The organism is Actinomycetospora lemnae, assembly GCF_028737315.1.
Classification (GTDB): domain Bacteria; phylum Actinomycetota; class Actinomycetes; order Mycobacteriales; family Pseudonocardiaceae; genus Actinomycetospora; species Actinomycetospora lemnae.
In genome coordinates this window covers 54,828-112,122 of record NZ_JAQZAO010000002.1, presented here as the reverse complement: position 1 = coordinate 112,122, position 57,295 = coordinate 54,828, and the positions used below count along the sequence as shown (strand labels likewise).

The 57,295-nt window shown below is 75.7% G+C and carries 53 protein-coding genes and 1 pseudogene (2 of these 54 only partly in view); 39 read left to right on the top strand and 15 right to left on the bottom strand.

Annotated features, from left to right (window positions below; translation table 11 throughout):
• The 11 genes from prcA to PGB27_RS04200 all read left to right on the top strand — a co-directional run.
• A protein-coding gene (gene prcA, locus PGB27_RS04250) for a proteasome subunit alpha (RefSeq protein WP_274199108.1) crosses the window boundary here: on the top strand, window positions 1–221 show its end. The gene continues 619 nt to the left of window position 1, outside the view; 221 of the gene's 840 nt are visible here — the last part of the coding sequence; its start codon lies beyond the left edge, outside the window; its stop codon occupies window positions 219–221.
• A 73-nt stretch (window positions 222–294) separates the two neighbouring features.
• Window positions 295–1,251 (top strand): LysR family transcriptional regulator, encoded by a 957-nt coding sequence (locus PGB27_RS04245; protein ID WP_274199107.1) that lies wholly within the window; start codon window positions 295–297, stop codon window positions 1,249–1,251.
• An 87-nt stretch (window positions 1,252–1,338) separates the two neighbouring features.
• Window positions 1,339–2,655 (top strand): FAD-dependent oxidoreductase, encoded by a 1,317-nt coding sequence (locus PGB27_RS04240; RefSeq protein WP_274199106.1) that lies wholly within the window; start codon window positions 1,339–1,341, stop codon window positions 2,653–2,655.
• A gap of 11 nt (window positions 2,656–2,666) precedes the next feature.
• Window positions 2,667–3,947, top strand: coding sequence for an aconitase X catalytic domain-containing protein (locus PGB27_RS04235; protein ID WP_274199105.1), 1,281 nt, complete (start codon window positions 2,667–2,669; stop codon window positions 3,945–3,947).
• Entirely contained in the window at window positions 3,944–4,447 is a 504-nt protein-coding gene (locus PGB27_RS04230) for an aconitase X swivel domain-containing protein (protein WP_274199104.1), read from the top strand. Before PGB27_RS04235 ends, PGB27_RS04230 begins: the two co-directional genes overlap by 4 nt.
• Complete coding sequence (locus PGB27_RS04225) at window positions 4,444–4,935, top strand: Rieske (2Fe-2S) protein (RefSeq protein WP_274199103.1); 492 nt, start codon at window positions 4,444–4,446, stop codon at window positions 4,933–4,935. The genes PGB27_RS04230 and PGB27_RS04225 overlap by 4 nt, the downstream gene beginning before the upstream one ends.
• The gene (locus PGB27_RS04220; RefSeq protein WP_274199102.1) at window positions 4,932–6,044 is read left to right on the top strand and encodes an amidohydrolase family protein; all 1,113 of its coding nucleotides are present in this window, start codon (window positions 4,932–4,934) and stop codon (window positions 6,042–6,044) included. The genes PGB27_RS04225 and PGB27_RS04220 overlap by 4 nt, the downstream gene beginning before the upstream one ends.
• Window positions 6,041–7,153, top strand: a complete 1,113-nt coding sequence (locus PGB27_RS04215; RefSeq protein WP_274199101.1) for an amidohydrolase family protein — start codon at window positions 6,041–6,043, stop codon at window positions 7,151–7,153. The genes PGB27_RS04220 and PGB27_RS04215 overlap by 4 nt, the downstream gene beginning before the upstream one ends.
• The gene (locus PGB27_RS04210; RefSeq protein WP_274199100.1) at window positions 7,150–8,193 is read left to right on the top strand and encodes an ABC transporter substrate-binding protein; all 1,044 of its coding nucleotides are present in this window, start codon (window positions 7,150–7,152) and stop codon (window positions 8,191–8,193) included. The genes PGB27_RS04215 and PGB27_RS04210 overlap by 4 nt, the downstream gene beginning before the upstream one ends.
• A gap of 52 nt (window positions 8,194–8,245) precedes the next feature.
• Complete coding sequence (locus tag PGB27_RS04205) at window positions 8,246–9,136, top strand: ABC transporter ATP-binding protein (protein WP_274199099.1); 891 nt, start codon at window positions 8,246–8,248, stop codon at window positions 9,134–9,136.
• A 3-nt stretch (window positions 9,137–9,139) separates the two neighbouring features.
• Window positions 9,140–10,012, top strand: coding sequence for an ABC transporter permease (locus PGB27_RS04200; RefSeq protein WP_274199098.1), 873 nt, complete (start codon window positions 9,140–9,142; stop codon window positions 10,010–10,012).
• Window positions 10,013–10,015: 3 nt separating this feature from the next.
• Here the strand turns inward: PGB27_RS04200 and PGB27_RS04195 are convergent, their stop codons facing one another.
• Both PGB27_RS04195 and PGB27_RS04190 read right to left on the bottom strand, forming a co-directional pair.
• Complete coding sequence (locus tag PGB27_RS04195) at window positions 10,016–11,545, bottom strand: bifunctional phosphatase PAP2/diacylglycerol kinase family protein (RefSeq protein WP_274199097.1); 1,530 nt, start codon at window positions 11,543–11,545, stop codon at window positions 10,016–10,018.
• Window positions 11,542–13,044 (bottom strand): phosphatase PAP2 family protein, encoded by a 1,503-nt coding sequence (locus PGB27_RS04190; RefSeq protein ID WP_456298470.1) that lies wholly within the window; start codon window positions 13,042–13,044, stop codon window positions 11,542–11,544. Before PGB27_RS04190 ends, PGB27_RS04195 begins: the two co-directional genes overlap by 4 nt.
• Before the next feature lie 236 nt (window positions 13,045–13,280).
• Here PGB27_RS04190 and pafA point away from each other — a divergent pair, with 236 nt between their 5' ends.
• The 4 genes from pafA (at window position 13,281) to PGB27_RS04170 (ending at window position 18,708) form a co-directional block, all read left to right on the top strand.
• The gene (gene pafA, locus PGB27_RS04185) at window positions 13,281–14,639 is read left to right on the top strand and encodes a Pup--protein ligase (protein ID WP_274199095.1); all 1,359 of its coding nucleotides are present in this window, start codon (window positions 13,281–13,283) and stop codon (window positions 14,637–14,639) included.
• Window positions 14,640–14,728: 89 nt separating this feature from the next.
• Window positions 14,729–16,672 (top strand): serine/threonine-protein kinase, encoded by a 1,944-nt coding sequence (locus PGB27_RS04180; RefSeq protein ID WP_274199094.1) that lies wholly within the window; start codon window positions 14,729–14,731, stop codon window positions 16,670–16,672.
• Between the two features lie 54 nt (window positions 16,673–16,726).
• Window positions 16,727–17,722, top strand: a complete 996-nt coding sequence (locus PGB27_RS04175; protein ID WP_274199093.1) for a helix-turn-helix transcriptional regulator — start codon at window positions 16,727–16,729, stop codon at window positions 17,720–17,722.
• On the top strand, window positions 17,719–18,708 hold the full coding sequence (locus PGB27_RS04170; protein ID WP_274199092.1) for a helix-turn-helix transcriptional regulator: 990 nt from the start codon (window positions 17,719–17,721) through the stop codon (window positions 18,706–18,708). The genes PGB27_RS04175 and PGB27_RS04170 overlap by 4 nt, the downstream gene beginning before the upstream one ends.
• A 19-nt stretch (window positions 18,709–18,727) precedes the next feature.
• Here the strand turns inward: PGB27_RS04170 and PGB27_RS04165 are convergent, their stop codons facing one another.
• The 3 genes and pseudogenes from PGB27_RS04165 to PGB27_RS04155 all read right to left on the bottom strand — a co-directional run bounded on the left by PGB27_RS04165 (window position 18,728) and on the right by PGB27_RS04155 (window position 21,098).
• Window positions 18,728–19,627, bottom strand: coding sequence for an MFS transporter (locus PGB27_RS04165; RefSeq protein WP_274199091.1), 900 nt, complete (start codon window positions 19,625–19,627; stop codon window positions 18,728–18,730).
• Window positions 19,510–19,995, bottom strand: a pseudogene (locus tag PGB27_RS04160) (MFS transporter); the annotation flags it as partial. The gene PGB27_RS04165 and the pseudogene PGB27_RS04160, both read right to left, overlap by 118 nt.
• Before the next feature lie 56 nt (window positions 19,996–20,051).
• Window positions 20,052–21,098 (bottom strand): MBL fold metallo-hydrolase, encoded by a 1,047-nt coding sequence (locus tag PGB27_RS04155; protein WP_274199090.1) that lies wholly within the window; start codon window positions 21,096–21,098, stop codon window positions 20,052–20,054.
• Between the two features lie 120 nt (window positions 21,099–21,218).
• Between PGB27_RS04155 and PGB27_RS04150 the strand changes: the two genes are divergently transcribed.
• From PGB27_RS04150 to PGB27_RS04110, 9 genes are all read left to right on the top strand, one after another.
• Complete coding sequence (locus PGB27_RS04150) at window positions 21,219–22,094, top strand: LysR family transcriptional regulator (protein ID WP_274199089.1); 876 nt, start codon at window positions 21,219–21,221, stop codon at window positions 22,092–22,094.
• 40 nt (window positions 22,095–22,134) lie between these two features.
• Window positions 22,135–23,961, top strand: a complete 1,827-nt coding sequence (locus PGB27_RS04145) for an HNH endonuclease signature motif containing protein (RefSeq protein WP_274199088.1) — start codon at window positions 22,135–22,137, stop codon at window positions 23,959–23,961.
• Between the two features lie 79 nt (window positions 23,962–24,040).
• Window positions 24,041–24,238, top strand: a complete 198-nt coding sequence (locus PGB27_RS04140; RefSeq protein ID WP_274199087.1) for a hypothetical protein — start codon at window positions 24,041–24,043, stop codon at window positions 24,236–24,238.
• Between the two features lie 30 nt (window positions 24,239–24,268).
• Complete coding sequence (tatA, locus tag PGB27_RS04135; protein WP_274199086.1) at window positions 24,269–24,571, top strand: Sec-independent protein translocase subunit TatA; 303 nt, start codon at window positions 24,269–24,271, stop codon at window positions 24,569–24,571.
• A gap of 31 nt (window positions 24,572–24,602) precedes the next feature.
• Window positions 24,603–25,685, top strand: a complete 1,083-nt coding sequence (gene tatC, locus PGB27_RS04130; RefSeq protein ID WP_274199085.1) for a twin-arginine translocase subunit TatC — start codon at window positions 24,603–24,605, stop codon at window positions 25,683–25,685.
• A 38-nt stretch (window positions 25,686–25,723) separates the two neighbouring features.
• A complete protein-coding gene (locus PGB27_RS04125; RefSeq protein WP_274199084.1) occupies window positions 25,724–28,591 on the top strand; it encodes a DEAD/DEAH box helicase in 2,868 nt (955 codons plus the stop codon).
• On the top strand, window positions 28,592–29,542 hold the full coding sequence (locus tag PGB27_RS04120) for a DUF4333 domain-containing protein (protein ID WP_274199083.1): 951 nt from the start codon (window positions 28,592–28,594) through the stop codon (window positions 29,540–29,542).
• A complete protein-coding gene (locus PGB27_RS04115; RefSeq protein WP_274199082.1) occupies window positions 29,542–29,943 on the top strand; it encodes an MmcQ/YjbR family DNA-binding protein in 402 nt (133 codons plus the stop codon). The genes PGB27_RS04120 and PGB27_RS04115 overlap by 1 nt, the downstream gene beginning before the upstream one ends.
• Window positions 29,944–30,116: 173 nt before the next feature.
• Window positions 30,117–31,148 carry an oxidoreductase gene (locus PGB27_RS04110; RefSeq protein ID WP_274199081.1) on the top strand — a complete coding sequence of 344 codons (1,032 nt, stop codon included), beginning with the start codon at window positions 30,117–30,119 and terminating at the stop codon, window positions 31,146–31,148.
• Here PGB27_RS04110 and PGB27_RS04105 read toward each other — a convergent pair.
• Window positions 31,145–32,161, bottom strand: coding sequence for a 5'-3' exonuclease (locus PGB27_RS04105; RefSeq protein WP_274199080.1), 1,017 nt, complete (start codon window positions 32,159–32,161; stop codon window positions 31,145–31,147). The genes PGB27_RS04110 and PGB27_RS04105 overlap by 4 nt on opposite strands.
• A 117-nt stretch (window positions 32,162–32,278) precedes the next feature.
• Between PGB27_RS04105 and PGB27_RS04100 the strand changes: the two genes are divergently transcribed.
• Window positions 32,279–33,643, top strand: a complete 1,365-nt coding sequence (locus PGB27_RS04100) for an FAD-dependent oxidoreductase (RefSeq protein ID WP_274199079.1) — start codon at window positions 32,279–32,281, stop codon at window positions 33,641–33,643.
• On the opposite strand, the gene PGB27_RS04095 is transcribed toward PGB27_RS04100, so the two are convergent.
• Window positions 33,538–35,565 (bottom strand): DUF2339 domain-containing protein, encoded by a 2,028-nt coding sequence (locus tag PGB27_RS04095; protein ID WP_274199078.1) that lies wholly within the window; start codon window positions 35,563–35,565, stop codon window positions 33,538–33,540. The two genes, PGB27_RS04100 and PGB27_RS04095, sit on opposite strands and share 106 nt — an antisense overlap.
• 156 nt (window positions 35,566–35,721) lie before the next feature.
• Between PGB27_RS04095 and PGB27_RS04090 the strand changes: the two genes are divergently transcribed.
• The 4 genes from PGB27_RS04090 (at window position 35,722) to PGB27_RS04075 (ending at window position 39,458) form a co-directional block, all read left to right on the top strand.
• The gene (locus tag PGB27_RS04090; RefSeq protein WP_274199077.1) at window positions 35,722–35,928 is read left to right on the top strand and encodes a hypothetical protein; all 207 of its coding nucleotides are present in this window, start codon (window positions 35,722–35,724) and stop codon (window positions 35,926–35,928) included.
• Between the two features lie 73 nt (window positions 35,929–36,001).
• The gene (locus tag PGB27_RS04085; RefSeq protein ID WP_274199076.1) at window positions 36,002–37,102 is read left to right on the top strand and encodes a M24 family metallopeptidase; all 1,101 of its coding nucleotides are present in this window, start codon (window positions 36,002–36,004) and stop codon (window positions 37,100–37,102) included.
• Window positions 37,096–38,691, top strand: a complete 1,596-nt coding sequence (gene lnt, locus PGB27_RS04080) for an apolipoprotein N-acyltransferase (protein ID WP_274199075.1) — start codon at window positions 37,096–37,098, stop codon at window positions 38,689–38,691. Before PGB27_RS04085 ends, lnt begins: the two co-directional genes overlap by 7 nt.
• Window positions 38,688–39,458 carry a polyprenol monophosphomannose synthase gene (locus tag PGB27_RS04075; protein ID WP_274199074.1) on the top strand — a complete coding sequence of 257 codons (771 nt, stop codon included), beginning with the start codon at window positions 38,688–38,690 and terminating at the stop codon, window positions 39,456–39,458. Before lnt ends, PGB27_RS04075 begins: the two co-directional genes overlap by 4 nt.
• A 6-nt stretch (window positions 39,459–39,464) precedes the next feature.
• Here PGB27_RS04075 and PGB27_RS04070 read toward each other — a convergent pair whose 3' ends face one another.
• Entirely contained in the window at window positions 39,465–39,923 is a 459-nt protein-coding gene (locus tag PGB27_RS04070) for a MarR family winged helix-turn-helix transcriptional regulator (RefSeq protein WP_274199073.1), read from the bottom strand.
• A gap of 28 nt (window positions 39,924–39,951) precedes the next feature.
• Between PGB27_RS04070 and PGB27_RS04065 the strand changes: the two genes are divergently transcribed.
• On the top strand, window positions 39,952–40,467 hold the full coding sequence (locus PGB27_RS04065) for a cupin domain-containing protein (protein WP_274199072.1): 516 nt from the start codon (window positions 39,952–39,954) through the stop codon (window positions 40,465–40,467).
• A 73-nt stretch (window positions 40,468–40,540) separates the two neighbouring features.
• Here PGB27_RS04065 and PGB27_RS04060 read toward each other — a convergent pair whose 3' ends face one another.
• The gene (locus tag PGB27_RS04060; RefSeq protein ID WP_133828683.1) at window positions 40,541–40,885 is read right to left on the bottom strand and encodes an RNA polymerase-binding protein RbpA; all 345 of its coding nucleotides are present in this window, start codon (window positions 40,883–40,885) and stop codon (window positions 40,541–40,543) included.
• Between the two features lie 203 nt (window positions 40,886–41,088).
• Entirely contained in the window at window positions 41,089–41,898 is an 810-nt protein-coding gene (locus tag PGB27_RS04055) for a glycerophosphodiester phosphodiesterase family protein (RefSeq protein WP_274199071.1), read from the bottom strand.
• 229 nt (window positions 41,899–42,127) lie between these two features.
• On the opposite strand from PGB27_RS04055, the gene PGB27_RS04050 reads away from it, so the two are divergent.
• On the top strand, window positions 42,128–42,958 hold the full coding sequence (locus PGB27_RS04050; protein WP_274199070.1) for a hypothetical protein: 831 nt from the start codon (window positions 42,128–42,130) through the stop codon (window positions 42,956–42,958).
• A 3-nt stretch (window positions 42,959–42,961) separates the two neighbouring features.
• Here PGB27_RS04050 and ligD read toward each other — a convergent pair whose 3' ends face one another.
• From ligD to PGB27_RS04035, 3 genes are all read right to left on the bottom strand, one after another.
• Window positions 42,962–44,434: a non-homologous end-joining DNA ligase gene (ligD, locus tag PGB27_RS04045; protein ID WP_274199069.1), complete on the bottom strand. Its 1,473-nt coding sequence runs from the start codon at window positions 44,432–44,434 to the stop codon at window positions 42,962–42,964.
• Between the two features lie 10 nt (window positions 44,435–44,444).
• Window positions 44,445–45,542 (bottom strand): extracellular catalytic domain type 1 short-chain-length polyhydroxyalkanoate depolymerase, encoded by a 1,098-nt coding sequence (locus PGB27_RS04040; protein WP_274199068.1) that lies wholly within the window; start codon window positions 45,540–45,542, stop codon window positions 44,445–44,447.
• Between the two features lie 61 nt (window positions 45,543–45,603).
• Entirely contained in the window at window positions 45,604–46,002 is a 399-nt protein-coding gene (locus PGB27_RS04035; protein ID WP_274199067.1) for a CopG family transcriptional regulator, read from the bottom strand.
• 138 nt (window positions 46,003–46,140) lie between these two features.
• Between PGB27_RS04035 and PGB27_RS04030 the strand changes: the two genes are divergently transcribed.
• From PGB27_RS04030 to PGB27_RS04010, 4 genes are all read left to right on the top strand, one after another.
• Complete coding sequence (locus tag PGB27_RS04030) at window positions 46,141–47,601, top strand: thioredoxin domain-containing protein (RefSeq protein ID WP_274199066.1); 1,461 nt, start codon at window positions 46,141–46,143, stop codon at window positions 47,599–47,601.
• The gene (locus PGB27_RS29350; RefSeq protein WP_332843747.1) at window positions 47,601–48,143 is read left to right on the top strand and encodes a UGSC family (seleno)protein; all 543 of its coding nucleotides are present in this window, start codon (window positions 47,601–47,603) and stop codon (window positions 48,141–48,143) included. The genes PGB27_RS04030 and PGB27_RS29350 overlap by 1 nt, the downstream gene beginning before the upstream one ends.
• Before the next feature lie 163 nt (window positions 48,144–48,306).
• Complete coding sequence (locus PGB27_RS04015; RefSeq protein ID WP_274199063.1) at window positions 48,307–49,719, top strand: FAD-binding oxidoreductase; 1,413 nt, start codon at window positions 48,307–48,309, stop codon at window positions 49,717–49,719.
• Between the two features lie 11 nt (window positions 49,720–49,730).
• The gene (locus PGB27_RS04010) at window positions 49,731–50,969 is read left to right on the top strand and encodes a class I SAM-dependent methyltransferase (protein ID WP_408630006.1); all 1,239 of its coding nucleotides are present in this window, start codon (window positions 49,731–49,733) and stop codon (window positions 50,967–50,969) included.
• Here PGB27_RS04010 and PGB27_RS04005 read toward each other — a convergent pair.
• Window positions 50,917–51,570 carry a sigma-70 family RNA polymerase sigma factor gene (locus tag PGB27_RS04005; protein WP_274199062.1) on the bottom strand — a complete coding sequence of 218 codons (654 nt, stop codon included), beginning with the start codon at window positions 51,568–51,570 and terminating at the stop codon, window positions 50,917–50,919. The genes PGB27_RS04010 and PGB27_RS04005 overlap by 53 nt on opposite strands.
• Before the next feature lie 526 nt (window positions 51,571–52,096).
• Here PGB27_RS04005 and PGB27_RS04000 point away from each other — a divergent pair.
• A complete protein-coding gene (locus PGB27_RS04000) occupies window positions 52,097–54,463 on the top strand; it encodes a protein kinase domain-containing protein (protein ID WP_274199061.1) in 2,367 nt (788 codons plus the stop codon).
• A gap of 52 nt (window positions 54,464–54,515) precedes the next feature.
• Complete coding sequence (locus tag PGB27_RS03995; protein ID WP_274199060.1) at window positions 54,516–55,601, top strand: AbrB family transcriptional regulator; 1,086 nt, start codon at window positions 54,516–54,518, stop codon at window positions 55,599–55,601.
• A 46-nt stretch (window positions 55,602–55,647) separates the two neighbouring features.
• Here the strand turns inward: PGB27_RS03995 and PGB27_RS03990 are convergent, their stop codons facing one another.
• Window positions 55,648–56,418: a 5-formyltetrahydrofolate cyclo-ligase gene (locus PGB27_RS03990; protein WP_274199059.1), complete on the bottom strand. Its 771-nt coding sequence runs from the start codon at window positions 56,416–56,418 to the stop codon at window positions 55,648–55,650.
• Between the two features lie 59 nt (window positions 56,419–56,477).
• On the opposite strand from PGB27_RS03990, the gene PGB27_RS03985 reads away from it, so the two are divergent.
• Window positions 56,478–57,089: an ArsR/SmtB family transcription factor gene (locus PGB27_RS03985; RefSeq protein WP_274199058.1), complete on the top strand. Its 612-nt coding sequence runs from the start codon at window positions 56,478–56,480 to the stop codon at window positions 57,087–57,089.
• Window positions 57,086–57,295, top strand: the 5' portion of a protein-coding gene (locus PGB27_RS03980; RefSeq protein WP_274199057.1) for an SRPBCC family protein. 612 nt of this gene lie beyond the right edge of the window; only the first 210 of its 822 coding nucleotides appear in the window; its start codon is at window positions 57,086–57,088; its stop codon lies beyond the right edge, outside the window. The genes PGB27_RS03985 and PGB27_RS03980 overlap by 4 nt, the downstream gene beginning before the upstream one ends.

Below are 57,295 nucleotides of genomic sequence, written 5' to 3'. Positions count from 1 at the left end.
CGGCCGGCGAGGTCCTCGGTGTGGACGCGCTCGAGGTGGCCGTGCTCGACCGGTCCCGGCGTCCCCGCCGCGCCTTCCGCCGTGTCACCGGGTCGGCGCTCGCCGCCCTGCTGCCCGGCGACGCGTCGGCGGCGTCGGACGGCGGGGAGAGCGCCGAGGGCACCGACACGGGCGCCGGCGACGAGGTCTCGGGCGCGGGCGGGGCCGACCCGCAGGCCTGACGAGGAGCTCACGCGCGGTATCGATGCCGCGGATGGCCTTCCGCGTCCGCGCGAGGGACACCACGCTGGGCGGGTGCGGGCACCGTCGTCGTCACACCTGGCCAACCTCGACCTCAACCTGCTGGTGTCACTGCGCGAGCTGCTGCGCGAACGCAACGTGACGCGGGCGGCCGCGCGGGTCGGGGTCACGCAGCCCGCCGCGAGCGCCGCGCTCTCCCGGCTGCGCCGCCACTTCGACGACGAGCTGCTCACCCGGCACCACGGCAGCTACGTGCTCACGCCGCTCGGCGCGCAGCTGGCGGAGCAGGTCGAGGGCGTGTGCGCGGCGGCCGAACGGCTCTTCGGCACGGGACGGCGCTTCGACCCCGCGACGACCCGGCGCGGCTTCACGCTGCTGCTGGCCGACTACACGATCGCGGTGCTCGGCACGGCGCTCTCGGCGGCGCTCGCGGCGCGTGCCCCGGGCGTGGAGCTGCGGCTGCGGCTGGTGCGGGAGGCGTTCACCGCCGACATCGGCGAGACGAGCCGGCTGATCGACGGGGTGGTGGCGCCGCCGTCGCCGCGCTTCGACCGTCCTGACCTGCGGTCGGTGGAGCTCTTCCGCGACCGGTGGGTCCTGCTGCTCGACGCCGACCACCCCGCCGCGGACGACGAGCTCACCCCGGCCGCGCTGGCCGTCCTGCCCTGGGTGGTGCCGTTCGCGCCCGACCGGGGGTTCTCGACGGCGGTGCCGATGACCCGCGAGCTCGCCCGTCTCGGGATCGAGCCCGACACCCGGGTGCGCGTCGAGAGCTACCTCGCGGTGCCCCACCTCGTGGCCGGCACCGACCGGGTCGCGCTGGTGCAGGAGCGGCTGGCCCGGGAGGTCGCACCGCGGCTCGGCCTCGTGGTGCGCGAGTGCCCGGCGTCCGAGCGCGCCCCGGCCGCGGCGGAGATCCGGGAGCGGTTCTGGTGGCACGCCGACCTCGACGGCGACCCCGGCCACCGGTGGCTGCGCGAGCTCCTCGTCGAGCTCGGCGCCGAGGTCTGACCGTCACCCACCATCAACGCGGTTGATGGTGAGGCAGCGCGAATCGCTATTTCCGCGCGCTCGGTGTCCCTTCCTAGCGTGTGACGCATGCCGCACCCGCTCACCGACCTCCCGGTCCGCACCGTCGTGCGGGATGCGCTCCTGCACCCGGCCGACCCCGCCGAGCACCGGGTCGACGCCGACGTCTGCGTCGTCGGGGCCGGCATCGCCGGGCTGTCGGCGGCCGTGGAGTCGGCGCGCCTCGGCCGCGACGTCGTGCTCGTGGACGCGCTGCCGGTGCTCGGCGGGCAGATGGTGAACTCGCTGATCGGCCTGTTCTGCGGGGCGTTCGGCAACGCCCCGGAGCACCGCCGGCTCACCTACGGCCTGCTCGACGACATCTTCACCGACCTCGGCGCGAGCGGCGACCTCTTCTACCGCGTCGGCCACACCATCACCGTCGGCTACGACGAGGTGCGGCTCGGGCGCTGGGTGGAGGACACCGTCCGCGAGCACGGCATCAAGGTCCTCACCGGCGCCTCGCTGGTCGGCGTCGACCGCGAGGGCGAGCGGGTCCTCGGCGCCCGGTTCGCCACCCGCTACGGCGCGGTCGACGTCCGGGCCCACGGCTTCGTCGACGCCAGCGGCGACGCCGCCCTGTGCTGGGCCGCGGGCCTGCCCTGCCGGCTGCCGGAGCGGGAGATCTACGGCAGCCAGCAACTGGTGGTCGAGCACCTCGACGAGTCCGACCCGCCCGAGCCGGCGGACCTCGCGGCGCGTGTCGCGGCGAAGGCCGCCGAGTACGGGCTGCGCCGCCACGACGGCCTCGCCTTCTACTTCCCGGGCCGCGGCACCGCGGTGCTCAACATGACCCACATCGAGGCCCCGCTCGACCCGATCGCGGCCGCCGAGGCGCAGCTCGAGGGCAAGGCGCAGGCCGACCGCGTGGTGGCGTTCCTGCGCGCCGAGTTCCCCGAGGTGTTCGGCAAGGCGTCGGTGCGCTCCTACGGGCTGCCCGGCCGCCGGCAGACCCGCTGGGTCGCGGCGGCGCACCAGCTCACCGTCGACGAGGTCCGCGCCGGCACCCGCTTCCCCGACGCGGTGGCCCGGACCGCCTGGCCGATCGAGCTGCACGACACCCCGTCCGGCTACGTCTGGGAGACCTTCGGGCCCGACCACCTGCACTACGTCCCGCTGCGCGCGATGACGCCCCCGGACACGGCGAACCTCGTGGTCGCGGGCCGCTGCGTCGACGGGGACGCCGCCGCGCTCTCCAGCGTGCGGGTGATGGGCCCGTGCGCGGCGATGGGCCACGCCGCGGCGCACGTCCTCGACCTCACCGGCCCCGACGGCACCGTCCACGACGTCCCGACCCACCGGGTCGCGGAGCTCACCGCCCGCATCCGGCCCAACGTCGAGGACTGAGGCGACCGACGATGATCCTCACCGACGACGACCGCCGCCTGCGCGACGGCGACGAGGGTCCGGCGGTGGCGGCCGCGATGGACCTGCTCGTGCGCTACGGCGAGGCACTCGACGCCGAGCGCCTGTGCGACGTCCGCAACGTCGCGGGCACCACGACCCAGCCCTCGCCGGTCAAGGCGCGCCTGGTCGCCGAGGGCGGCTGGGACCGGGCGTTCTCGATCATCAACCTCGACGCCGACGACACGCTGCCGATCCCGCCGATGGCCGTCCCGACGTGCCAGCTCCAGCACGGCTTCGGCCGCGACGCGGTCGGTGTCGTCCCGTACGCCCCCGAGATGGTCGCGCTGCAGGACGACGCCGAGGCGTTCGTCGGGGCCCGCGGGGTCTCGGTGCTCGCCACCTGCACGCCCTACCAGGTCGGCAACCTCCCGGTGCGCGGCGAGCACTGCGCGTGGATGGAGTCCTCGGCGGTCGTCTACGCCAACAGCGTGCTCGGCGCCCGGACCAACTGCGAGGGCGGCGCCTCCACCGGCGCCGCGAGCCTGACCGGGCGGATCCCGTGCTGGGGCAACCACCGCGACGACGAGCGCCGCGGCACCCACCACGTGCGCGTCGAGACCCCGGTCGCGAGCTTCCTCGACTGGGGCCTGCTCGGCTACGCGGTCGGTGACGCGGTCCAGGAGGGCCGGCCCGTCGTCACCGGCGACCTCGCGCTGCCCGACCTCACCGACATCAAGCACTTCGGCGCGGCCGCGGCGTCGTCGGGCGGGGTGGAGCTCTACCACGTCCCCGGCGTGACCCCGGAGGCCCCGACCACCGAGACGGCCTTCGGGGGCCGGCCGCCGCGGGAGACCGTCGTCTTCGGGCCGGCCGAGCGCCGCGCCGCCCACGAGCGGCTCAACGACCAGGGCACGAGCGAGGACGTCGACTTCGTCCTGCTCGGCTGCCCCCATGCCTCGCTGGACCAGATCCGCGACGCGGCGCGCGCCCTCGAGGGCCGGCGTCTCGCCGACGGCACCGAGCTGTGGATCATGGCGCCGCGGGCGCTGGCTGCCGTCGCCGAGCGCTCCGGGTACACCGCGGTCATCGAGGCCGCCGGCGGGCGGGTGCTCACCGACTCGTGCCCGGCGATGTCGCGGACCGCGCCCACCGGCACCCGGGTGTTCGCCACCGACTCGGCCAAGCAGGCGCACTACCTGCCCGCGATCCTCGGGATCGAGGCGTGGTTCGGCACCACCGCGGAGTGCGTCGACGCCGCCGTGACCGGTCGCTGGCGGGGTGAGCTGCGGTGACCGACCTCCGGCAGCCCGCGACCGGGAGCCGCGTCGTCCTGCGCGGGCGCACCGTCGTCCCCGGCGTCGTCACCGGCGAGGCGCTCGTCTCCCCGGAGACGATCTCCGGCTGGGGCGGCATCGACCCCGCCACCGGCACGATCATCGAGGCCCGCCACCCCCTGGCCGGCGTCTGCTTCACCGGGAAGATCCTCGTCTTCCCCGGCGCCAAGGGCTCCTCGGGCTGGTCGGGCTTCTTCCAGACCACCCGGCTGCTGGGCACCGCCCCGATCGGCATGGTCTTCGCGGTCACGACGACGAAGGCGGCGCTCGGGGCCGTGGTCACCCGCGTGCCCGCCCTCGCCGACCTCGACGCCGACCCCGTCGCGGTCCTGCGCACCGGCGACCGCATCCGGCTCGACGCGACGGCCGGGGTCGTCGAGCTGCTGGACCGGGCCGACCCGACGGACAGGACGGACACGACGGACACGACGGACACGGCTGCGGGGGAGGACCGATGAGGGTCGCGGTGATGCGGGCCGACGAGCTCGCCCCCGGCGAGCACCGGGTCGTGCAGGTCGGGCGGCGCTCGATCGGCGTGTTCCGCGTCGGCGACGAGTACTACGCGCTCGCCGACCACTGCCCGCACCAGGGCGGCCCGCTGTGCCGCGGTCGCGTCGCGCCGCTCGCCAGCGCCGGCGCGCCCGGCGAGGTCGCGCTCGACCCCGACCGGCTCTTCGTCGCCTGCCCCTGGCACGGCTGGGAGTACGACGTGACCACCGGCCAGTCGTTCCTCGGCCCGGGGGAGGCGCCCGTGCGCAGCTACCCCGCCGAGGTCCTGCCGGGAGATCACGCCACCGTTCCCGCGCCCGACCCCGCGACCGGCCGCGTCCCCGGCCCCTACGTCGCGGACACCTACGCGGTCACCGTGGAGGACCGCGTGGTCGTCGTCGACACCTCGGCCCGTCGAACAGCAGCCCCGGTCACCGGGGTGGAGGAGACACCGTGACCGACACGCTCGCCCCGCCCGGCACCGCGACCCGGCCGCGCCGCAAGTCCCGCACCCCGATCGTCGACGCCGACATCCACCCCGCCGTCACCCCGCAGCGGCTGGTCCGCGAGCTGCCCGAGCCGTGGCGGCGCCGCTACGAGCGCTTCGGCGTGCGCGGGGCCGCCCCGCCGGCGATCTACCCGCGCACCCGCAACGGGGGCATGCGGGCGGACTCCCACCCCGCCTCCGGGCCCCCGGGCAGTGACCTCGGGCTGCTGCGCGAGCAGCTGATCGACCCCTACGACGTGGCCGCCGGCGTGCTCATCCCGCTGCAGGGCCACACCTGGGGCGCCGAGGAACCGGCCTACGCCGCCGCCCTGTGCCGCGCGCTCAACGACGTCCTCGTCGCCGACTTCCTCGATCCCGAGCCGCGCCTGCGCGCCAGCATCTGCCTCGCCCACGAGTCGCCCGAGCACGCGATCGCCGAGATCGAGCGCCGCGCCGGGGACCCCCGCTTCGTCCAGGTGCTCTTCCCCAGCGGCACGCACCTGCCGCTGACCGACGCCAAGTACCGCCCGGTGTTCGCCGCCGCGGCCGAGGCCGGCCTGCCGATCGGGATGCACCTCGGCGGCACCGAGGGCCACCGCGGCGACGGGTGGCCGTCGTTCTACCTCGAGCAGCACGGCTGGTACGGCAACGCGATGGCGATGGCGCTGACCACGCTCGTCGCCGGGGGCGTGTTCGACGCCGTGCCGGGACTGCGCCTCGTGCTCGTCGAGGGCGGGCTGACCTGGGTGCCGTCGACGCTGTGGGGCCTCGACGAGGCCTGGGCGCGGTTCGCCGACGACGTGCCGTGGCTGCAACGCCCGCCGTCGGAGATCGTGCGCGAGCGGTGCTGGTTCACCACGCAGCCGATCGACGAGCCGGAGAACCTGGAGCACCTCGCGGTCACGATCCGCCAGAGCGGGCTCTCCGACCGCATCCTGTTCGCCTCGGACTACCCGCACTGGGACTTCGACGACCCGGTGACGGCACTGCGTGTGCTCCCGGCGGACCTGCGCCGACCGATGATGGCGCGCACCGGCGCGGCGCTCTACGGCGTCGACCTGCCGGAGGGGGCGTCGTGACGGCGGCGGACGCGGTGAGCGGGGCCGTCGACACCGACACCCACGTCGCGCCGGCGTCGCTGGACGCGCTGATGCCCTACCTCGCGCCGTTCTGGCGCGACTACGCGGAGGGCGCCGCCCTGCGCCTCGACCCCGCCCAGGCCGGCGCCTACCCGCCCGGTGCCACCGAGGGCCCCGCGCCGGCGGACGTCGCGACGCTGCGCGAGCGGGTGCTCGACGTGCCCGCCCCGGGCGGGGTGCCGGTGCGGACGGCGGTGCTCAGCGCCACCTCGGCCTTCGACGTCAGCCGCAACCCCTACTACGACGCCGCCCTGTGCGGGGCCCTCAACGACTGGGTCGTCGAGCACTTCCTCGACCGGGACGACCGGCTGCGCGGGGGCGTGGCGGTGCCGTCCGGCGACCCGGAGGCGGCCGTCGCCGAGATCCACCGCCGGGCCGGCGACCCGCGGTTCGTCCAGGTGCTGCTCCCGGTCCGCGGCCACGACCACCGCTACGGCCACCGCCGCTTCCTGCCCGTCCTCGAGGCCGCGGCCGAGACCGGGCTCGCGGTCACCCTGCACGCGTGGGGCCGGGCGGGGAGCGCCGCCACGCCCACCGGGTTCACCCACACCTACCTCGCCGACTACCTCTCCCAGGGCCACCTCGCCCAGGCCCAGCTCACGAGCCTCGTCGTCGAGGGGGTCCTCGACCGCCTGCCCACCCTGCGCGTGGTCGTCGCCGAATGCGGGTTCTCCTGGCTGCCGCCGCTGCTCTGGCGGCTCGACAAGGAGTGGAAGGGCATCTGGCGCGAGGTGCCGTGGGTGCGCCGCCCGCCGTCGACGTACCTGCACGAGCAGGTCCGCTTCACCGCCACCCCGGCCCACCTGCCGACCGACCCCGCCGAGCTCGCCGACGCGCTCGCGGTGATCGGCGCGGCGCGGCTCGTCATGTACGCGGGCGACCACCCCCACGTCCACGGCGACGGCACCGCCCGTCTGCTCGCGGCGCTCGGCCCCGCCGAGCGGGCCGCGGTCCTGGGCGGCACCGCGGAGGAGTTCCTCCTCCGCCGCGGGCCCGCCCCCGGCTCGTCCACCCCCCGATCGCACCGTCGCGAGGAGGCCCCCCGATGACCACCAGCCGAAGCCGCCGACCGTGGGTGCGCATGCTGGCCGGCCTGCTCGTCGCCTGCGCGGTCCTGGCCGGGTGCGGGGAGGGCGACACCACCGACGACGGCCGGCAGCGGATGACGTTCCTCAACATCCTGCCGATCGAGTCGCTCTCCTACGCCGCGGAGCTGATCGCGGACACGCGCGGGTTCTTCGCCGCCCGCGGGCTGGAGGTCCGGTTCGAGGCCACCCAGGGCTCCGCGCCGGCGATCCAGACGCTGCTGGCCGGGTCCGCGGAGATCAGCCGCATCGGCGACATCGAGACCATGATCGCGGCGGGGAACCGTCAGGCGCCCCTCGTCGGGATCGGCGAGGTCATCCACCGCGGCACGATCCGCGTGGTGTCCGCGGACGACGACCCGATCACCCAGCCCGCCCAGCTGCGCGGCAAGCTCATCGGGACCCCGTCCGAGGGCGGGACGAGCTCGATCACCCTCGACCTGCTCGCCGCCTCGGCCGGCGTGCCCCCGGCCGAGGTGCGGCGCCAGGTCGTCGGGCTCGCGCCCGGCGTGTTCGACCTGCTCACCGCGGGCCGCATCGACGGCTACATGGTCTCCCTGGACACCGCGGTGCTCCTGCAGCGCACGCGTCCCCAGGCCGTCGTCCTCGACCCCAACCAGTCGATCTCGGCGGGCTCGCAGATCTACGCGACGTCGGCGCAGACCGCCCGGGACCCCGCCGAGCAGGACAAGCTGCGCCGCTACCTCGCCGCGATCGACGACGCGGTGCGGTTCATCGTCGCCGACGAGGCGAACGGCTTCGCCGGGACGATGGCCGCGATCGGCGCGAAGTACCAGGTGCCCGCGCTGCGCGACCCGGAGACCGCCCGCCTCGCGCTCGCCGCCTACGTCGACTCCTACACCGCCGGCGAGAGCCTCACCGGCATCTCGCCCCAGCGCTGGCAGCAGACCTACGGCGAGATCGTCGGGGTCGGGCAGCTGCCCGCCGGCCTCGACCCGAACCGGTGGCTCGACACCACGCTCGCGCCCGCCGGGCCGTCCTGACCCGCACCACGCCGACCGGACACACGCACCGCACCAGGTTGAGGAGGCGGCGATGACGACGCAGCAGACCCCCACGGCGACCACGCCGACGTGGACCCCACCACCCGTCCGGCGCGACGAGTTCGACGCGCCCGGCGACACCGCCGAGCCCATGGGCTCCCGCGCCGTCGGGCTGCGGGTCGCGGGCGTCGACAAGACGTACGCGACGCGGCGCGGGGACGTGCACGCCCTGTCGAACATCGACCTCGAGGTGGGCCGGGGCGAGTTCGTCTCGCTGGTCGGGCGCTCGGGGTGCGGGAAGACGACGCTGCTGCGGGTGCTGTCGGGCCTGCTCGCGCCGACCGCGGGCACGGTGGAGGCAGGGGAGCGGCCCGCCTGGGTCGCGGGGCGGCGCGACGACACGGTCTTCGCGGAGTTCGGCCTCGTGTTCCAGGAGGCCAACCTCTTCCCCTGGTTCACGGTGCTCGACAACGTCGCGCTGCCGCTCAAGCTGCGCGGGGTGTCCAAGGCGCAGCGGCGAACCCGGGCGGCCGAGCTGTGCGCGACCGTCGGGCTCTCGGGGTTCGAGGACTCCTATCCCCGCGAGCTCTCCGGCGGGATGCGCCAGCGGGCGGCGATCGCGCGCGCCCTGGCCTGCGACCCGTCGGTGCTGCTCATGGACGAGCCGTTCGGCGCCCTGGACGCGATGACCCGCGACCGGATGAACCTCGAGCTCCAGCACATCCACGCCGTCTCGGGCACGACGGTGGTCTTCGTGACGCACTCGATCAGCGAGGCGGTGTTCCTCGCCGACCGCGTCGTGCTGCTGACCCCGCGGCCCGGACGCATCCGGTCCGTCACCCCGATCGACCTGCCCCGGCCGCGCTCGGTCGAGGTCGAGGCCACCGCGGAGTTCGGCGAGCTCGTCGTCGGGCTGCGCCGGCAGCTGGACGAGGAGGACTGAGCCGTGACCACCTCACTGGACCGGGACACCGACACCCGCACCGACGGCGACCCGGCGCCGCGTGCCGTCGACGCGGACGCCACGCCGGCGGAGGGCGAGTCGCCCTGGATGCGGCGGCTGCCGTGGGTCAGCGGGCCGCTGATGCTGCTCGCGCTGGTCGGCGTCTGGCAGTTCGCGGTGTCCGTGGTCGGCGTCTCGGAGTTCATCCTCCCCGCGCCCGCGGCCGTCGTCGGGGCGCTGGGGGACCTGTTCGCCGACCCCGAGATCGGCAGCCACATCGGCATCACCCTGCTCGAGGTGCTCGCCGGGTTCGGCATCGCGCTCGTCGTCGGGATCGCGGTCGGCGCCACCCTGGGACGCATCGCGTGGCTGCAGCGCGCCGTGCAGCCGGCGCTGGTCGCGCTGCAGGTGGTGCCGAAGGTGGCGTTCGTGCCGATCTTCGTCATCTGGTTCGGGTTCGGCCCGACCTCGAAGATCATCATGGCGGCGCTGCTGGCGTTCTTCCCGATCATGCTCAACGTGATGCTCGGGGTGCGCTCGGTGGACCGCGGCCACCGCGACGTGATGCGGGGGCTGGGCGCGAGCAAGTGGGCGACGTTCCGGGACATGGAGCTGCCGACGACGCTGCCCTACGTCTTCGCGGGCGCCGAGGTCGCCATCGTGTTCTCCGTGATCGGCGCGATCGTCGGGGAGTACCTCGGCGGCAGCCAGGGCCTCGGCTACCTCGTCGTGTCGAGCCTCAACGCCCTCGACGCACCGCGGCTGTTCGCCGTGATCGTCCTGCTGGCGGTGCTGGGCTCGCTGCTCTACGTCGCGGTGACGACGACGAAGAAGCTCGTCATCCCCTGGCACGACTCCGTGCGCACCGGGGTCTGAGCCCTACACCTCGCGGGGCCGGTACACGGGGATCGCGCCCGGGGCGATCCGGAAGACGAAGCGGTCGGCGTCGGGCTGCACCTCGCCGTCGGTCGCGAGGCCGACGGGCGGCCCGACGACCCGCACCGACAGCCGGGTGCGGGTGTTCGCCACGTACACGCGGCTGCGCGAGAGCGTGCCCGCCAGCACCGAGACCACGAAGCGGGTGCGGGAGAACGGCACGTCGGCGCGCAGGAACCGCACGTCGAGCACGCGGGCGTCGAGGCGCGGCCGGAACAGCGGGGCCATGCCGCGCGGCTCGTAGCCGCCGTTGCCGACGAAGAGCAGCCAGATCGTCCGGCGCTTGCCGTCGAGCTCGACGACCAGCGGCGACGCCTCGGCGAGCACGCGCACCAGCGCGAACGCGGCGGAGGGCCACTTGCCCCAGCGCTCCTCCCAGCTCTCGCGGAGCCGGACCATGTCGGGGTAGCCGCCCAGGCTCGCGGTGTTGACGAACGCGACGCTGCGGGTCTCGCCCTCGTCGCCCGCGGTGATGTCGACGACGCCGACGTCGACGAGCACGGCGTCGCCCTCACGGGCCGCGGTCAGCGCCGTGGGGGTGTCGTCGATCCCGACGTCGCGGGCGAAGTGGTTCAGCGTGCCCTCGGGCAGCACCATGAGCGGCACCCGGCGGCGTTGGGCGAGCCCGGCCAGCGCGGCGACCGACCCGTCGCCGCCGGCCACGCCGATCGCGCGCGGCTCGGTGCCGTCGGCCGTGGGGCGGTCGAGGGCGGCCTCGACCTCGTCGACGAAGTCGATGCCCGGCTCCGGCACGATCACCTGCGCGCGGGGCAGCACCTCGTGGATCTCCGACGGCGGCGCCGGCGGCTCGGGCTCCCCGTCGGTGTCCCCGACCCCGATCACGGGCGCCACGATCTGGCCGAGGGTCTCCAACGGCCCGGGCGTGCCGGCCGAGCTGTTGGCGACGACGACGAGCCCGGCGCCGTCCCCGAGCGCCGGTGCGTCCCCGGCCGGTCGGGCGCGGGCCGGGGCGTGGCGTACCACGGGCCACCAGCGCCGGGTCAGCAGCGCCACGCCGATGCCGAGCCCGGCGCCGGCGACGACGTCCTCGACCGTCCGCTCCCCGAGGACCACCCGGGCGGTCGACACGCCGATCGCGACCGGGGCCAGCACGCCCCCGAGCAGCGGCGACTCCATCCCCGCCGCGGTGACGAACGCCGTCGAGGACGCCGCATGCGCGGACGGGAAGCGCCGGCCCCGGGGCGGTGGTGCGCCGACGGCGCGGCAGCTCCGCTCCGCGACGTGCCGCAGGGCGCGGGGCAGCAGCGGCTTGGCCAGCGCGTGGGCGATCGCCGAGGTGGCGGCCGCGGCCATCACCCCGCGCACCCCGGCGCGCCGCCGCGGACCCCGCCCCGAGGCCATGAGCCCGCCGGCCACCACGGCCCAGAGGAGCCCGCGGTCGGCGGTGCGGTCGAGGCGCGCGAGCCAGCGGGGCAGCACGGGGGAGCGGTCCACCCCGGGGAGGTCGCTCACCGGGCCGTCGCGCGGTGCGGCCAGCGCGCCTCGTCGCGCCGGTAGACGGGGACGGGGTGGTCGGCGACCCGGTAGCGCAGCCGGCGGCCGCGCCCGACGACCTCGCCGTCGGCGGCGACGTCCACCGGCCCGTCGAGCAGCTCGATGTCCAGCGACCGCATGGCGCTCTCCTGGTAGATCCTGTTGTGCCCGAGCACGCCGGTGGCCAGGGCGAGGAACGCTCTCGCCCGGGCCAGCGGCCGGTCGGCGCGCAGGTAGCGGACCTCCAGCACGCCGGTGTCGAGCCGGGGCCGGTACGACGGCACCATCCCGGTCGGCACGTAGGGCCCGTTGCCGACGAACAGCATCCACACCGACCGCTCCACTCCGTTGAGGCGGACACGGATCGGCCGGCTGCGCGCGAGCGTCACGAGCAGGGCAACCACCGCCGCGGGCCATTTGCCCCAGCGCTTCTGCCACCGCTCGCGCAGGCGGACCATCTCGGGGTAGCCCCCGAAGGCCGAGGTGTTGACGAAGACGATCCGGCGCGGCTCCTGGCGGCCCTCGGCGTCGGCGTGCAGCCGCAGCTCCCCGAGGTCGACGGCGACGGCCTCGCCCGCGCCGGTCGCGTCGATCGCCTCCTGGGCGTCGTAGACGCCGACGTCCCGGCCGAAGTGGTTGAGCGTGCCGGCGGGGACGACGGCGAGCGGCAGGTCGAGGTCCTCGGCCACCCGGGCCGCGGCGGCCACCGAGCCGTCGCCGCCGGCAATGCCCACCGCCCGCACGCCCGGCTCGCGGGCGGCGTCGATGAGCGTCTCGGCGAGGTCGGCGCCGTCCTCGAGGCGCAGGACGCGGGCGCGGGGCAGGGCCCCGACGAGCTCGTCGTACGGGTCGACGCCCGCCCGCCCCGAGCGGGTGTTGACGAGCACGACCAGGCCCTCGCCCTCGGGCAGCACGGGCGCGCCGGCCACCGGGCGGGCGGCGGCCTCGTCGATGCTGCGCAGCGGGAGCCAGCGGCGGGTGGCCAGAGCGGAGCCGGCCCCGAGCGCGACGCCGGCGGCGACGTCGCTGGTCCAGTGCACGCCGACGTGCACCCGGGAGTAGGCGACGGTCGCGGCCAGCGGCACCACCCAGGTCGCCGCCTTCGGGCTCTCCATCGCGACGGCGGCGGCGAACGCCGCGGCCGAGGCGGCGTGGCCGGAGGGGAACGACGACGAGGTGGGCGGGTCGTCGAGGGACCGGTGGTCGGGCAGGAGCTCGGCGGCGGGGCGGCGCCGGGGGACCAGGGGCTTGAGCACGGCGTTGGCCACGAAGCTGGCCCCGGCGATCGCGAGCACCCCGCGCAGCGCGCCGCGGCGGGTGTGCCGGGTCCCGGCGGCGAGGACGCCCGCCACGGCGAACCAGAGCCTGCTGTGGTCGGCGGAGCGGCTCAGCGCGGCCAGCGCAGGGTCGGCGACCGTGTAGGGCAGGGCCCCGATCACGGTGGTGATCCGGCAGTCCTGCTCGTTGACGTCGGCCAGGCGCCGCCGGCTGCCCCGCGCCCCCTGCCGCACCCGGTGGCCCACGCCACGGGAGATGTCGGTTGCCAGTCCTCGAGCGGGGAGCGCCACGGCGTCGACCGTAGTGATCGGGCCCCGCCGGTCCCGTCCCGGTGCCCTCCAGGTCCCGTCCAGCCCCGCGGCAGCGGGGCGACGCGGGGGTGACCCGGGCCGTCGGAGAGGCCACAACGGCGGGTCCGCTGGCCTAGGGTGGAGGGATGCAGCGGAGGATTTACGGGGTCGAGACCGAGTTCGGTGTCACCTGCACCTTCCACGGCCAGCGGCGTCTCTCGCCCGACGAGGTCGCCCGCTACCTGTTCCGCCGGGTCGTGTCGTGGGGCCGGTCGTCGAACGTCTTCCTGCGCAACGGGTCGCGGCTCTACCTCGACGTGGGCAGCCACCCCGAGTACGCCACCGCGGAGTGCGACTCGCTGACCCAGCTCGTCGCGCACGACAAGGCGGGCGAGCGGATCCTCGAGGACCTCCTGCTCGACGCCGAGCGGCGCCTCGCCGACGAGGGCATCGGCGGCGACATCTTCCTGTTCAAGAACAACACCGACTCGGCGGGCAACTCCTACGGCTGCCACGAGAACTACCTCGTGGGCCGGTCGGGCGAGTTCTCGCGCATCGCCGACGTGCTGCTGCCCTTCCTCGTCACGCGCCAGCTCATCGCCGGCGCCGGCAAGGTGCTCCAGACGCCGCGCGGCGCGGTGTTCTGCCTGTCGCAGCGCGCCGAGCACATCTGGGAGGGCGTCTCCTCGGCGACCACCCGGTCGCGCCCGATCATCAACACCCGCGACGAGCCGCACGCCGACGCCGAGCGCTACCGCCGCCTGCACGTCATCGTCGGCGACTCGAACATGTCCGAGGTCACCACGCTGCTCAAGGTGGGCACCACCCACCTCGTGCTCGAGATGATCGAGCAGGGCGTGCAGTTCCGGGACTTCACGCTCGACAACCCGATCCGCGCGATCCGCGAGATCAGCCACGACCTCACGGGGCGCCGCCCGGTGCGCCTGGCCGGGGGCCGCGAGGCGAGCGCGCTGGACATCCAGCGCGAGTACCACGCCCGCGCCGTCGAGCACGTCGCGCGCCGCGGCTCCGACCCGATCACCGACCGGGTCGTGGAGCTCTGGGGCCGCACCCTCGACGCGGTCGAGCGCCAGGACCTCTCGCTCATCGATCGCGAGATCGACTGGGCGATCAAGCACCGCCTCGTCCAGCGCTACCGCACCCGCAACGACCTCGGCCTCTCCAGCCCCCGCGTCGCCCAGCTCGACCTCGCCTACCACGACATCCGCCGGGGCCGGGGCGTGTTCGACCTGCTCCAGCGCAAGGACATGGTGGACCGGGTCACCGACGACGGCGAGATCGAGGCGGCCAAGGACACCCCGCCCCAGAGCACGCGGGCCAAGCTGCGCGGCGACTTCATCGCCGCCGCCCAGGCCGCTGGGAGGGACTTCACAGTGGACTGGGTCCACCTCAAACTGAACGACCAGGCCCAGCGAACCGTCCTGTGCAAGGACCCCTTCCGCGCCGTCGACGAACGTGTCGACCGTCTGATCGCCACCTTGTAACGGAGGCCACGTCGGCGGCGTGCGTCGGGGGCGCACGAGGTAACCACGATCGCACTCACCGACGACGCCGAGGACGGCACGAGATCTCGATGGAGCACCAGCCCCGCACCTCCCGCCTGCACGGCCCCGTGGCGGCGCCGAGCACGCTGCACGACGCCTCGCCGGTCCCGATCGACACGTCGGTCGTGGGCACGGTGCTCGGCGGGCGCTACCGCGTCGGCGAGTGCATCGGGGCCGGGGCCATGGGGGTGGTCTTCACCGCCTGGGACCGACGGCTGCGCCGCACGGTCGCGGTGAAGCAGCTCGCGGCCCGCCACCGCGACGCGACCGAGGAGCACGTCGCCCGCGCCCGGGCGATGCGCGAGGGCCGGATCGCCGCGCGCGTCGTGCACCCGCGGGCGATCGCGGTGTTCGACGTCGTCGTGGACGGCGACCACGGCTCCGGGCACGGCCCCTGGCTGGTCATGGAGTACCTGCCCTCGCGCTCGCTGGCGGCCGTGCTCGCCGAGCAGGGGCCGCTCGAGCCCCGCGAGGCCGCGTGGGTGGGCGCGCAGGTCGCCGACGCGCTCGGCGCGGTGCACGAGGCGGGCATCGTCCACGGCGACATCAAGCCCGGCAACGTGCTGATCACCGACGACGGCGTCGCGAAGATCACCGACTTCGGGGTCTCGCGGGCCACCTGGGACACGACGTCCACGGGCGGCGGCATGGTGGCCGGGACGCCCGGCTACTTCGCGCCCGAGGTGGCCCGGGGCGGCGACCCGTCGCCCGCCTCCGACGTGTTCTCCCTCGGCGCGACGCTCTACGCGGCGGTCGAGAACGAGCTCGTCTGCGGGAGCCACGACAACACCCTCGCCGTCCTGCACGCCATGGCCGAGGGCCGGCTGCGCCCGGCGACCCGCGCCGGCGTGCTCGGGCGTCCGCTCGCGGCGATGCTGCGCCTCGACCCCGAGCACCGGCCGGGCACCGGCGCCGTCGAGCGCGCCCTGCGGGCCCGCGCGGGCACCCAGCCGTTCATCCCGGCGCCACGGCGGGCTCCCGCGGAGAGCCCCGACGCCGACGGCGCGGCTGCCGGAGCCGCCGGTGGGGCTGCTGGCGCTGGCGCCGCCGTTGCCGGGGCCGACCCCGACCCGGCCGGCGTCCCGGCCCCGCGCCGTCCCGGCACCGCCGACCTGCCCCCGACGGCGGGGGCGCTGCCGGCGCTGACCCCGGACCCGGGGATGGACCCGGAGATGGACCCGGCCGTCGAGCCGACCCACGCCCCCTCTGCGGGGGAAGCGGACGGAATCGATCCGGACGAGCCCGCCGCGACGCCGACCCCGGCCGCGGCGAGCGGCCCGGCGGTCGGCCCGGAGCGGGTCGGCGGGCTCGGCGCGACCGCGGCGGCGTCGTCGCCGGCGCGGCCCGGGTTCGTCACCGCCCCGACCCGGGCGGTCGCGTCGGGCTCCGACCGCCGGCGCCCGTCCCGCTGGTCGCGCCCGCGTCGGGCCACCGCGGTCGCCGCGGCCTCCGCGGTCGTGCTCGCGGGCGGCATCGGCGTCGCGGTGGCCGCGGGCACGGGGACCGGTACGGTCGCCGCCCCGGCGCCGGCGCCCGTCCCGACCTCGGCGCCGCCGGAGCCGGCCCCCGCCGACCCGCTGGGCGGCACCGACCCCGAGATGCCGACCCCGAGCGTCGCGGCCCCGCTCTCGCCGAACGACCCCTCCGACCTGCTGTCGAGCGGCGACCCGGCGACGGTCGTCGTCGACTACTACGCGGCCCTGCCCGGGAACATCGACGGCGCCTGGGCGGTGCTCTCCGACGAGGCGCGCGACGAGTCGGGCGGCTACGAGGGGTACCAGCGCTTCTGGTCGAGCATCCGCGAGGTGCGGACGTCGAACGTCTCGGTGCGCGGCGACACCGTCACCGCGGACATCGAGTTCACCACCGAGCGCGGCCGGACCAGCCGGGAGAACTACCGGTTCGAGGTCGACCGCGACGACGACGGCCAGGTGCGCATCCAGCGGGCGCAGCGCAGTTCGGATTCCAGCTGACGCGCCGGGGCACCGGCGTTCGAACACGTGCGCGAGGAGTCGTAGGCTCACGGGGTGTCGACGAGCCCGTCCGCGCGCGCCGAACGCCTGGTCAACCTGGTGCTCTGCCTGCTCTCGACGCGCCAGTACCTCAGCGCCGAGCGCATCCGGGCGACGGTGCCCGGCTACGCCGACGTGGCGTCGGACGAGGCGTTCTTCCGGATGTTCGAGCGGGACAAGGCCGAGCTGCGCGAGCTCGGGGTCCCGCTGGAGACCGGTCGGTCGTCGCTGGCCGAGCCCGTCGACGGCTACCGGATCGCCCGCGGCGACTACGAGCTCCCCGACATCGACCTCGCCCCCGACGAGGCCACGGCCGTCGCGCTGGCCGCGCGGCTGTGGGACTCGCCGGCGCTCGCCGGGGCGGCCCGCACGGCGCTGCAGAAGCTGCGGGCGGCCGGGATCGCCGTCGACCCGGACGCCGCGTCCGCCGTGCAGCCGCGACTGCAGGCGGCCGAGCCGGCCTTCGCGCCGCTGCTGGCGGCCAGCCGGGCGGGACGGGTCGTCACCTTCACCCACCGGTCGCACCCCGCGGCCGAGGCGCGCACGCGGACCGTCGAGCCGTGGGGCGTCGTGTCGTGGCGGGGGCGCTGGTACCTCGTCGGGCACGACCGCGACCGTGACGACGTGCGCTGCTTCCGCCTCTCGCGCATCGGCGACGACGCCCGCGCGATCGGGCCGCGGGGCGCGGTGAGCCGTCCCGCCGACGTGGACCTCGTCGCCATCGTCGCCGCGTCCGCCGGCCCGCCGCCGCCGACGGGCCGGGCGCGCATCCGGCTCGTCCCGGGTCGGGCGGAGGGGCTGCGGCGCGGGTCGCGGCCGGATCCCCAGGGCGACCCGGACGTCGTCGAGATCGACCTCGGGCGTATCGACATGGCCGCCCGCTGGGTGGCCGGGCACGGCCCCGACGCCGTGGTCCTGGAGCCGCCGGAGCTGCGGGAGGCGGTGGTGGGGCTGCTGCGGGGGTCTCTCGTGTCCGCCCCCGACACCGTCGACGTGGGGAGCGCGCGATGACCGCCGGCGTCTCCGAGCGGCTGCCCCGCCTGCTCACCCTCGTGCCCTACCTGCTGGCGCGGCCCGGGATCGCGGTGGCCGACGCGGCCGCGGACTTCGGCGTCCCCGAGGCCCAGCTGCGGCGCGACCTCGAGCTGCTGTGGATGTGCGGGCTGCCGGGCTACGGGCCGGGCGACCTCGTGGACCTGTCGTTCGAGGGCGACACGGTCACCGTCACCTTCGACGCCGGCATGCGCCGCCCGCTGCGCCTGTCGGGCACGGAGGCGGCCACGCTCGCGGTCGCGCTGCGTGCCCTGGCCGACGCGCCGGGCGTGGTCGACGCCGACGCGGTCCAGCGCGCGCTGGCGAAGATCGAGGACGCGGCCGGGCGGGTCGGCGACAGCCCGGCCGAGACGGGCGAGCCCGCGGGCGAGGGCGTCGCGGTCGGCCTGGGCCGGCGACCGGGGCGGGCGGAGGACGCGGTGCGTCGGGCCGTCGAGACGGGCCGTGCCCTGCGCCTGACCTACTACTCGGCCTCGCGCGACGCCGTCGGCCGCCGCGACGTCGACCCGATGCGCCTGCTCCTCGTCGACGCGTCCGCCTATCTGGAGGCGTGGTGCCGGCGGGCCGAGGGGGTGCGGCTCTTCCGCCTCGACCGCGTCGACGACGCCGAGGTGCTCGACGAGCCCTCCGCTCCGCCGCCCGGGGCGCGGGGCCGCGAGGGGTCGGGGGAGGATCTCCTGCGCCCCGACGACGGCGCGTTCGTCGCCGCGCTCGTGCTGCACCCGGCGGCGCGCTGGGTCGCCGAGTACTACCCGGTCGAGGACCTGCACGCCGACGACGACGGCTCCGCCCGTGTGACGATGCGCTACGGCGACCGCGACTGGATGGTGCGCCTGCTGCTCGGGCTCGGCGACGCGGTGGAGGTGCTGGCCCCGCCGGACCTGGTCGAGGCCCGCCGGGCCCGGGCGCGCGAGGCGCTGGCGGTGTACGGCGCGGAGGGCTGAGGCCACCGCCGGCCCGGCGTCAGCCGATCTCGCGGAGGTCGCGGTCCTTGCCCTCGCCCGACACGGCGACGGCGACGAGGCCGAGGAGGGTCATCCCGATCCAGGCCGCCGCGACCAGCCACAGCGACCCGCCACCGACGAGCACGAGGGCCGAGGCGATGACCGGCATCAGCCCGGCCCCCAGCGCCGCCGCGATCTGGTAGCCCATCGAGGCCCCGGTGTAGCGGATCCGGGTGGGGAAGAGCTCGGCGGCGAACGCGCCGTACGGTCCGGCGACGAAGCCCTGGATCACCGCGAGGCCGAGGAACAGGGCGAGGAAGACCGTGATGACGCTGCCCGAGTCGAGGAGCAGCATGATCGGCACGGCGAGCAGCACCGCGGCCACGTTGCCCCCGAGCATGACGGGTCGGCGGCCGATCCGGTCGGACAGCCGGGCGGCGATCACGACCATCACGATCACGCACACCCCGGTGAGGGCCTTGACGTTGAGCACACCGGTCGGTGAGAGCTGGAGCTGGGTGACGGCGTAACCGATCGCCCACACGCCCATCAGCCCCTGGGCCGCCTGCCCGGAGAGACCGGCGCCCACGGCGACGAGCAGCCGGCGCGGGTAGCGGGTGACGACCTCGCCCACCGGGACCTGCTTCTCCTCGGCCGCGGCCACGGCCTCCTGGAACACCGCCGACTCCGCCGTGCGCAGGCGGATGACGAGCCCGATGACCGCGAGGACCGCGCTGAACAGGAATGGAACTCGCCAGCCCCAGGACAGGAAGTCCTCGCGGGCAGCATCGTGAAGGCGCTGAGCACCAGCGTGCCCGCGATGGTGCCGGCGGGGGCGCCCATGTAGGCGACGGACGCGGCGAACCCGCGCGACCGTTTGCCGGCCCGCTCGAACCCGAGCAGCATCGCGCCGCCCCACTCGCCGCCGACCGCGACACCCTGCAGGATGCGCAGGAACACGAGCAGCAGGGGCGCCGCGACGCCGATCTGCGCGGTGCTCGGCAGCAGCCCGATGAGCGTGCTGACGACGCCCATCAGCACCACCGACACGACCAGCATCGACTTCCGGCCGACCCGGTCGCCGAGGTGCCCGAACACGATGCCGCCGATCGGGCGGGCGAAGTAGCCGGCGGCCAGCGTCCCGAACGACAGGATCTGCGCGACGCCGGGGCCGACCCCGGTGAAGAAGACCGCGCCGAAGACGATGCTCGCCGCCGTCGCATAGAGGATGAAGTCGTAGTACTCGATCGTCGTGCCGATGAAGCTGGAGGCGAGGACCCGCCGCATCTCCCGCGGGGACGCCTCCGTCGTGGTCCCGGGGGCCGGGTCCGTCGTGCTGGTCATCAGGCCACCTCCGTGCGGTCATGGGCGGTCGGTGCGGCGAGGTCGAGGACGTCGAGGACGTCGAGGTCGTCGGGCACCAGCACCCGGCCGCGGAACGTCGCGGCCGCGGCGTCCCGGAAGGCACCCGGCGGGGCGTCGCCGGGCACCAGGTGGTGCAGGCCGAGCGCTCGGGCGCCGGCCCGCGTCGCGAGCTCGCCGGCCTGCTCGGCGGTGGTGTGGGCCCGGCGGTGGTGGGCCATCGTGGCCTCGCGCATCGCCGCGTCGTGGTAGCGGCGGCCCATGGCCGCGAGGTCGATGGCCTCGTGCAGCAACAGGTCGGTGTCGCGCGCGAGGTCGACGAGGTTGGCGCAGGGCGCGGTGTCGCCGGAGATCGTCACAGAGCCCTCGGCGGTGTCGAAGCGGAACGCGAACGCGGGCGCGGTGGGCGGGTGCTCGACGAGGACGGCGGTGACGACGACATGCTCGTCGCGGTGGACCTCGAACGGGGCCATCGGCGGCGCGACCCGCGTGTCGGGGTCGAACCCGGTGCCCGGCGGCAGGGTGATCTCCCGGACCGCGACGTGGTCGGCGGGACGGCGGGTGAGGGAGTCGAAGATGCGGTCGTTGAGGTCGGTCGCGTGGGCGGCGCACAGCAGCTCGACCATCGTGGCGGTGCCGGGGGTCGGATCGGCGGGCGCCACCGGGTCCGGCCGCCGGGCGGCGTGGTCCGACAGGGACGGCAGCCCCCCGCGCGGCCCGGGCCCGTACACAGCCATCGGCGCGACGGCGGGGTCACGGCGCTCGAACAGGCCGAAGAGCAGCCACGGCGCCAGGTCGGCGACGTGGTCGGAGTGCAGGTGGGTGAGGAACAGGGCCCGGACCCGGTCGAGCGGCAGACCGGCCCGGGCGAGCTGGCGGCCCGCACCCTGCCCGGCGTCGACCACGTAGACCGCGTCGCCGACGACGACCGCCGTGGCGATCCCGCTGCGGGCGGCGGCGGCCCCGGGCCGATCCCACCATCGCGGGCCACCGGCCGTCCCGAGCATCACCACGTGGGGACCGGTCATGGCGCTCCTTCGCGTCGAGTGCGTGTCGCGGTGCGGGAGCACCGCCGTCGACCAGCACTGTCGCCCCGGCCACTGCCGAGGCATAGCTGTTTCTCCTCGGCCTCTGCATAAGCTGAGCTTGTGAACGACGTCACGCTGCGTCAGCTGGAGTACCTGGTGGCGATCGCCCGGGATGAGTCGATCTCGCGAGCGGCAGTGCGCTGCCACGTCTCCCAGGCCGCGATCAGTCAGGCGCTGCGCGAGCTGGAGAGCAGCCTCGGGGTCCAGCTCGCCGTGCGGCGGACCGCGAAAGGCGTCCACCTCACCCCGGCGGGCCGCACCGTGGCGAACCGGGCGCGCGGCGTCCTGCAGGACGTGCGGCAGCTCGTCGGCGACCCCGCGACGGGACCCCTGACCATCGGCTGCTTCCCGTCGCTGGCGGTGCAGGTGGTGCCCGAGGTCGCCGCGCTCCTGCACGACCGGTTCCCGGAGGCGACCCTCGAGGTGGTGGAGGGGCCGGCGGCGGTGCTCCAGGACCGCATGCTGCGAGGTCAGATCGACGTCTGCTTCCTCTACGAGATGCAGCTCCAGTCCGAGGTCACCTCGGTCCTGCTGCGCGAGCGACGCTTCAAGGTCGCCCTGGCCGCCGACCACCCGCTCGCCGCCCAGTCCGAGGTCCGTCTCGCGGACCTCGCCGGCCACCCGGGAGCGCTCCTCGACATCGAGCCCGCGAGCTACCTCAACGAGGCGCTGCTGGCCCGCTTCGGCGTGACCCCCCGCTTCGTCTACCGCAGCTCCGACGTCGCGACCGTCCGCGCGCTCGTCGGTCGCGGTCTCGCCTGGGCGTTGCTCATGACCGAGGTCGCGGCGAGCCACGACGGGCGGCCGCTGCGCTTCCTGCCCATCGTCGAGGACGTCGGGACGAACTCGCTGGTCGCCGCGCTGCCGCGGGGGATCGGGCCCGCCGGGCTCGTCGAGCACGTCCTCCGGCACTGCGCGACCGTGCTGCCGCGCTGAACGGCCACCATCCCCGCACGGAAGGCGTATCATCGAACACGTGTTCGATAGTGGGTGGTGCGCCGCGGCCGCGGTCGCGCCTGCCCGGCCGACGTGGTCGGAGCAGGCGCCGGGTCCGGCCCTGGCCGCTGCCCTCGCGGCCTCCGCGCCGGTCGACGTCGTGGACGACGAGGGGTTCGACGCCGTCGAGCGCCTGGCGGCGTGGGAGGCGCTGGCGGCCTGGACGCAGGCGCGGCTCCACCAGGAGATCGCCGACTATCTGCACGCCCGCCAGGGGCGGGTGCGGGGGGAGGGGCGCGGGGAGCTGGCATCGCAGTCGGTCGCGATGGAGGTCGCGACCGTCGGCCGGGTCGCCGCCCGCACCGGCGAGATCCGCGTGCACCAGGCGGACATGCTGGTCGAGCGCCTGCCCGGCACGCTCGCGGCGCTCGACGCCGGGCGGATCTCCCTCTCCCACGCCCGCGTCGTCATCGAGCAGACCGAGCAGTGTTCCGCGGAGACGGCGCGGACGCTCGACGCGACGCTCTGGTCCCGCCCGCCCCGCGACCGGACGCCGACACAGCTCCGCGAGACCGTGCGCCGGCTCCTCGCGCGCCTCGATCCCGACGCCCTCCGGCGACGGCCCGAGCAGGCCCGCCGCGATCGCGAGCTCCGGTACTGGTCGGACGACGACGGCGCCACCGGGGTCATCCAGATGCGCATGCCGGCCGACCAGGCGCGCGGCGTGTACGCGGTCGTCGACGCCACGGCCCGCGCGGCGGGCGACCCGCCCACGGGCGAGCAGCGCACCCTCGCGCAGAGGCGCCTCGACGCCGCGCGCGACCTCATCCTCGACGGCGCCACCGCCCGCGGGAACGCCGCCTCCTCGGCCTGCTCCGGCTGCTCCGGCTGCCCCGCCTCCGACGACCACGACGACGACGAGTGTTCGGCGCCCACGGACGACGGCACGGTCGGTAGCGCGGCCGCGGGTGACGACTCGGCTCCAGCGGGCACGCCGACCTGCGGTGACGAGGGCGCCGACCAGGGCGCCGACCAGGGCGCCGACCAGGGCGCCGACCAGGACACCGACCACGACGCCGACCACGACGCCGACCACGACGCCGACCGGGACGCCGACCGCGAGCCCACCGAGGTCCCGCGGCATGACGGCCGCGGCGCCGACACGGGCTCACCGGACACGCGTCCCGGTCGCGACGCCCGGCGCGGGATCTGCGGCCGGTCCCCGTCGCCGGTGCGCACCGAGGTCCGGATCACCATCGGGTGGGACGTGCTCGCGGGTCTGTCCGAGCGCCCGGCCGAGACGGAGGGCCACGGGCCCCTGCCGGCGCTGCTCGCCCGCCGCCTCGCCGCCGACCCGGACGCGATCTGGCGGAGGTTGATCACCGATCCGGTGACCGGCGTCGCCGAGCACCTCGAGTCCACCCGCTACCGACCACCACCGTCGCTCCAGGACTTCGTCCGCTCACGGGACCTCACCTGCGCGGCGCCCGGCTGCCGCATCCCCGCCGCCCGCTGCGATCTCGACCACGTCGTGCCCTACGACCACGGTCACCCCTCCGGCGGCGACGGGCGCACGACCCGGGCCAACCTCAAGCCCTGCTGCCGGCGCCACCACCGGGCCAAGACGCTCGGCGACTGGAAAGCCTCCTGCGCCCCGGACCCGGAGGGCGGGCCGAGCCCGGTCGTGGTCTGGACCTCGCCGTCGGGGCACCGGTGGTGGGTGCGCTCGCCTCAGCTCGAGCCGCCGCCGTGGGAACGCGGCCCCGACACCGACCCGGAGGATACCGACGCCGCACTCGCGGCGACGGCCGCCCCGTCGCCCACCGCGACGCCCGTGTCGGCCTCGTCCGGTGCGGCCGCCGCGTGAGCGCCGCGACGGGGAACCCCGTACCCCGCGCGCACGGTCGTTCACCGTGCGGTCACCCCGCCCGGTTAGGGTCGGGGACGTGCCGTACCTGTGGAGCGTCGTCGCGGTGGTCGCCGCGCTGGTCGGGATGGGGCTGGTCGTCGCGGCGCTGCTCGGGCCGGTCAAGCGCTTCGGTCTCGTCGCGGGCGTCGCGAAGGAGCAGATCGGCCGGGACGTCGGGCTCATCAGGGCGCGGGTGGCCGCGCTCAAGGTCCGCCTCGCCGAGCGCCGCGCGTAGCATCAGCGGCACCGTGGAAGGAGCCACACCGTGAGCGAATGGGTCATCGTCGCGATCGTCGGCGTGGTGCTGCTGTTCAGCGCCAGGAAGCTGCCGGACATGGCGCGTGGGCTGGGACAGTCGATGCGCATCTTCAAGGCCGAGACGCGCGGCCTGCGCGAGGACGAGAAGGCCGGCCAGGCGAACGCCGAGCCGCAGGCCCCGGGCCGCCAGCTCGACGAGGGCACGTCGTCCACCACCTCGTCCAGCCCGTCGACCACGCCGTCGACCGGCACCAACGGCACCGCCCAGCAGGACGCGACCCGGTCCCAGCCGGGCTCCACCTCGTCCTGAGCCGGACACCGAGCCGGATCGCCCGCCGCCCGTGACGTCGCAGGACGCGCCTCGCAACGCCGCACGACCGGACGGCTCGACGTCGCGCGCCCGCTGGTGGCGCAGCCTGCGCTGGCCCGGCGCGCGCCGCCGGGCCAACCCCGAAGGGACGATGACGCTCGTCGAGCACATCTACGAGCTGCGGCGCCGGCTCGCGATCGCGCTGCTCGCCGTCACGGCGGGCACCGTGCTCGGCTTCTTCTGGTACACCGCCTACCCGTTCGGCCTACCGTCGCTCGGGCAGCTGCTCACCGACCCGTACTGCGCGTTGCCGCCGGAGAACCGGGTGCAGATCGGCGGCGGGGAGCAGTGCCGGCTCGTCGCGTTCGGTGTGTTCGAGCAGTTCACGCTGCGTCTCAAGGTCGCCGCGACGGCGGGTGTGCTCATGTCGAGCCCGGTCTGGTTCGCCCAGATCTGGGGCTTCATCACGCCCGGGCTGTACGCGAAGGAGAAGCGGTTCGCGTACACGTTCGTCACGGCCGCGGTGGTGCTGTTCACGGCGGGCGCGGTGCTCGCGTACTTCGTCGTCACCCAGGCCCTGCAGTTCCTGTTCACCATCGGCGGTGACATCCAGGCGACGGTCCTGCGCGGGTCCGACTACTTCGACCTGCTGGTCGCCCTGCTCGTCATCTTCGGCGTGAGCTTCGAGCTGCCGCTGCTCGTGATCATGCTCAACCGGGTCGGCGTCATCTCGTACGCGCAGCTCAAGCGGTGGCGCCGGGGCCTGGTCTTCGGCCTGTTCGTCTTCGCCGCGATCGCGACGCCCGGCCAGGACCCGATCTCCATGCTGGCGCTCGGGGTCTCGCTGGTGCTGCTGCTCGAGTTCGCGATCCAGATCGCCCGGGTGCATGACAAGCGCGAGGCCCGGCGCCCGCTCGAGCAGGGCTGGAGCCGGATCCCGGAGTGGAAGGGCCTCGACCCCGACCAGCCGTCCCCGCTGGACGACCGCCTCGGGGCGCCGGGCCCCGCCCCGAGCCCGTCACCCGGCCCGTCACCCCGGATCGAGCCGCTGGGCGACGACCAGAGGACCGACCGGGGGAGCGACGGCTCGGCCGAGCGGTGGGACGTCACCTAGAACAGCAGGACGTCGCCGAGATGTGACACTGTGGAGACGTGGCCACCCGCTCTCCCGCCGAGGCCTACGCGCAGGCTCGCACCCGCGCCGCACACCCTCAGCTCGGCCGCTTCGAAGCGGAGCTCTCCTTCGAGCTCGACGACTTCCAGCGCCGCTCCTGCCTGGCCCTCGAACAGGGCCACGGCGTGCTGGTCTGCGCCCCGACGGGCGCGGGCAAGACGGTGGTCGGCGAGTTCGCGGTGCACCTCGCCCTCGCGCGCGGCCAGAAGTGCTTCTACACGACGCCCATCAAGGCGCTGTCGAACCAGAAGTACACCGACCTCGTCGAGCGCCACGGCGCCGACGCCGTCGGCCTGCTGACCGGCGACGCCGCGATCAACGGCAACGCGCCCGTGGTGGTCATGACCACCGAGGTGCTGCGCAACATGCTGTACGCCGAGGCGCCGGCGCTCGAGGGCCTGGCGTACGTCGTCATGGACGAGGTCCACTACCTCGCCGACCGCTTCCGCGGCGCCGTGTGGGAGGAGGTCATCCTCCACCTGCCCCAGCACGTGCAGCTCGCGTCGCTCTCGGCGACGGTGAGCAACGCCGAGGAGTTCGGCGACTGGCTGGTCACCGTCCGGGGCGACACCACCGTCGTCGTCGACGAGACGCGGCCGGTGCCGCTGTGGCAGCACATGGTGGTCGGGCACCGGATGTTCGACCTGTTCGCCGAGGAGCGCCGCGGCGGGCAGTCGCAGCTCAAGGTGGACCCGACGCTGGTCCGCGCCGTCGCCGAGGTCGACCGCGGGCCCTCGATCCGCGGTGGCCGCGCGCGGTCCGGCCCGCCCGGGCGGGGCGGGCGCAACGGCGCGCGCGGCGGTCCCGGCCGCTCGGGGCCGCCCGGGCGTGGCGGGCCGTCGGGGTTCCGGCCGCCGTCGCGGGTGGACGTCATCGAGCGGCTCGACGCCGCCGGCCTGCTGCCCGCCATCACGTTCATCTTCAGCCGCGCCGGGTGCGACGCGGCCGTCACCCAGTGCGTGCGCTCGGGGCTGCGCCTGACCGGGCCGGACGACGTCGCGGCGATCCGCGAGGTCGTCGAGCGCCGCACGGCCGGGCTGCCCGACGCCGACCTCGAGGTCCTGGGCTACTGGGAGTGGCGCGACGGCCTCGAGCGCGGGGTCGCCGCGCACCACGCGGGCATGCTGCCGGCGTTCAAGGAGACCGTCGAGGAGCTGTTCGTCCGCGGGCTGGTGCGCGCGGTGTTCGCCACCGAGACGCTGGCGCTGGGCATCAACATGCCGGCGCGCACGGTCGTGCTCGAGAAGCTCGTGAAGTACAACGGCGAGGCGCACGTCGAGCTGACGCCGGGGGAGTACACGCAGCTCACGGGCCGCGCCGGGCGCCGCGGGATCGACGTCGAGGGCCACGCCGTCGTGCTGTGGACGCCGGGTGTCGACCCCGAGCAGGTCGCCGGCCTCGCCTCGACGCGCACCTACCCGCTGCGCTCGTCGTTCCGGCCCGGCTACAACATGGCCGTCAACCTCGTCGACCGCCTCGGCGTCGAGGACGCCCGCGAGCTGCTCGAGCAGTCGTTCGCCCAGTTCCAGGCCGACCGCAGCGTCGTCGGCCTCGCCAAGCGCGTGGAGCGCAACCGCGAGGCCCTCGCCGGCTACGCCGAGGCGGCCGGGGGCAACGGGGGCACCGGCGGCGAGCAGTCCCCGGACGCTCCGGACTTCGACGCGTTCGCCGAGTACATGGACCTGCGTCGGCGGGTGTCCGAGCGCGAGAAGATGCTCTCGCGCCAGGGCCGCTCGGCGCAGAAGGCCGAGGCCGCGTCGTCGCTGGAGAACCTGCGTCCCGGCGACGTCATCGCCGTCCCCGGCGGCAAGCGCGCCGGGCTGGCCGTCGTCCTCGACCCCGGCATCGACCGCAGCCCGCGCGGGATGGAGCCCCGGCCGCTGGTCCTGACCGAGGACCGCTGGGCCGGGCGGCTCTCGCTCACCGACTTCCCCGAGGCGGTGACGGCGCTCGGCACGATGAAGCTGCCGCGCAAGGTCGACCACCGGATCCCGCGCGTTCGTCGCGACCTCGCCAACGCGCTGCGCGAGACGGGCATCGAGCCGCCGCTGCGCCAGGGGTCGGCCCGACGCCGGCGCGGCGCCGAGAACGAGGACAGCGAGCTCGCCACGCTGCGCCGCGCCCTGCGTGCCCACCCGTGCCACAGCCTGCCCGACCGCGACGACCGGGCCCGCTGGTACGAGCGCCACCAGCGCCTCGAGCGCGAGACCGAGCAGCTGCAGTCGCGGGTGCGCTCGACCACCCACTCGCTCGCGCGCACGTTCGACCGCATCCGCGGCCTGCTCACCGAGCGCGGCTACCTCGACGACGCGCCCGACGCGAAGCAGACCGTCACCGAGCACGGGCGGCGGCTCTCGCGGCTGTGGGGGGAGTCCGACCTGCTCGTCGCCGAGTGCCTGCGCCACGGCGTGTGGCGCGGCCTCGGGCCGGCGGACATCGCCGCGCTGGCGTCGTCGCTGGTCTACGACAGCCGGCGCGACGACGGTGGCGTGCCGCGGGTGCCCGACGACGCGACCTCCGCCGTCGAGCAGACCGTCCAGCTCTGGCACGACCTCGTCGCCGACGAGCGCCGCCACCACCTCGACCGCACCCGCGAGCCCGATCTCGGCTTCGCGTGGCCGGTGCACCGCTGGGTGCGGGGCGACTCGCTCGCCACGGTGCTCGCCGGGGCCCGCGCGCACGGCACCGAGCTGTCCGCGGGAGACTTCGTGCGCTGGTGCCGGCAGGTGGTCGACCTGCTCGACCAGATCCGCGCCGTCGCGGGCGCCGAGGACACCGTCGGTCGCGCCGCCGGCGACGCGGTGCGCGCCATCCGACGCGGGGTCGTCGCGGTGGGGGAGGGCTGAGTGAGCGACCGGCCGGACGAGGGGACCACCGAGGGCGCCTCGCCCTGGGCGCGACCGGACGGCGGGTCGGAGCCCGCTCCTGCGGGTCCGGAGGCGGGCACCGAGGCCGGCCCGAGCGGGCCGACCGCCCAACACACGCGTTACGACCAGCCCGCCGAGCCGGCGGCATGGGGTGGCCAGGCGGGCCAGGCGGGCCGGCCCGGCACCGGCAGCTTCCCGGCCGCACCCGGTGGGTACGGGCAGGCCCCGGCGTCCGGGCAGCCGGGGTTCGGCCAGGGCCAGGGCGTCGGGCAGGGCCAGGGCTGGGGCCAGACTCAGGGCTTCGGGCAGGCCGGGTACGGGCAGACGCAGAGCTTCGGTCAGCCCCAGGGCTACGGCCAGACCCAGGGCTACGGCCAGACCCAGGGCTACGGGCAGACCCAGAGCTACGGCCAGACCCAGGGCTACGGCCAGACCCAGGGCTACGGCCAGACCCAGAGCTACGGCCAGACCCAGGCCTACGGGCAGGGCGGCGGGCCCGGCACCACGGTGTGGGCGCCACCCGGCGGGCAGCCCGGCGGCGCCCCTCCCGGCTGGGGGCAGCCCGGGCCCGGCTGGGGCGGGCCGTATCCGCCGCGGCCGCGCAGGCGCTTCCCCTGGAAGGCCGTGGGCATCGTCGTCGGGGCGCTGCTGCTGGTCGCGGTGGTGATCGTCGGGCTGCTGGCGTTCGTCGTCGGGCCCCGCTTCGCGCGGGTGGACGTCCTCGACGCGGACGCGGTGGCGCAGGGCGTGACGCGGGTGGTCAGTGACGACTGGCGGCGCCAGATCACCGACGTCTCGTGCCCGGAGGACCAGGAGGTCCGGCCCGGGGTGCGCTTCACGTGCTCGGCGACCGTCGACGGGCGCCCGGTCCAGGTGCCGGTGACGATCGTGGACGCGAACGGCACGTACTCGGTCGGCCAGCCACGCTGATGGCCACGCTCGACGACGTCCGCCGCCTCGCCCTGGCCCTGCCGCGGACCAGCGAGAAGGTCTCGTGGGGCTCGGCGGCCTGGACGGTGTCGTCGAAGGGCTTCGTCTGGGAGCGCCCGCTGCGCCGGGCCGACGAGGCCGCCCTCGCGGAGGCCGGGGTCCCGCTGCCCGAGGGCGACGTGCTCGGCCTCCACGTCGCCGACGAGGGCGTCAAGCACGCGCTGATCGCCGACGACCCCGACGTCTACTTCACGACGCCGCACTTCGACGGCTACCCCGCGGTGCTCGTGCGCCTCGAGCGGATCGGGGTCGACGAGCTGCGGGAGCTCGTCGAGGAGGCCTGGCTGCTGCGCGCACCGAAGACCGTCGCGCGGGCCTGGCTCGCCGACCAGGGACGGTAGGGCGCCCTCGTCCCGCGGGGTGGCCTGCGGAGCCCCGGATCGGCAGGCCGTGGTCGTCGCCGCGGCGCCGGGCGAGTGTCGACGACACACGCCCGAGCGCAGAGGGGACGGTTCACGTGGCCGCATCGACGGACGACGCAGGAGAGGCACCGCCGACGAGGACGGGCCGCCGGGTGTTCACGCGGCGGTCGGTGCTGCAGATGTCCGCCCTCGGGGCCTCGGCCGGGCTGGTCGGCGTCGCCGCCGGCCGGGCGACCGCGCCGGGGGCGGAGACCCCCGACTGGACCGCGGCGGACATCCCGCCGCAGACCGGGCGCCGCGTGGTCGTGACGGGCGGCAACGGCTACCCGCAGGACGGTCGCAGCGGGCTGGGCTACCACCAGGCGCTCGGGCTCGCCCTGGCGGGCGCGGAGGTCACGATCGCCTCGAGGAACCAGGAGCGGGGCGAGGAGGCGGCCCGCCGGATCCGCGCAGCGGCGCCCACCGCGACCGTGCGGTTCGAGCGGCTGGACCTGGCGGACCTCCGTTCGATCACCGCGTTCGTCGAGCGCCTGCGGGCCTACGGCGACCGCCTCGACCTGTTGGTCAACAACGCGGGCGTCATGGCACGCCTCCACCGCGAGGTGAGCGTCGACGGCTTCGAGCGGACCTTCGCGACCAACGCCCTCGGTCCCTTCGCCCTGTCGGCCCAGCTGCGCCCGCTGCTGCAGAACGGGACCGACCCCCGGATCGTCTGGATGTCGAGCCAGCGCGGCCACGGCGGCGCCGTCGACTTCGACGACCTCCAGAAGGAGCGGGCCTACGACCACGGCCGCGCCTACGACGACACCAAGCTCGGCAACCTGCTGCTCGCCTTCGAGTGCGACCGCCGCAGCAGGGCCCTCGGCTGGCGGATCACCAGTCTCGCGGCGCACCCCGGCGTCGCCCGCACCAACATCGTCCTGGACGGCCCCGGCCCGGACACCGCGGAGGGGTGGCGCTTCCGGTACCTGCCCGTGATGTTCCAGGACCCGGCCCAGGGCGCGCTGCCGATCCTCTATGCGGCGACGTCGTCGCAGGCGAACGGTGGCGGCTACTACGGTCCGCGGGGCGTCGGGGAGATCCGTGGCCTGCCGGGGATCACCACCGTGCCGGAGAACGCCCGCGACCCCCGTCTGTGGTCGGCGTACTGGGAGACCCTGCAGCGGCTCAGCGGTGTCTCCTAGGGCGCGTCCTCGCCCTTCAGGGCGGCGACGAGCCGGTCGACCGAGCCCGTGAGGTTCCACCGCTCGGCGAGGTCGGTGAGCTTGTCCTCGTCGAGGGGCGCGTGGGGGAGGGGGCGGCGCTCGCCGGTCCAGTCGATCGGGGCGTCCGGCGCGACCCGCACGACCTCCGGCGCCTTGACCAGGTAGTCGCCGGCCTTCGCCATCTTCGCGCGCACGGCCGAGGACATGCGGGTGTCGGAGCGGTCGAGCACCGCGTTGATCATCTCGTCCCACGACCCGAACCTCGACACCACCTGCGCCGCGGTCTTCTCCCCGATCCCGGCGACGCCGGGCAGACCGTCGGAGGGGTCGCCGCGCAGCATCGCCATCTCCGCGTAGCCGTCCCCGGCGCGGGACGTCGGGACCCCGTAGCGAGCGGCGACGTCATCCGGGCCGTAGAGCTCGTACTTCGAGACCCCCCGGGCGATGTAGACGATCCGCACCGGGCTGGGCTCGTCACGGACGAGCTGGAGCAGGTCGCGGTCACCGCTGACGACCTCGATCGCGTCGGTGGCCTCGGTGGCGCACAGGGTGCCGATGACGTCGTCGGCCTCGTAGCCCTCGGCGCCCGCGGTCGGGATCCCGGCCGCGGCGAGCACCTCGAGGATGAGCTCGACCTGTGGGCCGAGCTCCGGCGGTGCCGCCTCGGCGTCCGGGGCGCCGCCGACGGGGGAGGAGGGGTCGCCCATCGTCGGGTCGACGCGGTGGGCCTTGTACGACGGGATCGCCCGCACGCGGAACGCCGGACGCCAGTCGCGGTCGAGGCACGCGACGAGGGAGCCCGGCCGCCGCTCGCGGACCAGCCGGGCGACCATGTCGCAGAACCCGCGTGCCGCGTTGACCGGCGTTCCGTCCTCGGCGGTCAACGTCGCCGGCACGCCGTAGAAGGCGCGGAACCAGAGGCTGGCCGAGTCGAGCAGCATCACCGGCGCGTCGGGCTGCGAGGGTCCGGCTCCGGTGCGCTCCGCGTCCATGGTCGGAGAGCTTCCCACGTGCCCTGCGCGTCCGGCCGGGCGCCGAGGGTCACCGTGCTTGACGGCCCGCCCTCGGCGGGAGTGCCCTGGTCCGGGCAGCGCACCCCGGGAGCCGCCATGGACACCGTCGTCGTCGGCGCAGGACCCACCGGGCTCGTCGCCGCCGTCGCGCTGGCCCGCCGCGGCCACCGCGTGACGCTGGTCGACGACGACCCCGGCCCGGTCACCGACGAGCGGTGGGTGCGGCGCGGGGTGATGCAGTTCCACCACCCGCACGCGTTCCGGGCGCAGGCCCTCGACGTGGTGCGCGCCGAGGTGCCCGAGGTGATCGGCGCGCTGCTCGCCCGCGGCGCCGAGCCGATGACCGTGGACCCGACCGCCGCGCCCCCGAACGACGGCGAGCTGGCACCCGGGACGGGGCTGCGCTGCCGGCGGATGGTGGTCGAGCGCGAGCTGCGCCGGGTCGCCGACCGCGAGCCCGGCGTGACGCGGGTGCCGGCCCGGGTGCGCGGTCTCCTCGCCGAGCGGGGGCGCGCCACCGGCGTGCGGATCGGGGACGGCCGTCTCGACGCCGACCTGGTGCTGGTCGCGGCCGGACGGTCGGGCCGGGTGGGCGAGGGGCTGCGGGCGCCCGAGGAGTCCTCCGCCTGTGCCTCGGCCTACGTCTCGCGGCAGTACCGCCTGCGGCCCGGGGCCGAGCCGGGGCCGCAGAACTCGGTGCTCGGCGCGGTGGCGCTGCACGACGGCTACACCGTGGTCGTCTTCCGGCACGACGCCGGCGTCTTCTCGACGCTGATCGCCCGGTCCGTCGCCGACCGGCGGCTGGTCGGGCTGCGCCACGAGGCCGCGTTCGACGCCGCGGCCCGCGCGATCCCGCTGCTCGCCGCGTGGACCGACCCGGCGCGGGCGCACCCGATCACGCCGGTGCTGCCGGGCGGGCGCCTGCACAACACCTACCGCGGTCAGCTCGACGACGCCGGCCGGGTGCCGCTGCCGGGGACGGTGTTCCTCGGCGACGCGGTGTGCACCACGAACCCCATCGCGGGCCGCGGGGTGGCGACGTCGTTGATGCAGGTCGAGCGCTTCCTCGCCCTGGTCGACGAGCACGGCGCCGACCACGTCGCCACCGTGCTCGCCCTCGACGCGTGGTGCGACGAGCACCTGCGGCCGTGGTTCCTCGACCACCTCGCCACCGACGCCGCCCAGGCCGCTCGGTGGGCGGGCGAGGACGTCGACCCGACCCGGCCCCCGACCTCGGACCTCGTGGTGTCGGCGACCGAGGTCGACCCGACCCTGATGCGCGTCGTCGGCCCGTACCTCGGGATGACGGCCCCGCCGGGCTCGCTCGCCGCGGTGCACCCGCGGGTCCGGGAGATCTACGCCTCCGGGTGGCGGCCGTCCGTCGCGGAGGGTCCGACGGTCGGCGAGCTGGCGGAGCTCGTGTCCTCGTCGGTACCCGTGCCCGCGACGGCCCGGGCGTAGCCGGCGCCGGCCGCCAGCAGGACCAGCCCGGCGCCGAGAAACGCCGCGACGCGGGCGAGGCCGTCGAGCGCGGTGAGGTCGAAGGTCAGCAGCTTGACCACCGCGGCCACGACCAGCACCCCGCCGAGGATGCGCGGCAGCGCCGACTGCAGGCCGCGGACCAGCAGCACCAGGGCGAGCGCGGTCCACGACACGGTGACCAGCACGTGCCCGGTGAGGAACGCGCCGCGTGTCGGCGACACCAGCAGCGCGCCCGCCACGACCGTGCCCGTCGCGCCGTAGAGCCCGACCGCGCCGAGGCCCGCGACGGCCGCTGCGGCCCGGCCGCGGTCGGCCAGCGCCCCGAGCCGGGCCAGCGCGACGATGCCGGCGGCCGCGACGGCGACCAGGAGCACCGACGTGGCGAGCGCCCCGGCGAGCTCGCCGACCACGCCCGTCGTCGCGGCGCCGCCCGGGGCGGTGAGGACGAAGGGGCGGGTGGGGAAGTCGGCGAGGAGGTCCGCCGGCGCGTCGACGGCCAGCGCGGCGGCCCCGCCGACGAGGGCGAGCGCGGCGGCGGCGACCAGCGGCCCCGGGCGTCGGGTGGCGGCCGCGGCGACCGCGAGCACGGCGGCCTCGGCGAGCAGCGGCACGGCGGCCGGGCCCGAGCCGATCGCGATGAGGGTGGCGACGAGCAGCGCGGCCGTGCCGGCGGTGCCGGCGACCAGCGCGAGCGCGCGGTGCCCGACGGGGGCGGCCGTGCGGTCCAGGGCGACGACGGCCAGCAGCAGGGCGACCGCGACGCCGCCGGCGACCAGGGCCCCGGGCACGCGGGCCAGCCCCGGGGCGACGAGCAGGACCGGGAGCACCGGCGCCCCGAGCAGCGCCGCGGCGATCGCCCGGCCGGGCGCGCCGACGAGCACGGCGGACACCCCGCCCGCGACGAGGACCGCGAGCACGGCGAGGGTGGTCGGCAGGTCGGCGAACGTCCCGCCCGCGAGGAAACGGACCGCGGCACCGAGCGCGGCCAGCGTGGTCGCGAGCGCGGCGACGGCGGCCACGACGGGCCAGGCGCGGCGGCGGGCGACGGCCACCGCGGCGACCTGGGCGGCGAGCAGCAGCGCGACGAGGGTGGGGGTCGGCGCGCCCACGACCAGCGGGGCCGCGAGCGCGGCGGCGACGAGCACGCCGAGCGCGAGGCCGCGGTGCCGCCAGCGGTCGGCGAGCGCGAGGCCGCCGGCGGTCACGACCAGGGCGAGCGGGGCGGCGAGCGCGAGGGGGAGCAGGGCGTAGAGCGCGACGGCGGCGACGTCGGCGAGGAAGAGGGTCGCCACGCCCGTCGCGACGAGGGCGACGGCGCCGGCCGGGGCGTCGCCACCGGTGCCGGTGCGGCGCCGCACCACGATCCCCGCGCCGGCGAGCGCGAGGCCGAGCAGCGCGCCCCCGGCCACCCGCGCGCCGGGGCCGAACCAGCCCCGGTCGGCGGCGAGGACGAGCAGCAGCACGACGCCGAGGACGGTGGTCGCGGCGCCGGCGACGGCGATGAGGCGGGCCGGGGTCCAGGCGATGCGGGGTGCGCGCGGCGGGCGGGGCACGCGCGGCGGACGCGGCGGGCCGGGCGGCGCCGGCGGCCCCCAGGCACCGGGCGGCACCCAGGGGCCGGCGGGCGGCTGCTGGGGGCCCGGACCCGGCACCGGACCCGGCACGTGGCCCGGGACCGGACCCGGCACGTGGCCCGGGATCGGATCCGGCACCGGGACCGGCCAGGACGGCGGCGGGGTCAGCGGCGGGGTCAGCGGCGGGACAGGGCCCGGCACCGGGGACCCCGACGCCGAGCGCGCACCTCGCAGGGCGGTGCGGATGCGGTCGACCTCGCGGGCGACGCCGGCGAGGTCGTCGTCGAGGCGGGCGAGCAGCGCGTCCTGGGACACCGGGCTGGTCATGCCCTGCAGCGTTCCGCCCGGCGGGCCCCGGCTCCAGGGGACATCTACTCAGCTATCGGTCCCGCGCGTCCTGCGTGACGTCGACCTCGATCGGGCACGAGGATCACGCCGGACCGGCACCGCCGGGAGTCCACGACGAGGGGAGAGTTCGGAACCATGGGCGACATCGCGTCCAAGCTCGACAAGGAGTACGAGAACAAGTCGGCGCAGGAGATCGCCGACGCGCCGGTCGCCGCGCTGCAGGGCGTCAGCGAGGACGACGCGAAGAAGCTCCAGGAGGCCTTCAACATCAAGACGGTCCGCGACCTGGGCACCAACAAGTACTTCCTCTGGGCGCAGGCGTTCGCCAAGCTCGCCGAGTGACGTCACCGGGCGCGCCCCGGGTCCTCCCCGGGGCGCGCCCGCCCGGCATCCGCCTGACCTAGGCTCGGCGACCATGAGCACCACCGACCACGTCGCCGCGCGCCTCGAGCGCGCGCGGGCCGCCGCCCGGCAGGCCGGGGTGGACGCCCTGGTCGTGACCCCGGGCCCCGACCTGCGGTACCTCACCGGCGTCGTCAAGCACTCGCACGAGCGGCTCTCGGCCCTGCTCCTGCCCACGGACGGCGACCCCGCGTTCGTGGTCCCGACGCTCGAGCGCCCGGGCCTCGACGGGTCGGCGATCGAGGCGATGGACGTGCTCACCTGGACCGACGGGGTCGACCCGCACGCGCTCGCGGCGTCGCGTCTCGGGGCCCCGGCACGGGTCGCCGTGGCCGCGGACATGCCCGCCCTGCACGTCCTGGGCCTGCGCGACGCCCTGCCCGGCGCGACGCTCGAGCTCGCCACCCCGATCCTGCGCCAGCTGCGGATGCGCAAGGACGCCGAGGAGATCGCCTCGCTGCGCACGGCCGGCGCGGCGATCGACGACGTCCACGCCCGCGTGCCGCAGTGGCTGGTCGCGGGGCGGACCGAGGCCGAGGTCGGCGAGGACATCACCCGCGCGATCGTCGAGACCGGGCACGCCGAGGCCGCGTTCGTCATCGTCGGCTCGGGGCCCAACGGGGCGAGCCCGCACCACGAGGTGTCCGACCGGGTGCTCGCGACCGGGGACGTCGTCGTCGTCGACATCGGCGGCCCGCTGCCCGACGGCTACAACTCCGACTCGACACGCACCTACGTCGTCGGCGAGCCCGACGCCGAGGTCCGCGACGTCTACGCCGTGCTGCAGCGCGCGCAGGCCGCGGCGGTCGACGCGGTGCGCCCGGGCGTCACGGCCGCGAGCATCGACGAGACCGCCCGCGCGATCATCCGCGACGCCGGCTACGGCGAGTACTTCGTGCACCGGACCGGCCACGGCATCGGGCTCGAGGTGCACGAGGAGCCCTACATCGTCGACGGCAACGACCTCGTCCTCGAGCCGGGCATGGCGTTCAGCGTCGAGCCCGGCATCTACTTCCCGGGCCGCTGGGGCGCGCGGATCGAGGACATCGTCGTCGTCACCGACGCCGGCTGCGAGCCGGTGAACCGCCGGCCCCACGACCTGCAGTCGTGCTGACGGCCGACCCTGGATCCGAGCGAAGGGGCCCTTCGCGCGATCTACTCGAGCGAAGGGCCCCTTCGCTCAGGTCGTGGCTGCGGCCGGTCGGCGCCGTCGTCGCCGGGCTCCTGCTCTACGTCGCGTTCCCGCCGTTCGGGGCGTGGTGGGCGGCCCCGTTGGGGATCGCGCTGGTCGTCGCGGTCGTCGACGGCCGGCGCCTGCGGACGGCGGGCGGGCTCGGGCTGCTGGTGGGCCTGGCCTACCAGTGGCCGCTGCTGCACTGGACCGGCGAGTACGTCGGCGCCGTCTGGTTCCTGCTGCTCGCGGCGCTGACGGTGGTCGTCGCGGTGCCGGTCGCGCTGCTGCCGCTGGTGACGCGGCTGCCCGGCGCGCCGCTGTGGGCGGCCTGCCTGTGGACCGCCGGCGAGGCGGTCATCGAGCGGTGGCCGTTCGCGGGCTTCCCCTGGGCCAAGCTCGCGTTCGGGCAGCCCGGCGGGCCGTTCGCGTCGCTGGCCTCGCTGGGGGGCGCGCCGCTGGTCACGTTCGCGGTCGCGCTGTCGGGCGCCGGGCTGTGGGCCCTGGTGGTGGCGCTGCGGGGACCCCGGCGGGGACCGGCCGTCGCGGGCGCGCTCGTCGCGGTGCTGCTCGGGCCGGTCGTCGGGCTCGCCGCGTGGCCGTCGGTCGCCGCGGACACGCCCGGCCCGACCGTCACCGTCGCCGCCGTCCAGGGCAACGTCCCGCGCGCCGGGCTCGACTTCAACGCCCAGCGCCGCGCGGTGCTCGACAACCACGTGGCGCAGACCCGCCGCCTCGCCGAGGACGCGCGCGCCGGCCGGACCCCGCGGCCCGACCTGGTCATCTGGCCGGAGAACTCCTCGGACATCGACCCGCTGCGCAACGCCGACGCCGGGGCGGCGATCCAGGCGGTCACCGACGAGGTCGGGGTGCCGGTCGTCGTCGGCGCGGTGCTCTCGGGGACCCGCGGCGCCGACGGCACGCTGGTCCAGGGGCCGCGGAACACGGCGATCGTCTGGCTGCCCGGCACTGGACCGGCCGCCACGTACACCAAGCGGCACATCCTCCCGTTCGGCGAGTACATCCCACTGCGGGCGATCGCCGAGCAGGTCTCGCCGCTGGTCGACCGCGTCGTCGACTTCGAGCCCGGCACCGGTTCCGGTGTCCTGCCGGCCGGGCCGGCGCGCCTGGGCGTCGTCACCTGCTACGAGGTGGTGTTCGACGACGCCGTCCGGGACGCCGTGCGCGGGGGAGCGGACCTGCTCACCGTGCCGACGAACAACGCGACGTTCGGCTACAGCGACATGACCTACCAGCAGCAGGGCATGTCCCGGCTGCGCGCGATCGAGCACGACCGGGCCGTGGTGATCGCCGCGACGAGCGGGCAGAGCGCCGTCGTCGCGCCCGACGGGACGCTGCAGGCCCGCACCGGCGCGCTGTTCACCCCGGGCGTGCTCGTCGAGCGGGTGCCGCTGCGGACCACGACGACGCTCGCCACCCGCGTCGGTCCGGCGCCGGAGTGGGTGCTCGCGGCCCTGGGGGTGGGGGCGATCGTGGCGGGTGCGGTGCGGCGTCGGCGGGGCAGCGCGTGAGCGGACCCGCCCCCGACGGGTCGGACGTGCTGGTCACGGTGCCGACCTTCAACGAGCGCGAGAGCCTGCCCGGGCTCGTGACGCGGCTGCTCGCCACCCTGCCCGGCCTGCGGATCCTCGTCGTCGACGACGGCAGCCCCGACGGCACCGGCGCGCTCGCGGAGACGATCGCCGCCGTCGAGCCGCGGGTCCGCGTGCACCACCACGCGCCGCGCGCGGGCCTCGGCGCGGCGTACGTGGACGCGTTCCGGCGGGTGCTGGACGACGGGTGCGCCTTCGTCGCCGACGTCGGGTGGATCGTGCAGATGGACGCCGACGGCTCGCACGCGCCCGAGGAGCTCCCGCGCCTGCTGGCCGCGGCCCCCGAGGCCGACGTGGTGCTGGGCTCGCGCTACGTCCCCGGCGGTGGCACGGAGGGCTGGGCGTGGCACCGCCGGCTGCTCTCGCGCGCCGGCAACGTCTACTCCCGGCGCGCGCTCGCCCTGCCGCTGCACGACGTGACGGGCGGTTACCGCTGCTTCCGCCGGTCCGCGCTCGCCGGCCTGCAGATCCCGACCGTCGCGTCGGAGGGCTACTGCTTCCAGGTCGACGTGGCCTTCCGCGTGCAGCGGTCGGGCCTGCGGGTGCGCGAGGTGCCGATCACGTTCGTCGAGCGCGCGCACGGCGAGTCGAAGATGAGCGGCGAGGTCGTGCGCGAGGCGCTGTGGCGCATCACGTCGTGGGCCGTGCGCGACCGGGTGCGGCGGCGGCGAGCACGGCCGCGCTGACGGGCCTCACGACCGGGCGATCCGGCGGACCGTCTCGAGGTCCTCGCGGAGGGCCTCGACCCGCTCCGCGCCGAGGGCCGCGGCGATCCGCTCCTCGAGGTCGGGGACGAGGTCCTGGGCGATGGCGACGACCTCGCGCCCGCGGTCGGTGGGTCGGACGAGCTTCGCCCGGCGATCGCGCGGGTCGGGCTCGCGGACCAGGTAGCCGCGGGACTCGAGGTGGATCACGAGCTCGGCCATGGCCTGCTTGGTGATCTGGGCGCGGTCGGCGAGCTCGCTGACCGTCGTCCCCGTCTCGTCGAGGTACTGGAACACCGCGCCGTGCGCCGCCCGCACATCACCGTGCCCGCGCTCCGCGAGCCGGGTGAGGACGAGGTCGTTGAGCGCGATGAACGCCTCCCGCATCAGCACGGCCAGGTTGGTGGGCCGCTCCCGGCCGGCGGTGCGGGGCCGAGGCCTTGACATTCGACAGGGCTCCTGTCTGAATCGGCAGATGGACAAGCTACCTGTCGACTATGCCACCTGCGACTGTCTCCGGCTGGGCACCGACGAGCTCGTGGTGCTCATGAGCACCGCCGAGTCCGGCGGCGACCTGTTCGCCGTCGAGCTCCGCATGCCCCCGGGCGGCGGACCACCGGTCATGCACCGCCACGAGCCCAGCGAGGTCTACTGCGTCCGCCGCGGCGAGCTCACCTTCTACACCGGCGAGCTGCTCGCGGACGGCGGGTGGACCCGGGTGCGGCGCGTCGTCGCCGGGCCGGGCGACGTCGTCCCGCTGCCCGGCGGCACACCGCACACCATCCGCAACGAGTCCGACACCGACGCCGTGGCCTTCGGCGTGCACGCGCCCGGCGCCGTCATGGAGGGCTTCGCCCGCGCCGGAGCCGCGCTGGCCGCCGACGGCCCGCCGGCGATGGCCGACGTCCTGGCCCTCGCCGCCCGGCACGGGGTCGAGCTGCTGGGCCCGATCCCGGATCCCCGGTCGGCCGGCGCGACGGCACGTGGATGACACCCTCGCGCACACGAAAGGACCGCCGCGGCCGGGTGGCCGGGGCGGTCCTCGTCGCGTACCTCGTGCGCGCTCAGGCGCTCTCGGAGCGGCGCTCCTTGAGCAGACCGAGGCGCTCGTCGAGCAGCTCCTCCAGCTCGGGGACCGAGCGGCGCTCGAGCAGCATGTCCCAGTGGGTGCGCGGCGGCTTGGCCTTCTTCTGCTCGGGCTCGGTGCCGTCGATGCGCTTGCCCTCGTCGCCGTGCAGACGGCACTCCCAGGTCACCGGCGCCTCGGCGTCGTCCGAGAACGGCACCTCGAAGTCGTGGCCCTTGGGGCAGCGGTAGGCGAAGGAACGGCGGGGGGCGAGGTCGTGGTCGCGGTCGGTCTCGTAGCTGACGGCCCCGAGACGGCTGCCACGGAGGACGCGGTCGGCCATGATGGTGTCCTTTCCTCGACTGCGTGTGCGCCCGAGACGCACGGCCGCCGGGCACGGGGTGGTCAACGCCGGACCGTCGCTGTTCGTTCCCGCGACCGCCGGTGTTCATCCCCTCCGTGACCGGTCTCACCGATCCGGCTGCACACGGGGCGAATACCCGTACGTCACAACGCCCACACGGCCCCGGTTGTGCCCGACCTGCCTCACCCCGTCCCGTCGGCGGGCGCCGTCCACGTCCCGCGGGTGACGAGGACGTCGCGCAGCAGGTCGGGGCGGTCGGTCATGATGCCGTCGACGCCGAGGTCGAGCAGGCGGTGCATCTCGGAGGTGCGGTCGACGGTCCAGGCGTGGACCTCGACGCCGAGCTCGTGCGCCGTGGCGATCATGGCCCGGTCGATCACCGTCATCACCCCGAACCGCACCGGCAGCTGCGCGAGGTCGCCCCGCACGCGCAGCGCCCGCCGCAGCGGCCCGCGTACCGGGGACACGGCCAGCGCCCGCAGGCGCAGTGCCGACCGCGACGCGATCCCCGTGACGACGCGGTCGCCGTACCGCGCGCGCACGGCGTCCAGCCGCCGCTCGTCCATGCTGGCCACGGCCACGCGCTCGGCGACGTCGTCGCGCTCGAGCAGCCGCAGCATCGGCTCGAGGGTGCCGGGGGCCTTGAGGTCGACGTTGAACCGCGTGTCGGGCAGCGCCTCGAGGACCTCCTCGAGGCGTGGGAGCGGTTCGCGCCCGCGCAGGCGGACGTCGGCGAGGTCGGCCCACGGCATGCTGCGCAGGACCCCGGGGTGGCCGGCGACCCGACGCAGGGTCGCGTCGTGGTGGACGACGAGGACGCCGTCGGCGGTGGCGTGGACGTCGGTCTCGAGGTGCGTGTAGCCCTCGAGGGACGCGCGCCGGAAGGCGGCGAGCGAGTTCTCCAGACCGTCGAGGTCGCCGATGTGCCAACCGCGGTGCGCGAACGCGCGGGGGACGGGACCGGCCAGGAACGGGTGGGTCGACCGGGTCACGGGGCCCGAGTGTGCCCGGTCGCGGGACGCGGCGCTGGGTGCGGCGACCCTGGCGCACGGTCCGGCACGGTCCGGCACGGCGCCGCGCGGCCCGACCATCCGTGCCACGATGACTGCTGCAGATCGCCGTGATCGTTCCCACGTTTCGGGGAGAGGCCGGGCCACCTTGGGGGCGCGTGTGTACGTGCCGTAGTCTTGGCGATCACACTGGGCTGAGGGGGAGCGCAGGATGTCGAAGCGGTCGGGGGGTGAGCCCTCGTGGTGGTCGTCGGGCTCCGTCCCCGACGAGCTGCCCGCCTGGGCGCGCCGTGGTCTCGAGGAGGCGCCCGCCGACCTGACGCCCTCCGCGCCCGTGCCGTCGGGGCGCCACCGGCGGCGCCGCGGCGCGGTCGCGGGTGCCGGCGCGGCCGGGACGCACCGTCTCCGCGGCTGGGGTCTCGCGGCGGCCTCCGTCGCCGCCGCGGCCGCGGTCGTCCCCGTCGCGATCTCGACGCTCGCCGACAGCGGCGAGAACACCGCCCTCCCGCGCGTCGGCACCTTCCCGGTGGTCGCGCCGGGTGACCTGGAGGGTCAGGCCCCGCCCGGCACGCGCACCGTGCCGCGCAGCCCCGCCGACGCCCCGGCCACCGGCTCCGACGCGGCGGTGCTCCCGCCGCTGGCCGACCCGACCGTCGCCGTCGCCCAGCCGCCGCGCACCGTCACCCTCGCCCCCCGCGCGCTGCGTGAGGACGACGAGACCACCAGCACCCGCCGACCCACCTCGACGACCACCACCGACGAGGACGAGGAGACCCCGACCCCCCGCGACGACGACGAGGGCGAGGGCGGCGAGGACGGGGGCGGCTCGTCCGGCGGCGGTCGCGACGGCGGCTCGGGCTCGTCGGGTGGCTCGTCGGGTGGCTCGTCCGGTGGGTCCTCGGGTGGTTCCTCCGGTGGATCCGGCGGATCCGGTGGCTCGCGGGGCGGTGGACTCGTCGGCGGCGTCGGTGACGCCGTCGGGGGCGTGGTGAACGGCGCCGGGCGCGCCGTCGGCGGCGTCGGCAACTCCCTGCTGCGCTGACCGCTACCCGGCCGACGGCGCCTCGGGCAGCTCGGGGCGGGTGACGCCCTCGCCCAGCGCGGCGGCGTACAGGTCCCCGTGGGCCTCGACCCGGGCCAGCACGTCGGCCGGCGAGAACGTCAGCTCCCGGACCTCGCGGGCGGCCTCCACCTCGTCCCAGGTCAACGGCGTCGAGACGGTCGGCGCGCCGTTCGCCGCCCGCGCGCGCAGCGAGTACGGCGCGACCGTGGTCTTCGCGGTGTTGTTCTGGCTCCAGTCGACGAAGATCTTCCCGCGGCGGCGGTCCTTGGCCATGATCGAGGTGACCCGCCGCGGGGTCTCGCGGGCGAGGAGCTCGGCGACGGCCTTCGCGTAGGTCGACGTGCGGCCCGGGTCGTCGACGCGCACCGCGGCGCTGACCTGCATGCCCTTGCTGCCGCTCGTCTTCGGGCAGGGCGCGAGGCCGTCGGCGGCGAGCACCTCCCGCACCCGCTCCGCGATCCGCGCGCAGTCGACCACCGTGGTGCCCTCGCCGGGGTCGAGGTCGAAGACGAGCTCGTCGGGCGGCTGCACCCGGTCGTCCTCGTCGACGCGCCACTGCGGCACGTGCAGCTCGAGGACGGCGAGGTTCGCCAGGTAGACGAGCGTCGCGAGCTCCTCGACGACCACGAAGTTCGCCGTCGCCGAGCCGCGGCTGCTGCCCGGGGTGGGCACGGTGACGCTGCGCAGCCACTCGGGGGCCTTGGCCCCGGCGTTCTTCTCGTAGAACGACGGCGCCGAGATGCCGTCCGGGAAGCGGCGCAGGGTCAGGGGACGTCCGGCGAGGTGGGGGAGCAGGGTGTCGGCGACGCGGGCGTAGTAGTCGACCACCGACGCCTTGGGGACGTCGGGGTAGAGCTCCTTGTCGAGGTTCGACAGCCGCAGGCTGCGGCCTCCGACGGTCACGCGCGGCGACTGGGCGGAGGCGTCCCGCGGCGGGGCCGCCGTGTCCGTCTTCCGGCGCTGGACGAGCCAGTCCTTCTCCTCGTGATCGTTCCTGCCGTCGCGGTCGGGCTTGAAGAACACGAAGCGCCCGGACACCCGCTCGCCGTGCAGGGTCACCGCGACCTCGCTGTCGGACCACTTCTCGGTCTCGTAGCGCCCGGAGTCCCAGATCGTCATCGACCCGCCGCCGTACTCGCCGGCCGGGATCTCGCCGTGGAACTCGAGGTACTCCAGCGGGTGGTCCTCGGTGTGCACGGCGAGCCGCGGCGCGCCGGGCTTGTCCGGCAGGCCCCGCGGCACCGCCCAGCACACGAGCACGCCGTCCCGCTCGAAGCGCACGTCGTAGTGCAGCCGGCGGGCGTGGTGCTCCTGGACGACGAAGCGGTCGCCGGCGGGCCGGTCCGACGACGTCAGCTCCGCTCCGCTGCGTCCCGCAGGCCCGCCGACCTGCCCGAACGGCTCCGGCGTGCGCGCCGGGTCCCGCTTGGCGTTGTACTCGGAGAGGTCGGGCACGGGTCGTGGTCTACACGACGCCCCCGTCGGCGGTGAAGCCGAAGAACCCGAGCATCGCCGTGGCGGCGTCGGGGCCCGACGGGTCGGCGTACGCGACGCCCGGCCTCCCGCCCGACCACGCGTGGCCGAGCCCGTGCACGGTCCACGACTCCGCGAGCACCCGCCCGCCGGGCTCGGTGCAGCGCTCGCGCGTCCAGCGCCGGCCGCCGTCGACCTGCCCGCTCGTGCGGTCCCGCTCGACCCGACCGGCCCGGCCCAGGGCCGAGCGCACGACGGCGTCGGCGTTGCCGGGCGCCACGGTCCGGTCGCCGTCGCCGTGCACGACCACCAGCGGCACCGGCCCCGCGTCGGCGACGTCCGCCGGGGGCGACGACATGGCCGCGAACGCCGAGCCGACGTCGCGGGCGGCGCGGTGGGGGAGCCCGGAGTGCACGCCGGCGCCGCAGAACACGTCCGGGTGGGTGGCGGCCATGACCGCCGCCATCGCCGCGCCGGCGGAGAACCCGGCGACGGCGACGCGCGCGGTGTCGGTGTGCAGCTCGTCGGTGACGGCGCGGGTGATCGCGGCGATGATCGCCGGCTCGCCGCCGTCGCGGGTCTGGTCGCCGGGGCGGAACCAGTTCCAGTAGCCCATCGCGTTGGCCTGCCGGGACTGCTCGGGGTAGACGACCGCGACACCCGCGCGCGCGGCCGCCTCGTCCATCCCCGTGCAGGCGGCGAACCCGTCGGCGTCCTGCGTGCCGCCGTGCAGCATGACCACCAGCGGCGCCCCGGACGGCAGGCCCGGTGGGACGAAGAGCCGGTAGGCGCGGCGGTCGCCGCCGGCCGACGCGGCGCCGCGCGTCACGGTGCCCGCGGCGCGGTCGGAGCCGGTGCCGCCGGAGCTCGGCGTCGGCATCCCGGACAGGGGCGAGGCCATCGGGGCGGACATCGGTGAGGACATGCCCGACATGCCCGGCAGGCCGGTGCCGAGGCGTTCCTGGATGCGGGCGGTCGCGTCCATGAGCCGGCCCTCGCGCACGAGCCGGGTCGCGTCGGACCAGCCTCCCTGGGTGGCCGCCGCGCCGGCGGCGGTGCTGGCGGCCGTGCGGATCGCCTCGGTCAACATCCTGCGGGCACGGGACACGGCGACCTCCGGGGGTCGGTGGTGGTGGAGCGTACGGAGCGGCTCAGACGATCCGGGACGCCAGCGCGGCCTTCACCGCGCGGCTGGCCCGGAACGCCCCGAGCACCTCGACCGAGGCGATGGTCGCCAGGGCCAGGTCGGGCGGGACGTCGTCGGCGACGGTGGCCAGCCCCAGCACCCGGACGTGCACCTGCTCGCCCGCGTCGCGCAGGGCCTCGAGGTCGCGCCGGGTGAAGTGCTGGGTGCCGAGGACGAGGGTCCGGCGCGCGACGGTCTGCTCGATCGCGCGCTCGCTGGTGGCGAGCTGATTGCGGACGGCGGTGCGGATGAAGTCGGTGCGGGTGGTGAAGAACCCCTCCTGCACGAGCAGGTCGATCCGGCCGAGGTCGACCGGGCCGAGGTTGACCGTGATCTTCTCGGTCCGCTCCGGTTCAGCGACCACGACACCCTCCCGAAGCCATCCATATGGATGGTGCACGGAGGGCGGGCCGCGCGCAACCTCAGGGTCGCACGGCTCGTCGACCAGGCCGGTCGCTCGACGAGCAGATGTCCGGGCACGGACCGCGGTAGCGTGCGGCCCGTGACCACCACGGCGACCACGGCGGCGTCGACCGGGGTGGAGCCCCCGGCGGACGGCCTCGTGGTCGTCGTCAAGCAGGACTGCCCGACGTGTCAGCTCGTGGCGCCGGTGCTCGGCGAGCTCGTGGACCGCGGCGCGACCGTCTACAGCCAGGACGACCCCGCGTTCCCGCCCGGCGTCGAGGTCCGCGACGACACCGCCCTCGACGCCAGCGTCGCGCTGGGCATCGACGTCGTGCCGACCCTGCTGCGCCGCGAGGGCGGGCGCGAGACCGCGCGGGCCGAGGGGTGGGACCGGGCGACGTGGCGGGAGCTCTCGGGCGTCGCCGACCTCGGCGCGGACCTGCCCGACTGGAAGCCCGGCTGCGGCTCGCGCACCCACGACCCGGCGGTCGCCGACGCGATGCTCGTGCGCGCCCGCGGCCACGAGCTCACCGCCCGCCGCGTCGAGCTCGCCGGGCTCGAGGACGAGGCCGAGGCCCTCTACGACCGCGGCTGGACCGACGGGCTCCCGGTCGTCGCGCCGACCCCGCCCCGCGTCCTGCGGATGCTGGCCGGCACGACCCGCGCGCCCGACGAGGTCGTCGCCGTCGTGCCGCCGAACCTCGTGCCCGCGACCGTCGAGAAGGTCGCGATCAACGCCGTCCTCGCCGGCTGCCGGCCCGAGTACCTGCCGGTGGTGCTCGCGGCGGTCGAGGCCGTGTGCGCCGAGGAGTTCAACGCCCACGGCCTGCTCGCCACCACGTGGGGCGCGGCGCCGGCGGTGCTGGTCCACGGGCCGGTCGCCCGCCGGATCGGGGTGAACAGCGGCGGGAACGCGCTGGGCCAGGGCACGCGGGCGAACTCGACGATCGGGCGCGCGGTGCAGCTGGTGATCCGCAACGTCGGCGGCGGGCGGCCCGGCGAGGTCGACCGGGCGACGCTCGGCCAGCCCGGCAAGGTCGGCCTGTGCTTCGCCGAGGACGAGGAGAGCTCGCCCTGGGAGCCCCTGTCGGTCGGGCGCGGGGTGCCGGCCGGGACGTCGGCGGTCACGGTGTTCGCGACCGAGGGACCCCGCGGCGTCGTCGACCAGATCTCGCGGACCCCGGAGTCGCTGGCCCGCTCGCTCGCGGTCGCGCTGCGCGGGGTCGGGCACCCGAAGCTCGCGCCGGGCTTCGACGCGATGCTCGTGCTGAGCCCCGAGCACGTCGCGGTGTTCGCCGAGGCCGGGTGGGACCGGGCGCGGTTCACCGCCGCGCTCGCCGAGCTGCTCCTGCTCCCGCCCGAGGAGCTCGCCCGCGGCGCCGACGGCATCGAGGAGGGCGTGCCCGAGCCCACCCGGCCGCGCCCGAAGTTCCGCCCCGACGGGCTGCTGGTCGCCGTCGCCGGCGGGGGAGCGGGCAAGTTCTCCGCCGTGCTCGGCGGCTGGGTCGGCGGGCCCGGCGGCAGCAGCCCGGTCACGCGCGTCATCGAGGAGGCCTGATGGTCAGCCCTGTCACCGTCGTGCTCGACCCGACCGACGAGTCCCGCCCCGCCGCGCGCACGGTCGGGCCGCGCCCCGACGACCTCGCCGGGCGCACGGTCGGGCTGCTCGACATCGCCAAGCCGCGCGGCGACGTCTTCCTCGACCGGCTCGCGGATCTGCTCACCGAGCGCGGCGCGACGGTCCGCCGCTACGCCAAGCCGACCTTCACCAAGCCGATGCCCACGGACCTGCGCGCGGAGATCACCGCGCAGTGCGACGTCGTGATCGAGGCCCTCGCCGATTGAGGCTCGTGCACGTCGTGCAGTGTGCACGACCTCGCCGCCCTCGAGGCCGACGGCGTCACCGCCACGTTCGTCGCGTCCAGCGAGTTCGTGACGGCCACCGACGCCCAGGCCCGCGCGCTGGGCTTCGCGTCGGTGCCCGCGGTCTACGTCGCCCACCCGATCCAGGACCGCACCGACCCCGAGATGGCGGCCCTCGCCGACGAGGCGCTGCCCCGGGTGCTGGCGGCGGTCACGGGAGCGTCCCCGGCCGGGTAGGACTCCCCACCCCGCCGGACACGCCGCGTGGCACAGCGGACACGGTGCGTCGAGCGTCCGCTCGGGTGGCACACGGAACATCGGAACATCGGTGCTCCGGGCCTCACAGCGGGCATACGCTCCCTCGGGATCCGGGAGGGAGCACCCAGATGACGGTCGGCTCATGACGACGGTGACGGACGCCGAGACCGCCCACCGCCGCGCGGTGGACGCGGTGCGGGCGGGTCTCGCGGCGCTGCCCGCGGACGCCCCGGTACGGCTGCGCAAGAAGACCTCGAACCTCTTCCGCTTCCGCGGGGGAGCGGGCGGGCTGACCGTCGAGGGCCTCGACCGCGTCCTCGCGGTCGACCCCGAGGCGCGCACCGCCGACGTCGCGGGCATGACCACCTACGAGCACCTCGTCGCGGCGACCCTGCCGTACGGGCTGATGCCGCTGGTCGTACCGCAGCTCAAGACGATCACGCTCGGGGGAGCGGTGGTCGGGCTCGGGATCGAGTCGTCGTCGTTCCGCAACGGCCTGCCCCACGAGTCGGTCCTCGACGCCGACGTGCTCACCGGCACCGGCGACATCCTCTCGACGCGAGCACCAGCGGCCGGCTCCGCAGGCTCCGCGTCCGGGGACCACCCCGACCTCCTCTCGGGACTGCCCAACTCCTACGGGACGCTCGGCTACGCGCTGCGCCTGACGATCGAGCTCGCGCCGGTCCGGCCGTTCGTGCGGCTGCGCCACGTCCGGTTCGGCACCGCCGAGGAGGTCGCGCAGGCGCTCGCCGAGGTCTCCGCGTCACGGACCTGGGAGGGGCAGCGGGTCGACTTCTGCGACGGCGTCGTCTTCTCCGCCGACGAGCACTACATGACCGTCGGCGAGATGGTCGACACCGCGCCGTACCTCTCGGACTACACCGGCCAGCAGATCTACTACCGGTCCATCCAGGAGCTGCCCAGGAATTCAGGAGTCGCAGTCGACTTCCTGACCATCCACGACTACCTGTGGCGCTGGGACACCGACTGGTTCTGGTGCTCGCGGGCGCTCGGCGTGCAGCACCCGGTGGTGCGCCGGCTCTGGCCCGCGCGGTACCGGCGCTCGGACGTCTACCGCCGGATCGTCGCGCTCGACCGGCGCACGGGCCTGTCCCAGGCCCTGGCGCGCCGCGGTGGCGTGGCCGGCGTCGAACCGGTCATCCAGGACGTCGAGGTGCCGGTGGACCGGCTGGCGGAGTTCCTCGCGTTCTTCCACGACGAGATCGGGATCAGCCCGATCTGGTTGTGCCCGCTGCGCCAGCGTGACCGGCGCAGCTGGCCGCTCTACCCGCTCGACCCCGACACGACCTACGTCAACATCGGGTTCTGGTCCGACGCCCCGCTCGCCGAGGGCCAGGCGCCGGACCACCACAACCGGCGCATCGAGCAGGTGCTCATGGGGCTGGACGGCCACAAGTCGCTGTACTCGACCGCCAGCTACACCCCGGACGAGTTCGACGCGCTCTACGGGGGGACGACCTACCGGGACCTCAAGGCTCGGTACGACCCGGACGGCCGTCTCCCGGACCTCTACACCAAGACCGTGACGGGCTGAGGAGGATCGCCGTGCAGGTCGCCGAGATGTTCCGACCGGTGCTGGGGGAGCAGGCCCCTGTCGCCATCCGTGCCTACGACGGGAGCACGTCGACGCCGGGCGGCGCCGACCCCGTCGCCACCGTCGACGTGCGCAGCGAGACGGCCCTCGCCTACCTCGCCGGCTCGCCGAACAGCCTGGGCCTCGCGCGGGCGTTCGTCTCCGGGCACCTCGACGTGGACGGCGACATCTACGAGGCCCTCAGCGCGATGAGCGAGCTGACGGTGTCCGACGTGCCGCCCTCGACGCTCATGCGCATGGCCGCGCGCCTGGCCCCGCTGCGGCTGCGCCACCGCGTCGCCCCGCCGCCCGAGGAGCACCGCCAGCACGGGCGCCGGCACTCCAAGGACCGCGACTCCGAGGCCATCGAGCACCACTACGACGTCTCGAACCGGTTCTACGAGATGGTCCTCGGGCCCTCGATGACCTACACGTGCGCGGTCTACCCGTCGGAGACCGCGACGCTGGAGGAGGCCCAGGACACCAAGCACGCGCTGGTGGCCGAGAAGCTGCGCCTCGAGCCCGGGATGCGGCTGCTCGACGTCGGCTGCGGCTGGGGCCAGATGTCGATGCACGCCGCCGAGAGGCACGGGGTGCAGGCGCTGGGCGTGACGCTGTCGCGCGACCAGGCCACGTGGGCGCAGAAGGAGGTCGCGCGCCGCGGGCTCGGGGACCTCGTCGAGATCCGTCACGGCGACTACCGCGACGTCACCGAGACCGGCTTCGACGCGGTCAGCTCGATCGGGCTCACCGAGCACATCGGGCGGCGCAACATCCCGGGCTACTTCAAGTTCCTCTACGGCAAGCTGCGCCCGGGCGGGCGGCTGCTCAACCACTGCATCACCCGGCCCGACGCGCACCACCGCGCCCACGCCGACCCGTTCATCGACCGCTACGTCTTCCCCGACGGCGAGCTCCTGCCGATCGGCTGGCTGATCTCGCAGATGAACGGCGCGGGCTTCGAGATCCGTCACGAGGAGAACCTCCGCGAGCACTACGCGAGGACGCTCGCGGGCTGGTCGGCGAACCTCGAGGCGCACTGGGACGCCTGCGTCGAGGAGGCCGGGGAGGGGCGCGCCCGCGTGTGGCGGCTCTACATGCCCGCGTGCCAGGTGGGGTTCGACCTCAACAACATCCAGCTCCACCAGGTGCTGGGGGTCAAGCTCGGCCCCGGCGCGCGCTCCGGGTTCCCGCTGCGCCCCGCGTACTGAGCACACCGCGCGGCGGGGTGTCGTCGGGCCCGCGCTCCTCGTCGGGCGCCCCGAGGACACCCCGCAGCTTGGCCACCGCGCGGTGCTGGGCGACGCGGACCGCGCCCGGCGTCGACCCGACCGCGACCGCCGTCTCCTCGGCCGAGAGCCCGACGACGACGCGCAGCACGAGGATCTCGCGCTGCTTGGCCGGCAGCTGGGCGAGCAGGACGCGCATCTCCGCGCTGGCCGACGCCTCGAGGGCGTGCTGCTCGGGACCGACGGCCTCGGTGAAGCCCTCGGGTACCTCGTCGGTGGGGTCGGAGCGGTCGCGGCCGGCGTGGCGGTGGGCGTCGACGACCTTGTGCGCCGCGATGCCGTAGACGAACGCGAGGAACGGCTTGCCCTGGTCGGTGTAGGTCGGCAACGCCTTGAGGACCGCCAGGCACACCTCCTGCGCGACGTCGTCCGCGGCCACACCGGCGCGGTCGGTGCCCAGCCGCGAGCGGCAGTAGCGCACGACCAGGGGCCGCAGGATCGCGAGCAGCTGGTTGAGCGCGGCCCGGTCGCCGGCCACGACGGCCGCGACCAGCCGGTCGATCTCGTCGGATTCCTCGGTCACCGGCGCCCCCACCGGTGTCCTGGTGCAACCACGGTTCCCCCCGAGCACGCCCGGACCGTGGGCCCGGACCTTCCACTGAAAGTGATCGACCGTCACGCAGCGGAGACAGGTGTCCCGTGACGCGACCCGGCCGTGACCCCACCGTGCTCGATCAGGTGGGCAGTGGGAAGGAGGCGCGCGGTCGGCGGACGGACTGTCCGCCGGGCGGCCGATCGATCGTGCCCGATTCAACGTCCGGCCACGGACGAGCCTCCGTCACCGGTCGACACGCGACGGCGAACGGATCTCGGTCACCGACATGGCCCAACGGCCCGCCGAGGCCGTGCCGTCGCCACGTCCTCGACGGCGTGACACGCGGTGCCCGGGCTCCTGCAGGTCGGTATCGATCCGATAATCGACATTATGTCATCTCGTCAGGAGGGAACCGGGGACGGCCGATCGTCGATCTCTCCCCTCCGTGACCTGGACTGACCTACGATGCCGACCGCGACGGTCCCGGGCTCCCGCGGGGCCACCGGGGGGCGGCGTGGACAGCGAGGACCGTGGCGGCAACGGCCGCGACGACGGCGGCCCGGGCGGCCCCGTGGACGCCGCCGGTCCGGACGGCCCGGCGGACGGCGACCGGTTCGGCCGGTACCGCCTCGAGGGCCTCATCGGCTCCGGCGGCATGGGCGACGTCTACCAGGCCATGGACACGCAGCACGACCGCGTCGTCGCCCTCAAGCTGCTCCCCGCGCTGTTCAGCGGCAGCGCCGAGTTCCAGGAGCGCTTCCGTCGCGAGTCCCGGATCGCCGCCCGCCTGCGCGACCCGCACATCATCCCGATCCACGACTTCGGCGAGATCGACGCCCGCCTCTACATCGACATGCGCCTCGTCGACGGCGGGACGACCATCGCGACGCTGCTGCGCGACGAGGGCCCCCTGCCGGCCGCCCGCGCGGTCCACCTCGTCGCGCAGGCCGCCGAGGGTCTCGACGCCGCGCACGGCGACGGGCTGATCCACCGCGACGTCAAGCCGTCCAACGTCCTCGTCACCGCGCGCGACTTCGTCTACGTCATGGACTTCGGCATCGCGCACGCCGTCGGGCAGACGAAGTTCGGTCTGACGATGACCGGCTCGACGGTCGGGACGATCGACTACATGGCGCCCGAGCGGTTCGTCAACGGGCCCGTGGACCGGCGGGTCGACGTCTACGCCCTCGGGTGCCTGCTCTTCCAGTGCCTGACCGGACGCCCACCGTTCGAGGCCGCCGAGGCGCCGGCGCTGATGTACGCCCACGTCCACGGCGAGCCGCCGCGGCCCGGCGACCTCGTCCCCGACGTCCCCCCGGCGCTCGACGAGGTCGTCGTCACCGCGATGGCCAAGGACCCCGACGACCGCTACCCCACGGCCGGCGCGTTCGGCGAGGCCGCCCGCCGCGCCCTCGGGAGCGGCGGTGGCGGACGGACCCGCGTACTCGCCGGCGAGCACCTCACGACGCCGGTCCCCCACGGCACGCGTCCCTCCGATCCGGGGACGGACGACCGCCCCCCGCCCGCCGGGGCTCGTCCCTCCGGTCCCGCACCGTCCGGTTCCCGGCCGTCCGGACCCGGGCCGTCTGGACCTCCGCCGCCCGGTTCCCGGCCGTCCGGGCCCACCCCGTCCGGGCCCCTGCCCGCCGCTGCCGGCCCGGGGGCGGTGTCGGGAGCGGTCGGCGCGGCACCGACCGCCGCCGTGCACACCGGGCCCACCGGCGGCCGCCCGGCCACGGGACCCGAGGACCGGGGCACACCCGCCGCTCCCCCGGCGACCCCACCGACCCCACCGGCCGAGCCCCCGGCGTCCGACGGCGCGGGCTCGGCGCCGTCCCGACGCCCCGGCCGGCAGGCCCTGCTCGTGGTCGCCGGCTGCGTGGTGATCGTGCTCGCGGTCGTCGCGGTGCTGCTCGTGGCCCTGCGCGAGCCCGACGCGCCGCCGCCGGTGGCCTCCGCCGGCGCCGCGGTCAGCGCCCCCACGGCGACGGTCACCGGGTCCGTGCCGACCCCGCCCACACCCGGCTCGCTCGCGGTCGCACCCGGCGGGCGGATCGCGTACGTCGCCAACCGCGAGCCGCGCGTGATCACGGTCGTCGACCTCCTCACCGGCACCACGCGGCGCACCATCCCGGTGCCCGCCGCCCCGCCGCGGTTCATCGCGTTCTCCGCCGACGGCGCCCGGGCCTACGTCAGCGCCTACACCGACGACGACGCGGTGAACGTGGTGTCGGTGATCGACACCGCCTCGGGCGGCATCGTCGCCGTCGTGCCCGTCGACCGGCGGCCCTACGCCCTCGCGGTCGCCCCCGACCAGCGCAGCGTCTGGGTCCCCAGCCACGACGACGCGACCATCGACGTCCTCGACACCACCTCGCTCACCATCACCCGGCGCATCGATGTCGCGCCCAACCCGCACTGGATCGCGTTCGGCGGCGGCCGCGCGTACGTCGCCAACCACGAGTCGGACCTGGTCACGGTCCTCGACCAGACCACCGGCGCCACCCGCACGACCGTGCCCGTCGGCCGGAGCCCCCACGCGCTCGCGGTCTCCCCCGACGGCACCCGCGTCGCCGTCGCGAACTACGACGGCAACGGGGTGTCGTTCATCGACACCGCCACCGACCGCCTCGCGGTCACCGTGCCGGTGGGCCGCGGCCCGCAGTACGTGTCCTACGCGGGCGACGGGCGCCACGTCTACACCGCGAACGTGCAGGACGGGACGGTGTCGGTGATCGACACGACGACGTCGACGGTGTCGGGCACCGTGCCGGTCTGCTCGTCGCCGACGAGCGTCGTGGTGGTGCCCCCGGAGAACACGACCGCCCGCGTGAGCTGCCTCGACGAGTCCCGGCTCGCCGTGCTGCGGATCGCGGAGTGACGCCGGTCGGCGGCGGGGCGCGGGAGGTCGCCGGAGCCTAGGCTCGCCCGCGGTGGCGGAGCGGAGCACGCGGTGGCCCGGCGCGGCGGGCCGGTGGGCCCTGCTCGGCGTTCTCACCGCCGTCGCCACCGTCGCGCTCACCGTGCTGGCGGTCCCCTCCGCGGCGCTGTTCGCCGGGCTCCTCGTGGCGACGGTCGTCGCGCTCGCCGGCCTCGGGCCCCGGGCCGTCGCACCCCGCGCCACGTCGGCCGCGCAGGCCGTCATCGGCGTCGTCATCGGCCTGCTCGCGCGCCCCGAGACGCTGGGCGCCGTGGCCGCCGACTGGCTGCCGGTCCTGCTCATCAGCGTCGGCACCCTGCTCGCGAGCATGGCCGCGGGGCTGCTCATGGGCCTGCAGCGCGGGGTGTCGCCGCTGACCGGGGTGCTCGCCCAGACCGCCGGCGGCGCGTCCGGGCTCGTCGCGATCAGCCGGGATCTGGGCGGGGACGAACGCGTGGTGTCCGTGGTGCAGTACCTGCGGGTCGGGCTGGTGACGGCGGCGATGCCGGTGGTCGCGGTCGTGGGCTACGGCGCCGCGCACGTCGACGGCGCAGGCCCCGCACCCACCGCCGAGCCGGCGGCGCCGTGGTGGCTCGGGATCGCCGTCCTGGTCGGGTGCAGCGTCGTCGGCGTGCCCCTCGCCCGCCTGCTGCACGTCCCGGCCGGGTCGCTGCTCGGCCCGATGGTGGTGGCGGCGGGCCTGAGCCTCGCGGGGCTGGTCGGCGCCGCGAGCGTGCCGAGCCTGGTCGTCGACCTCGCCTACGCGGTGATCGGGTGGCAGGCGGGCCTGCGGTTCACCCGCGCGGCGCTGGTCACCGTGCTGCGGGTCCTCCCCCTCGCCACGGCGCTCATCCTCGCGGTGATCGTCGTCTGCGCGGGCCTGGGGCTCCTGCTGTCGTGGGTCACCGGCATGACGCTGCTCGAGGGCTACCTCGCGACCACCCCCGGCGGCATCTACGCCGTGCTCGCGACCGCCATCTCGTCAGGCGTCGACGTCACCTCGGTCGTCGCGGTGCAGGTGCTGCGCGTGCTGCTGATGCTGCTCGTGGCGCCCCTGCTGGCCCGGGTGGTGGGACGCCGGGCGCCCGGGCCGGCGTGAGGATCACGCCCACGACACCTTCGAGAGATCGACGTGGAGAGCTCCGTCAGGACGTCGGTCGCAGCCGCCCGAGCAGCGGGATGGCCGCGATCTTCTCCTCGGTCAGCGCGTCCCAGTCGATCCGCCCGGGGTGGCGGGCCTCGCGGGTGCAGGTGACGACGCGCTCAGCGGTCACGATGAGGTCGAGGCGCACGTCGTGGTCGGTGACGGGGATGTCGCCGACCGGGACGATCTGCTGCTCGTGCACGGTCGTGACGACGGGCGTGTCCGGCGCGACGAGCCCGGCCTCGCTGGCGACCGCGAACTCGAGGTCGGAGAACCCGCCGCCCTTGCCCAGCCGCGCGCCCTGCTCGTCGACGGCCACGCACCCGGTGACGACGAGGTCGACCGGCTCGAGGTCCTCGACGGCCACCGTGCGCCCCGACCGCGACGCCCCCTTGATCGACGACGCCTTCCGCGGGGTGTCGGCGAGGTGCTCGGGGTCGAGCAGGAAGAACGGCGCCTCCTCGGCGAGGCGCGGGACGGCCATGTAGACGGTCTTCCCGTCCTCGAGCGCGCGCTGGCGCACCGGCCACTGCGCGGCGTCCGGGTTGCACTTCAGCGTCCGCGCCCGCCGCCAGACCTCGGTGCCGCGCAGGCGCTCGGCCGCCGCCTCGGCTCCGCTGACGTTCGGGATGCGCCCGTGCGCGCCCGGGAACCGCGCGAGCTTCCCGTCGCGCAGCGCGTCCCAGACCCGCTCCCGGACGGCCGCCTTGGCCTCGTTCACCTCCGCCGGTCCCCCGGCGTCCACGTCGTGCCGGCGTGCTGCTCGTGCCACGGCCGACACGCTAACGGCAGCTATTGACAAATATTCTTGTCAATGTTGTCGTGGGTGCCGTGCTCGACGTGGACGTGATCGACGAACCGGCCGCCGCCGCGGCGGCCCTCGACCCGTTGCGCGCGCGCCTGCTGGCCGCGCTCGCCGAGCCCGGATCGGCCTCCACGCTGGCCGGACGGGTCGGCCTCACCCGACAGAAGGTCAACTACCACTTGCGCACGCTCGAGGCGCACGGCCTGGTCCGCGAGGTCGGGCAGCGCGCGAAGCGCGGGCTGACCGAGCGGCTGGTCGAGGCCTCCGCCGCCTCCTACCTCGTCTCCCCCGCCGCACTCGGCGAGGCCGGGAGCGACCCCGGACGCGTCTCGGACCGGCTCTCCGCCCGCTACCTGCTGGCCCTCGGCGGGCGGCTGGTGCGCGAGGTCGGCGACCTCGCCCGCCGCGCCGACGCCACGGACAAGCGCCTGGCCACCCTCGCGATCGACACCGAGATCGCGTTCGCCTCGCCCGCCGACCGGGCCGCGTTCGCCGACGAGCTCGGCGCCGCGGTCCGCGACCTCGTCGCCCGCCACCACAGCCCGGGCGGGCGCCCCCACCGCCTCGTCGTCGGCGCGCACCCGGTGCCCGCGCCGACACCCGACCCCGCCCCCGACTCCCCGGAGGACCCGTCATGACCGAGCACGACCCCCGCACCGTCGACCTCGAGGTCACGGTCCCGGGCACGCCCGAGCAGGTCTGGGACGCCATCGCGACCGGGCCCGGCATCAGCTCCTGGCTGCACCCCACCCGCGTCGACGAGCACGTCGGCGGTGCGTTCGGCTTCGACATGGGCGGGTCCGAGGAGGCGGCCCACGGCGCCCCGCAGGGCACGGTCACCGCC

Excerpts from the sequence above, each read along its gene's own strand:
- PGB27_RS04240 (WP_274199106.1), top strand. The coding sequence starts at position 1,339 with ATGCCGCACCCGCTCACCGACCTCCCGGTCCGCACCGTCGTGCGGGAT.
- PGB27_RS04235 (WP_274199105.1), top strand. The coding sequence starts at position 2,667 with ATGATCCTCACCGACGACGACCGCCGCCTGCGCGACGGCGACGAGGGT.
- PGB27_RS04225 (WP_274199103.1), top strand. The coding sequence starts at position 4,444 with ATGAGGGTCGCGGTGATGCGGGCCGACGAGCTCGCCCCCGGCGAGCAC.
- PGB27_RS04210 (WP_274199100.1), top strand. The coding sequence starts at position 7,150 with ATGACCACCAGCCGAAGCCGCCGACCGTGGGTGCGCATGCTGGCCGGC.
- PGB27_RS04205 (WP_274199099.1), top strand. The coding sequence starts at position 8,246 with ATGACGACGCAGCAGACCCCCACGGCGACCACGCCGACGTGGACCCCA.
- pafA (WP_274199095.1), top strand. The coding sequence starts at position 13,281 with ATGCAGCGGAGGATTTACGGGGTCGAGACCGAGTTCGGTGTCACCTGC.
- PGB27_RS04180 (WP_274199094.1), top strand. The coding sequence starts at position 14,729 with ATGGAGCACCAGCCCCGCACCTCCCGCCTGCACGGCCCCGTGGCGGCG.
- PGB27_RS04170 (WP_274199092.1), top strand. The coding sequence starts at position 17,719 with ATGACCGCCGGCGTCTCCGAGCGGCTGCCCCGCCTGCTCACCCTCGTG.
- PGB27_RS04155 (WP_274199090.1), bottom strand. The coding sequence starts at position 21,098 with ATGACCGGTCCCCACGTGGTGATGCTCGGGACGGCCGGTGGCCCGCGA.
- PGB27_RS04115 (WP_274199082.1), top strand. The coding sequence starts at position 29,542 with ATGGCCACGCTCGACGACGTCCGCCGCCTCGCCCTGGCCCTGCCGCGG.
- PGB27_RS04105 (WP_274199080.1), bottom strand. The coding sequence starts at position 32,161 with ATGGACGCGGAGCGCACCGGAGCCGGACCCTCGCAGCCCGACGCGCCG.
- PGB27_RS04100 (WP_274199079.1), top strand. The coding sequence starts at position 32,279 with ATGGACACCGTCGTCGTCGGCGCAGGACCCACCGGGCTCGTCGCCGCC.
- PGB27_RS04095 (WP_274199078.1), bottom strand. The coding sequence starts at position 35,565 with ATGACCAGCCCGGTGTCCCAGGACGCGCTGCTCGCCCGCCTCGACGAC.
- PGB27_RS04090 (WP_274199077.1), top strand. The coding sequence starts at position 35,722 with ATGGGCGACATCGCGTCCAAGCTCGACAAGGAGTACGAGAACAAGTCG.
- PGB27_RS04085 (WP_274199076.1), top strand. The coding sequence starts at position 36,002 with ATGAGCACCACCGACCACGTCGCCGCGCGCCTCGAGCGCGCGCGGGCC.
- PGB27_RS04070 (WP_274199073.1), bottom strand. The coding sequence starts at position 39,923 with ATGTCAAGGCCTCGGCCCCGCACCGCCGGCCGGGAGCGGCCCACCAAC.
- PGB27_RS04065 (WP_274199072.1), top strand. The coding sequence starts at position 39,952 with ATGGACAAGCTACCTGTCGACTATGCCACCTGCGACTGTCTCCGGCTG.
- PGB27_RS04060 (WP_133828683.1), bottom strand. The coding sequence starts at position 40,885 with ATGGCCGACCGCGTCCTCCGTGGCAGCCGTCTCGGGGCCGTCAGCTAC.
- PGB27_RS04050 (WP_274199070.1), top strand. The coding sequence starts at position 42,128 with ATGTCGAAGCGGTCGGGGGGTGAGCCCTCGTGGTGGTCGTCGGGCTCC.
- PGB27_RS04040 (WP_274199068.1), bottom strand. The coding sequence starts at position 45,542 with ATGTTGACCGAGGCGATCCGCACGGCCGCCAGCACCGCCGCCGGCGCG.
- PGB27_RS04015 (WP_274199063.1), top strand. The coding sequence starts at position 48,307 with ATGACGACGGTGACGGACGCCGAGACCGCCCACCGCCGCGCGGTGGAC.